This is a genomic window from Propionispira arboris (assembly GCF_900109225.1).
Taxonomy (GTDB): domain Bacteria; phylum Bacillota; class Negativicutes; order Selenomonadales; family Selenomonadaceae; genus Propionispira; species Propionispira arboris.
Genome location: NZ_FNZK01000001.1, coordinates 57,672 through 115,342, shown reverse-complemented (window position 1 = coordinate 115,342; position 57,671 = coordinate 57,672). Strand labels below are relative to the sequence as shown.

62 protein-coding genes and 3 pseudogenes (1 of these 65 only partly in view) are annotated in these 57,671 nt (G+C 39.2%); 14 read left to right on the top strand and 51 right to left on the bottom strand.

Annotated elements, in window-relative coordinates:
- Positions 1 to 24: 24 nt before the first annotated feature.
- Positions 25 to 1,113, bottom strand: coding sequence for a GntR family transcriptional regulator (locus tag BMY14_RS00520; protein ID WP_091828340.1), 1,089 nt, complete (start codon positions 1,111 to 1,113; stop codon positions 25 to 27).
- Between the two features lie 313 nt (positions 1,114 to 1,426).
- Positions 1,427 to 2,359 (bottom strand): cysteine synthase A, encoded by a 933-nt coding sequence (gene cysK / locus BMY14_RS00515; RefSeq protein ID WP_091828339.1) that lies wholly within the window; start codon positions 2,357 to 2,359, stop codon positions 1,427 to 1,429.
- A gap of 246 nt (positions 2,360 to 2,605) precedes the next feature.
- On the opposite strand from cysK, the gene BMY14_RS00510 reads away from it, so the two are divergent.
- The 4 genes from BMY14_RS00510 to BMY14_RS00495 all read left to right on the top strand — a co-directional run bounded on the left by BMY14_RS00510 (position 2,606) and on the right by BMY14_RS00495 (position 5,764).
- Positions 2,606 to 3,052 (top strand): RrF2 family transcriptional regulator, encoded by a 447-nt coding sequence (locus BMY14_RS00510; RefSeq protein ID WP_091828338.1) that lies wholly within the window; start codon positions 2,606 to 2,608, stop codon positions 3,050 to 3,052.
- 15 nt (positions 3,053 to 3,067) lie between these two features.
- Positions 3,068 to 4,201, top strand: a complete 1,134-nt coding sequence (locus BMY14_RS00505) for a trans-sulfuration enzyme family protein (protein ID WP_091828337.1) — start codon at positions 3,068 to 3,070, stop codon at positions 4,199 to 4,201.
- 18 nt (positions 4,202 to 4,219) lie between these two features.
- A complete protein-coding gene (locus BMY14_RS00500) occupies positions 4,220 to 5,389 on the top strand; it encodes a MalY/PatB family protein (RefSeq protein WP_091828336.1) in 1,170 nt (389 codons plus the stop codon).
- 141 nt (positions 5,390 to 5,530) lie between these two features.
- A complete protein-coding gene (locus BMY14_RS00495; protein WP_091828335.1) occupies positions 5,531 to 5,764 on the top strand; it encodes a ferredoxin in 234 nt (77 codons plus the stop codon).
- 115 nt (positions 5,765 to 5,879) lie between these two features.
- Here BMY14_RS00495 and BMY14_RS00490 read toward each other — a convergent pair whose 3' ends face one another.
- From BMY14_RS00490 to BMY14_RS00275, 43 genes are all read right to left on the bottom strand, one after another.
- Entirely contained in the window at positions 5,880 to 7,568 is a 1,689-nt protein-coding gene (locus BMY14_RS00490) for a carbon starvation CstA family protein (protein ID WP_091828334.1), read from the bottom strand.
- Positions 7,569 to 8,329: 761 nt separating this feature from the next.
- On the bottom strand, positions 8,330 to 9,355 hold the full coding sequence (gene yjfF / locus BMY14_RS00485; protein ID WP_091828333.1) for a galactofuranose ABC transporter, permease protein YjfF: 1,026 nt from the start codon (positions 9,353 to 9,355) through the stop codon (positions 8,330 to 8,332).
- Entirely contained in the window at positions 9,352 to 10,428 is a 1,077-nt protein-coding gene (locus BMY14_RS00480; RefSeq protein WP_091828332.1) for an ABC transporter permease, read from the bottom strand. The genes yjfF and BMY14_RS00480 overlap by 4 nt, the downstream gene beginning before the upstream one ends.
- A complete protein-coding gene (locus BMY14_RS00475; protein ID WP_091828331.1) occupies positions 10,428 to 11,936 on the bottom strand; it encodes a sugar ABC transporter ATP-binding protein in 1,509 nt (502 codons plus the stop codon). The genes BMY14_RS00480 and BMY14_RS00475 overlap by 1 nt, the downstream gene beginning before the upstream one ends.
- A 101-nt stretch (positions 11,937 to 12,037) precedes the next feature.
- A complete protein-coding gene (locus BMY14_RS00470) occupies positions 12,038 to 13,060 on the bottom strand; it encodes an ABC transporter substrate-binding protein (protein WP_091828330.1) in 1,023 nt (340 codons plus the stop codon).
- A gap of 483 nt (positions 13,061 to 13,543) precedes the next feature.
- Complete coding sequence (locus BMY14_RS00465) at positions 13,544 to 14,608, bottom strand: NADH:flavin oxidoreductase (RefSeq protein ID WP_091828329.1); 1,065 nt, start codon at positions 14,606 to 14,608, stop codon at positions 13,544 to 13,546.
- Positions 14,609 to 14,753: 145 nt separating this feature from the next.
- Positions 14,754 to 16,019 carry a UDP-N-acetylglucosamine 1-carboxyvinyltransferase gene (gene murA, locus BMY14_RS00460; RefSeq protein ID WP_091828328.1) on the bottom strand — a complete coding sequence of 422 codons (1,266 nt, stop codon included), beginning with the start codon at positions 16,017 to 16,019 and terminating at the stop codon, positions 14,754 to 14,756.
- 126 nt (positions 16,020 to 16,145) lie between these two features.
- Entirely contained in the window at positions 16,146 to 16,574 is a 429-nt protein-coding gene (atpC, locus tag BMY14_RS00455; RefSeq protein ID WP_091828327.1) for an ATP synthase F1 subunit epsilon, read from the bottom strand.
- Positions 16,575 to 16,577: 3 nt separating this feature from the next.
- Positions 16,578 to 17,990 carry a F0F1 ATP synthase subunit beta gene (gene atpD, locus BMY14_RS00450; RefSeq protein ID WP_091828326.1) on the bottom strand — a complete coding sequence of 471 codons (1,413 nt, stop codon included), beginning with the start codon at positions 17,988 to 17,990 and terminating at the stop codon, positions 16,578 to 16,580.
- Between the two features lie 15 nt (positions 17,991 to 18,005).
- Positions 18,006 to 18,863: an ATP synthase F1 subunit gamma gene (atpG, locus tag BMY14_RS00445; protein WP_091828325.1), complete on the bottom strand. Its 858-nt coding sequence runs from the start codon at positions 18,861 to 18,863 to the stop codon at positions 18,006 to 18,008.
- Between the two features lie 20 nt (positions 18,864 to 18,883).
- On the bottom strand, positions 18,884 to 20,401 hold the full coding sequence (gene atpA / locus BMY14_RS00440; RefSeq protein WP_091828324.1) for a F0F1 ATP synthase subunit alpha: 1,518 nt from the start codon (positions 20,399 to 20,401) through the stop codon (positions 18,884 to 18,886).
- A gap of 27 nt (positions 20,402 to 20,428) precedes the next feature.
- The gene (locus BMY14_RS00435) at positions 20,429 to 20,968 is read right to left on the bottom strand and encodes a F0F1 ATP synthase subunit delta (RefSeq protein WP_091828323.1); all 540 of its coding nucleotides are present in this window, start codon (positions 20,966 to 20,968) and stop codon (positions 20,429 to 20,431) included.
- Positions 20,962 to 21,465, bottom strand: coding sequence for a F0F1 ATP synthase subunit B (atpF, locus tag BMY14_RS00430; protein WP_019551795.1), 504 nt, complete (start codon positions 21,463 to 21,465; stop codon positions 20,962 to 20,964). The genes BMY14_RS00435 and atpF overlap by 7 nt, the downstream gene beginning before the upstream one ends.
- A gap of 84 nt (positions 21,466 to 21,549) precedes the next feature.
- On the bottom strand, positions 21,550 to 21,801 hold the full coding sequence (gene atpE, locus BMY14_RS00425; protein WP_019554298.1) for a F0F1 ATP synthase subunit C: 252 nt from the start codon (positions 21,799 to 21,801) through the stop codon (positions 21,550 to 21,552).
- A gap of 51 nt (positions 21,802 to 21,852) precedes the next feature.
- Positions 21,853 to 22,524 (bottom strand): F0F1 ATP synthase subunit A, encoded by a 672-nt coding sequence (atpB, locus tag BMY14_RS00420; protein ID WP_091828322.1) that lies wholly within the window; start codon positions 22,522 to 22,524, stop codon positions 21,853 to 21,855.
- A gap of 14 nt (positions 22,525 to 22,538) precedes the next feature.
- Complete coding sequence (locus BMY14_RS00415; protein WP_019554296.1) at positions 22,539 to 22,925, bottom strand: hypothetical protein; 387 nt, start codon at positions 22,923 to 22,925, stop codon at positions 22,539 to 22,541.
- 307 nt (positions 22,926 to 23,232) lie between these two features.
- Positions 23,233 to 23,472: an AtpZ/AtpI family protein gene (locus tag BMY14_RS00410; RefSeq protein WP_091828321.1), complete on the bottom strand. Its 240-nt coding sequence runs from the start codon at positions 23,470 to 23,472 to the stop codon at positions 23,233 to 23,235.
- Positions 23,473 to 23,553: 81 nt separating this feature from the next.
- The gene (gene wecB, locus BMY14_RS00405) at positions 23,554 to 24,720 is read right to left on the bottom strand and encodes a non-hydrolyzing UDP-N-acetylglucosamine 2-epimerase (RefSeq protein WP_091828682.1); all 1,167 of its coding nucleotides are present in this window, start codon (positions 24,718 to 24,720) and stop codon (positions 23,554 to 23,556) included.
- 93 nt (positions 24,721 to 24,813) lie between these two features.
- Positions 24,814 to 25,842 (bottom strand): glycosyltransferase family 4 protein, encoded by a 1,029-nt coding sequence (locus tag BMY14_RS00400; protein ID WP_019554293.1) that lies wholly within the window; start codon positions 25,840 to 25,842, stop codon positions 24,814 to 24,816.
- 147 nt (positions 25,843 to 25,989) lie between these two features.
- Positions 25,990 to 26,649: a nucleoside triphosphate pyrophosphohydrolase family protein gene (locus tag BMY14_RS20440; protein ID WP_177177428.1), complete on the bottom strand. Its 660-nt coding sequence runs from the start codon at positions 26,647 to 26,649 to the stop codon at positions 25,990 to 25,992.
- Between the two features lie 207 nt (positions 26,650 to 26,856).
- Positions 26,857 to 27,315 carry a deoxycytidylate deaminase gene (locus BMY14_RS00390; RefSeq protein ID WP_019554291.1) on the bottom strand — a complete coding sequence of 153 codons (459 nt, stop codon included), beginning with the start codon at positions 27,313 to 27,315 and terminating at the stop codon, positions 26,857 to 26,859.
- A 67-nt stretch (positions 27,316 to 27,382) separates the two neighbouring features.
- Positions 27,383 to 28,018, bottom strand: coding sequence for a uracil phosphoribosyltransferase (gene upp / locus BMY14_RS00385; protein WP_091828320.1), 636 nt, complete (start codon positions 28,016 to 28,018; stop codon positions 27,383 to 27,385).
- A 19-nt stretch (positions 28,019 to 28,037) separates the two neighbouring features.
- Positions 28,038 to 29,282: a serine hydroxymethyltransferase gene (gene glyA, locus BMY14_RS00380; protein WP_091828319.1), complete on the bottom strand. Its 1,245-nt coding sequence runs from the start codon at positions 29,280 to 29,282 to the stop codon at positions 28,038 to 28,040.
- 90 nt (positions 29,283 to 29,372) lie between these two features.
- Complete coding sequence (gene rpiB, locus BMY14_RS00375; RefSeq protein WP_091828318.1) at positions 29,373 to 29,816, bottom strand: ribose 5-phosphate isomerase B; 444 nt, start codon at positions 29,814 to 29,816, stop codon at positions 29,373 to 29,375.
- A 53-nt stretch (positions 29,817 to 29,869) separates the two neighbouring features.
- On the bottom strand, positions 29,870 to 30,334 hold the full coding sequence (locus tag BMY14_RS00370; protein WP_091828317.1) for a low molecular weight protein arginine phosphatase: 465 nt from the start codon (positions 30,332 to 30,334) through the stop codon (positions 29,870 to 29,872).
- 129 nt (positions 30,335 to 30,463) lie between these two features.
- Positions 30,464 to 31,510 (bottom strand): L-threonylcarbamoyladenylate synthase, encoded by a 1,047-nt coding sequence (locus tag BMY14_RS00365; RefSeq protein WP_091828316.1) that lies wholly within the window; start codon positions 31,508 to 31,510, stop codon positions 30,464 to 30,466.
- 69 nt (positions 31,511 to 31,579) lie between these two features.
- Positions 31,580 to 32,449: a peptide chain release factor N(5)-glutamine methyltransferase gene (gene prmC / locus BMY14_RS00360; protein ID WP_091828315.1), complete on the bottom strand. Its 870-nt coding sequence runs from the start codon at positions 32,447 to 32,449 to the stop codon at positions 31,580 to 31,582.
- Position 32,450: 1 nt separating this feature from the next.
- A complete protein-coding gene (gene prfA, locus BMY14_RS00355; protein ID WP_091828314.1) occupies positions 32,451 to 33,518 on the bottom strand; it encodes a peptide chain release factor 1 in 1,068 nt (355 codons plus the stop codon).
- Between the two features lie 38 nt (positions 33,519 to 33,556).
- Entirely contained in the window at positions 33,557 to 34,468 is a 912-nt protein-coding gene (locus BMY14_RS00350) for a DUF1385 domain-containing protein (protein ID WP_091828313.1), read from the bottom strand.
- Between the two features lie 98 nt (positions 34,469 to 34,566).
- Complete coding sequence (gene rpmE, locus BMY14_RS00345; protein WP_019554282.1) at positions 34,567 to 34,767, bottom strand: 50S ribosomal protein L31; 201 nt, start codon at positions 34,765 to 34,767, stop codon at positions 34,567 to 34,569.
- Positions 34,768 to 35,436: 669 nt separating this feature from the next.
- Entirely contained in the window at positions 35,437 to 36,174 is a 738-nt protein-coding gene (locus BMY14_RS00330; RefSeq protein ID WP_091828311.1) for a nuclease-related domain-containing protein, read from the bottom strand.
- A gap of 34 nt (positions 36,175 to 36,208) precedes the next feature.
- A complete protein-coding gene (locus BMY14_RS00325) occupies positions 36,209 to 38,224 on the bottom strand; it encodes an LTA synthase family protein (protein ID WP_091828310.1) in 2,016 nt (671 codons plus the stop codon).
- Between the two features lie 95 nt (positions 38,225 to 38,319).
- A complete protein-coding gene (locus BMY14_RS00320; protein WP_019554277.1) occupies positions 38,320 to 39,099 on the bottom strand; it encodes a DeoR/GlpR family DNA-binding transcription regulator in 780 nt (259 codons plus the stop codon).
- Between the two features lie 67 nt (positions 39,100 to 39,166).
- Entirely contained in the window at positions 39,167 to 40,078 is a 912-nt protein-coding gene (locus tag BMY14_RS00315; protein WP_019554276.1) for a glycyl-radical enzyme activating protein, read from the bottom strand.
- A 163-nt stretch (positions 40,079 to 40,241) separates the two neighbouring features.
- Positions 40,242 to 41,285 carry a tetratricopeptide repeat protein gene (locus BMY14_RS00310; RefSeq protein WP_019554275.1) on the bottom strand — a complete coding sequence of 348 codons (1,044 nt, stop codon included), beginning with the start codon at positions 41,283 to 41,285 and terminating at the stop codon, positions 40,242 to 40,244.
- Between the two features lie 184 nt (positions 41,286 to 41,469).
- Positions 41,470 to 42,573 carry a M48 family metallopeptidase gene (locus BMY14_RS00305; protein ID WP_019554274.1) on the bottom strand — a complete coding sequence of 368 codons (1,104 nt, stop codon included), beginning with the start codon at positions 42,571 to 42,573 and terminating at the stop codon, positions 41,470 to 41,472.
- Positions 42,574 to 42,736: 163 nt separating this feature from the next.
- Positions 42,737 to 44,173, bottom strand: a complete 1,437-nt coding sequence (locus BMY14_RS00300) for a 6-phospho-beta-glucosidase (RefSeq protein ID WP_091828309.1) — start codon at positions 44,171 to 44,173, stop codon at positions 42,737 to 42,739.
- A 35-nt stretch (positions 44,174 to 44,208) separates the two neighbouring features.
- The gene (locus tag BMY14_RS00295; RefSeq protein ID WP_019554272.1) at positions 44,209 to 44,526 is read right to left on the bottom strand and encodes a PTS sugar transporter subunit IIA; all 318 of its coding nucleotides are present in this window, start codon (positions 44,524 to 44,526) and stop codon (positions 44,209 to 44,211) included.
- A gap of 41 nt (positions 44,527 to 44,567) precedes the next feature.
- Positions 44,568 to 44,867 (bottom strand): PTS sugar transporter subunit IIB, encoded by a 300-nt coding sequence (locus tag BMY14_RS00290; protein WP_019554271.1) that lies wholly within the window; start codon positions 44,865 to 44,867, stop codon positions 44,568 to 44,570.
- A 132-nt stretch (positions 44,868 to 44,999) separates the two neighbouring features.
- Positions 45,000 to 45,125: a hypothetical protein gene (locus tag BMY14_RS20960; protein WP_281246403.1), complete on the bottom strand. Its 126-nt coding sequence runs from the start codon at positions 45,123 to 45,125 to the stop codon at positions 45,000 to 45,002.
- Between the two features lie 12 nt (positions 45,126 to 45,137).
- Positions 45,138 to 46,577: a glycoside hydrolase family 1 protein gene (locus BMY14_RS00285; protein ID WP_019554270.1), complete on the bottom strand. Its 1,440-nt coding sequence runs from the start codon at positions 46,575 to 46,577 to the stop codon at positions 45,138 to 45,140.
- Positions 46,578 to 46,823: 246 nt separating this feature from the next.
- On the bottom strand, positions 46,824 to 47,390 hold the full coding sequence (gene thpR, locus BMY14_RS00280; RefSeq protein WP_019554269.1) for an RNA 2',3'-cyclic phosphodiesterase: 567 nt from the start codon (positions 47,388 to 47,390) through the stop codon (positions 46,824 to 46,826).
- 40 nt (positions 47,391 to 47,430) lie between these two features.
- Positions 47,431 to 47,724: a hypothetical protein gene (locus BMY14_RS00275; protein ID WP_019554268.1), complete on the bottom strand. Its 294-nt coding sequence runs from the start codon at positions 47,722 to 47,724 to the stop codon at positions 47,431 to 47,433.
- A gap of 300 nt (positions 47,725 to 48,024) precedes the next feature.
- Between BMY14_RS00275 and BMY14_RS00270 the strand changes: the two genes are divergently transcribed.
- The 3 genes from BMY14_RS00270 to BMY14_RS21135 all read left to right on the top strand — a co-directional run bounded on the left by BMY14_RS00270 (position 48,025) and on the right by BMY14_RS21135 (position 49,715).
- Positions 48,025 to 48,912: a sugar phosphate isomerase/epimerase family protein gene (locus tag BMY14_RS00270; protein WP_019554267.1), complete on the top strand. Its 888-nt coding sequence runs from the start codon at positions 48,025 to 48,027 to the stop codon at positions 48,910 to 48,912.
- 88 nt (positions 48,913 to 49,000) lie between these two features.
- A complete protein-coding gene (locus BMY14_RS00265) occupies positions 49,001 to 49,321 on the top strand; it encodes a PTS lactose/cellobiose transporter subunit IIA (protein WP_019554266.1) in 321 nt (106 codons plus the stop codon).
- Between the two features lie 298 nt (positions 49,322 to 49,619).
- A complete protein-coding gene (locus BMY14_RS21135; protein WP_071595054.1) occupies positions 49,620 to 49,715 on the top strand; it encodes a transposase family protein in 96 nt (31 codons plus the stop codon).
- Between the two features lie 167 nt (positions 49,716 to 49,882).
- On the opposite strand, the gene BMY14_RS20785 is transcribed toward BMY14_RS21135, so the two are convergent.
- Positions 49,883 to 50,134, bottom strand: a complete 252-nt coding sequence (locus BMY14_RS20785) for a hypothetical protein (protein ID WP_019554265.1) — start codon at positions 50,132 to 50,134, stop codon at positions 49,883 to 49,885.
- On the opposite strand from BMY14_RS20785, the pseudogene BMY14_RS21100 reads away from it, so the two are divergent.
- From BMY14_RS21100 to BMY14_RS00250, 4 genes and pseudogenes are all read left to right on the top strand, one after another.
- Positions 50,097 to 50,597, top strand: a pseudogene (locus tag BMY14_RS21100) (transposase); the annotation flags it as partial. The gene BMY14_RS20785 and the pseudogene BMY14_RS21100 sit on opposite strands and share 38 nt — an antisense overlap.
- Positions 50,598 to 50,773: 176 nt before the next feature.
- Positions 50,774 to 50,854, top strand: a pseudogene (locus BMY14_RS21095) (hypothetical protein); the annotation flags it as partial.
- A gap of 45 nt (positions 50,855 to 50,899) precedes the next feature.
- Positions 50,900 to 51,181 carry a hypothetical protein gene (locus BMY14_RS20780; protein WP_245542121.1) on the top strand — a complete coding sequence of 94 codons (282 nt, stop codon included), beginning with the start codon at positions 50,900 to 50,902 and terminating at the stop codon, positions 51,179 to 51,181.
- A gap of 410 nt (positions 51,182 to 51,591) precedes the next feature.
- The gene (locus tag BMY14_RS00250) at positions 51,592 to 52,713 is read left to right on the top strand and encodes a glycoside hydrolase family 3 N-terminal domain-containing protein (RefSeq protein WP_051083350.1); all 1,122 of its coding nucleotides are present in this window, start codon (positions 51,592 to 51,594) and stop codon (positions 52,711 to 52,713) included.
- A 193-nt stretch (positions 52,714 to 52,906) separates the two neighbouring features.
- On the opposite strand, the gene BMY14_RS00245 is transcribed toward BMY14_RS00250, so the two are convergent.
- Together BMY14_RS00245 and BMY14_RS00240 are read right to left on the bottom strand one after the other, a co-directional pair.
- A complete protein-coding gene (locus tag BMY14_RS00245; RefSeq protein ID WP_091828308.1) occupies positions 52,907 to 53,314 on the bottom strand; it encodes a ferritin family protein in 408 nt (135 codons plus the stop codon).
- Between the two features lie 67 nt (positions 53,315 to 53,381).
- Positions 53,382 to 53,690 (bottom strand): hypothetical protein, encoded by a 309-nt coding sequence (locus BMY14_RS00240; RefSeq protein ID WP_091828307.1) that lies wholly within the window; start codon positions 53,688 to 53,690, stop codon positions 53,382 to 53,384.
- Positions 53,691 to 53,937: 247 nt separating this feature from the next.
- Here BMY14_RS00240 and BMY14_RS00235 point away from each other — a divergent pair, with 247 nt between their 5' ends.
- The 3 genes from BMY14_RS00235 to BMY14_RS00225 all read left to right on the top strand — a co-directional run bounded on the left by BMY14_RS00235 (position 53,938) and on the right by BMY14_RS00225 (position 55,686).
- Positions 53,938 to 54,261, top strand: a complete 324-nt coding sequence (locus tag BMY14_RS00235) for a hypothetical protein (protein WP_091828306.1) — start codon at positions 53,938 to 53,940, stop codon at positions 54,259 to 54,261.
- Positions 54,240 to 54,527, top strand: coding sequence for a hypothetical protein (locus BMY14_RS00230; RefSeq protein WP_019554261.1), 288 nt, complete (start codon positions 54,240 to 54,242; stop codon positions 54,525 to 54,527). Before BMY14_RS00235 ends, BMY14_RS00230 begins: the two co-directional genes overlap by 22 nt.
- A gap of 469 nt (positions 54,528 to 54,996) precedes the next feature.
- A complete protein-coding gene (locus tag BMY14_RS00225) occupies positions 54,997 to 55,686 on the top strand; it encodes an IS4 family transposase (RefSeq protein WP_091828305.1) in 690 nt (229 codons plus the stop codon).
- Positions 55,687 to 55,817: 131 nt separating this feature from the next.
- Here the strand turns inward: BMY14_RS00225 and BMY14_RS00220 are convergent.
- The 3 genes and pseudogenes from BMY14_RS00220 to BMY14_RS00210 form a co-directional block, all read right to left on the bottom strand.
- Positions 55,818 to 56,033: pseudogene (locus BMY14_RS00220) on the bottom strand (IS5/IS1182 family transposase); the annotation flags it as partial.
- A gap of 353 nt (positions 56,034 to 56,386) precedes the next feature.
- Entirely contained in the window at positions 56,387 to 57,397 is a 1,011-nt protein-coding gene (locus BMY14_RS00215) for a Gfo/Idh/MocA family protein (RefSeq protein WP_019554257.1), read from the bottom strand.
- Between the two features lie 76 nt (positions 57,398 to 57,473).
- Positions 57,474 to 57,671, bottom strand: partial view of a sugar phosphate isomerase/epimerase family protein gene (locus BMY14_RS00210; RefSeq protein ID WP_019554256.1) — the 3' portion only. The gene runs 636 nt beyond the window's last position; 198 of the gene's 834 nt are visible here — the last part of the coding sequence; the start codon falls outside the window, past its right edge — the gene reads right to left on this strand; its stop codon occupies positions 57,474 to 57,476.

Sequence of the window (57,671 nt, the reverse complement as noted above, 5' to 3'; positions counted from 1 at the left end):
AAAACAAAGAGACTCCGTACGCAATTATTGCTCACGGACGGAATCTCTTTCAATGAGTTCTGGTTTAAACTTTACAGTCATTTCACATTGTTCTTTATGGATAATTTTCATAAGATTTTCAGCAGCCACACGGCCTAATTCTTCTTTTGGATGCGTAAAGGTAGTCAGTCCAACAGGTCCCAATGTTGCCAAATTGGAGTTATCAAATGAAATAACCGATAGATCTTCTGGTACTGATTTGTTGTTTCGTGCTAACAAATCCATCACCCGTAAGGCAATTTGATCATTATAGCAAATCACAGCACTGCAGCCATCGAGACGTTTCAAAATGCGCTGCTCAAAATTTTCAACTACGTCACTATCTAAATCTTCCGTCGTAAACCAGACGATACTGTCTTCTTGCAGCAAAACCTTATTTTTTTTCAATTCACCCGCACATCCGGCATAACGAAGATGCCCCTGGATATCATCCGCTTTAAATATGCCCGCTACACGTGTATGATTTTTCTCCATCAAGTAATCTACCGCCGCTTTCCCGCAGGCATAATCATCCATAGCCACATAAGGAAAGCTCAGTCCCTGATAACAAGCATGGATAAATACACAGGGAATGCTCTGACGTTTAATCTGCTTATAAAGTTCTGCATTCAAGTTTGGCAGACCACTTTTTGTCGGTTCGACAATGAGTCCATCAACGCCTTTTTCGAGCATAGCTTCCAGAATTTTCATTTCGTTCTCTACTTTATTATATGTAATAGCCAATTGCATTGAGTAATTATTATTTGTAAGAACCTGATCGATACCTCGTATAACACGCGGAAATAGATAATCATCCAGATATGTTGTAATAACACCAATATTCATTGTAACAGCTCGCTGCACAATTCGAGTTGATGCCACATACGTTCCACTACCGCGTCGTCTTTCCAAAATACCATCATTTTCTAAAATACTCGTTGCTTGTCGCACAGTCTGACGACTCAAAGAAAAAGCTATACTGAGTTCATTTTCCGATTGAAGTCGATCCCCTACGGTGAGAGCTTCTTCGGCAATCTGCTGTTTGATCCAATTAACAATTTTCAAATATTTCGGCTCACTTTTTTGCACTGCCATACAAATCACTCCATTAATTTCCCAACTATTTTGTCTTTTTATAAAATCACAAAATTTTATGCTAAAGTTGTTCTTATGTTCAACTTTAGCATAGGCAAGACTTCATTGCAATATAAATCATACAAATAAGATTAATTTGTATGATTTGTCTCGATTTTAAAAACAATATCCTTTGATAGTTGTATTTTTTACTAAAAGACTTTGCTGCAGGCTGCAAAAAAGACCGGTCCTTAATATTATCTATTCTTTGCTAAACAGATATATATTAAGGAACGGTCTTTTTTTAAGCACAACTATCAAATACTCTGTACGATTAGTCCGTAAACAAAGCAGTTGATAAATACCGTTCACCTGTATCTGGCAAAAGTGCCACAATCGTTTTTCCTTCATTTTCCGGGCGTTTAGCAAGTTCTACAGCTGCGGCAAAAGCTGCACCGCAGGAAATACCAACGAGTACACCTTCTGAATGACAGAAATCACGAGCAAATTTAAATGCCACTTCATTATCAATGGTTATGATTTCATCATAAATTTTAGTATTTAATGTATCCGGTACAAAACCTGCACCAATTCCCTGTATTTTATGTGGACCGGCAACGCCTTTTGACAATACCGGTGATGTTGTAGGTTCAACTGCCACAATTTTGATAGCCGGGTTTTGCGATTTCAAATATTCCCCAACACCAGTCAAGGTTCCACCAGTACCAACACCAGCAACAAAAATATCTACTTTTCCATCTGTATCCTGCCAAATTTCAGGACCTGTAGTTGCTTTATGAGCAGCTGGATTTGCCTGATTTGTGAACTGGGATGGAATATAGGAATGTGGTGTTTCTTTTGCCAGCTCTTCCGCTTTTGCAATTGCACCTTTCATACCTTTTGCACCATCCGTCAATACAATCTGAGCACCATATGCCTTAAGAAGATTTCTTCTTTCAATACTCATTGTTTCCGGCATTGTAAGAATCGCTTTATAACCGCGAGCTGCTGCTACACTTGCCAGGCCAATACCTGTGTTACCACTTGTTGGTTCAATAATGATGGAATCTTTATTGATGAGACCTTTTTCTTCTGCTTCATCAAGCATTGCCTTTGCGATACGATCTTTTACACTGCCTGCCGGATTAAAATATTCCAATTTAGCCAGGATTGTTGCTTTAAGATCATGTTTTTCACTATAATTTTTTACTCTTAATAAGGGCGTACCTCCGATAAGATCTGTAATGCTTTCATAAATTTTTGCCATGTTGAATCCCTCCGCATATTATTTTTTATCTTGACTACTAAACTCGAAACGCAAATGTTTTGTTCGAATTATTTTGTAAAACATATATGATTAATATGTTTGTATTGTATACCCCTTTACGAATCCTGTCAATACTTTTTCGGAAAAATGTCAATAACATACTCCTCAACTATGTTATTGACATTTTACTTCAATTTATATTATAATGAAAAACATATAGTATTAGTATGAAATGGGTGGTTATTCATGAAAATTTCTGCAAAAGGGCGCTATGGTCTTGCAGCCATGTCACATATGGCACAAAACTATCAAACGGGCAGCCCGATTACCATTATTAGCATTGCTGAAAAGCTGGGTATTTCTAAGATTTATCTTGAACAAGTTTTTTCACTGCTCAAAAGATCCGGTCTGGTCAATTCGATAAAAGGAGCCCAAGGCGGCTATCAATTAGCTTTAGCTCCAAACAAAATCACTGTATATGCGATATTGGCCGCCATTGAAATTGCATTAGTTGAAACAACCGAAAGCACGGTCAAAGAGCAAGCACCTTCGCTCGATGCAGCCCTTCGTATCACCGTATTTAATGTGATTGACCGCAATCTTTCTGAAACATTAAAACAAATATCATTAAATGATATTATCAACGAAGCAGAAAAGCAAAAACCAATCGATGATTTTATGTATTTTATTTAAAAAGGACTGAAATAAATGAAAAAAGATACCCTCTGCATTCATGCAGCAGCCATTGAACATAACCCTACCCGAGCAATCAGTATGCCGATTTATCAATCAGCAACGTTTGTTCACCCCGGAGTCGGTCAGACTGCCGGTTATGATTATTCACGCCTGCAAAACCCAACCCGTGAGCACTTAGAAAAAACGGTTGCTCAACTCGAACACGGTTTGGACGCAATGGCGTTTTCCACGGGTATGGCAGCACTTACTATGTTAATGGAACTGTTCACTCCAGGTGATCATATCATCGCCTCGAACGATTTATACGGTGGTTCACACCGCTTGTTCGATCATATCTCCACAAAAAACGGTCTTTCTTTTAGTTCAATTGATACGTCCGATCTAGCTCAGATCGAACAAAATATCAACCCCCGCACAAAAGCAATCTATGTTGAAACACCAACCAATCCGATGATGAATGTTACAGATATCAAAGCTGTTTGCGAAATCGCTAAAACACATAATTTGCTTGTCATCGTCGATAATACCTTCCTTACACCTTATTTTCAGCAGCCACTCAGCCTTGGTGCTGATGTTGTTTTACACAGCGGAACGAAATATTTGGGTGGACACAATGATACCCTGGCTGGTTTTCTCGTCGTGAATGATGCTGAACTATCAGCCAAATTACGATTCATTTATAAGACAGTTGGCTCTTGCTTAGCTCCCTTTGACAGCTGGCTTTTATTGCGGGGCATAAAAACATTAGCAATTCGCATGGAAAAACAACAAGAAAATGCTTTGCAAATTGCAAATTGGTTAAAAAAGCAGCCAAAAATAAAAAAAGTATATTATGTCGGTTTACCAGAACATCCCGCTTATGAAATTTCAACCCAACAAGCTTCGGGCTATGGTAGTATGATCTCATTTACCGTTGATCAAGAAAAAACGGCCTGTCAGCTATTAGAACATATTAGAATCATTCAATTTGCGGAAAGCTTGGGCGGTGTAGAAACACTCATGACCTATCCAATGATGCAAACCCATGCTGACCTGCCGCAAGCAGAACGTGAAGCAAAAGGGATCAATGAATGTCTCTTAAGATTATCAGTTGGTATCGAAAATGCCGCCGATCTCATCGCCGATCTCGAAGCGGCCTTTATTTAATTTTCAGGAGGACTACCTATGAATTATAACTTTGATAAGATTATTGATCGAAAAAATACGAATTCTTTAAAGTATGACTTTGCTGTAGAACGCGGCAAACCTGCAAATATACTGCCGCTTTGGGTAGCCGATATGGATGTTATGACTGCACCTGAAATTATCGCCGCCATAACCGCCGGCTGCCAGCATGGTATTTTTGGGTATTCAGATGTCAAACGTGATTATTTTCTAACAATTGCTAAATGGCTGGATGAATCTTTCAACTGGAAAGTCCAGGAAGACTGGCTTATTAAAGCCCCCGGGGTTGTTTTTTCCATTGCCATGGCCATTCGGGCTTTCACAAACCCCGGTGACAGTATACTCATTCAGAGACCCGTCTATTATCCCTTTTCACTGACAATCGAAGATAATGATCGGCGGCTGGTCAATTCACCGCTCATTTATAAAAATTTTCATTATGAAATGGACTACATGGATTTCGAAGAAAAAATTATTCAAAACAACGTAAAACTCTTTCTTCTCTGCAGTCCACATAATCCCGTTGGCAGAGTCTGGACGAAAGAGGAACTCATTCGCATCGGTGACATCTGCCTAAAACATGATGTCTTAATTTTAGCTGATGAAATACATCATGAATTTGTTTACAGCGGATATAAACACCATGTATTTGCTGATTTAAAACCTGAATACTTAAATCGTACGATCACTTGTACAGCGCCGAGTAAAACATTCAATCTAGCCGGTTTACAAGTCTCACATATTTTTATTGCTGACCAAACTTTAAGAAAAAAATTTCAAAAAGAGATTAATAAAACCGGATATTGTGAGTTAAATTCGTTAGGATTGATTGCAGCAAAAGCAGCTTATGAACATGGTCGGGATTGGCTGAACCAACTGAAAGTATATCTGACAGAAAATCTTCGTCTGAGTCGGGACTTTATCGAAAAAGAACTCCCTGGTGTTAGACTCGTCGAACCAGAAGGAACTTATTTGATCTGGCTTGATTTTTCTGCACTGGGCCTATCGCCGGAAGAGTTAGATCAAAAAATCATCCATCAAGCCGGTTTGTGGCTTGATCGCGGTCCGATGTTCGGTCCTGAAGGCGCAAATTTCCAAAGAATTAATATCGCCTGCCCCCGTGCAACGCTCACGCAGGCTTTGCAAAATCTAAAAAACATACTCGAATGACTTCAAAATTTTCACAACCATATAAATAATCTAATCTCTAGTTGTGTGACATCTTGCGAAATTTGTCTTAACAAATTTTCTTTTTTAGTGTATAATGAATATATAGCAAGGTGTTCCGCAATTTTGATGGAGGTATTTTGTATGTTGATCGACAATGTCTATGTCACTATCGAAGACGGTCAACTGGAAAAAAGTGAGATTCAATATTATATAAAAAAAATCAAAAAGCATTCCAAAGGCAAGGAGCTTAAAAGTATAGATTTTAAGCTTACTGACGATTATGTGGATCTTAGATATGCATTTCACTCTATTCCATTTGAACGAATTCGTCGCGTAAATATCACAACATTTAATTCAAATCGTTGTGTCGTTTAAAAAGCAATTTTTGTTTTTTACTGACACTTTGTTTTTTATTCTTAAAAATCGAATAAAGCAGGGCATAAAATCCAGATGGATTTTATGCCCTGCTTTATTTTATTAACTAACTCTTTTATTCTAATGTAACGGCCGCTTTATCTTCTGTCTTGGCACGCAGCAATTCTTTCACACAATGAAAAGCAACCGATGCCGCTAAGGTCATCAATGCTAAGGCTAAAATAAGCTGCAATCCATCAATCATAAAGACAAAACCGCCGCCGACAAATAACTTATTATAAATGCCATAAACAGCTTGCAACAGCGCTGTGAAAGTAACCAGAAACATAACCGTCATTGGCACATAAAGCATCCAGCCCTGTCGCCCTGTTGTTTTTAAAAACACGGCCAGGCCAATCAGCACCAATGCACTCAATAACTGATTCGCTGCACCAAACAGCGGCCAAATATTCATATACCCACCTAAACATAATAAATATCCACAAAACAAGGTGATAATAGTTGCAAAATATTTATTCGTACAAACACGCTGTACCCATGTGACTTCCCCTTGTGTTTCACTCATAAAAAGTTCTTGGAAAGACATCCGGCCTATGCGAGCAACGGAGTCAAGTGACGTCATTGCCAGTGCCGATACGCACATCGTCATAATACAACCAGCAATGCCGATTGGCAGTCCAAACATCGATAAAAATCCAGCTACTGCATTGGAAAAAATCTGAAATGGCGTGCCTTCCGGTAATACACCATTTGTTGCTGCCGAACAAACTACAACTAAAGCAACAATTCCCAGCAAACATTCTACCAGCATCGCACCATAACCAACAAATAGCATATCTTTTTCGTTGCGAATCGTTTTAGAAGACGTACCTGATGAAACCAGACTATGAAAGCCCGATACAGCACCACAAGCAATCGTAATGAAAAGCATTGGAAAGAGCATTTTCCCATTCACTTCAAAACCAACAAATGCTGGCATCTGGAGCGTTGGATTTGCTACAATCACCCCGATAACTGCTCCCGCAATCATACCTAGCAATAAAAAAGAACTAAGATAATCACGAGGTTGCATCAAAAGCCACATTGGCATAACTGATGCCGCAAAAATATAAGCGAAAACCACATACAGCCAAATCGTTTTATCAAAATATAATGGATAGGCAATACCAGCTGCAAGCATCACAAGAATCAAAATAATACCAACAACAAATTCAAGTTTTTCCGATGGTTTAAATCGTTTAATAAATAGTCCAAATAAAATGGCCACAAAAATATATAACATTGAAATGGATGCAGCGGCAGCATTTGGTGTCGCCAGCGAACCATCTTTGGCAAAACCATTAAATGTATTGGCTACAATATCGGCAAAAGCAGCAATAACCAGTAGCGTAAAAAGCCAGGAAAATAATAAAAATAACCGTTTTCCCATTTTGCCAATATATTTTTCAATAAGAACCCCCATTGATTTTCCATCATTTTTAACAGAGGCATAGAGTGCTGTAAAATCTTGTACCGCACCAAAAAAAATGCCCCCGGCTAAAATCCATAACAATGCTGGCAGCCAGCCAAACATAGCGGCAATAATCGGTCCAGTCACCGGTCCTGCACCCGCAATTGAAGAAAACTGATGTGTAAACACCGTGATTTTTGAAGCTGGTATATAATCCTGACCATCCTCAAATTTATAAGCAGGTGTTTTTGCCTTCGGATCAATGCCCCATATTCTAACGAGCCACCTGCCGTAACTGATATAGGCACCAGCTAGTATAACGATACCAATCCCTACAATGGTTAAACCATTCATAATAAGTCCCTCATTTCTTTCTATAATTCTAGAATAACAACTGCAGATAAATCACACGCGGTAAATAAATATAATGTATTAAATAAATGATATCCAGCCTACAACCCTATACGCCAATCCTGACAATTGCCATATAAAATATTTAATACAACTTATATAAATAAATGCAAAAAAACCTTCCTCTCCATAAATTCTATGAAGACGAAGGTGAACTCCGTGTTACCACTCCAATTGCTGCTCCAGCAGCCACTCAGAACAATTTTCAGCCTGACTAAAAACTGCTTTCCGGTAACGGTGGAAAACCGATACAGACTGATTCTATATTTCAGCCAAGATTCGATAGGTGATAAAATCATTGTTTCAATGTCACTCTTCCACCAACAAATGACTCTCTGTAAAAAACATACCAAGATTTCGTGTCCTAATTATCTGCATTTCTTTATTCTATTGTATGATAATATATCATTCAATAGAATATTTGTCAATATTTATGTGTCAACATGTAAACTATATATAACGCACTAAAGAAATTCCATCCCGTCTATCAGTCTGCCAGGAATGGGGTATAGGGCATCGTTTGCTTCCTAACGTAACGCTACTCAGCCCTATACTCCATTCCTGACGATTGCCATAAAACGTTTAATGCGTTCTATATAGTAGAATAAAACGAATTTGCTAATTTTATTTTTTAAACGAAAAAGTCGAAATCTACTAAAAGATTTCGACTTTTCGACTTGCCAAAAGAGGGTATCATGAAAAATTTATTGTTTAGCAGCTTCAATCGAACTTTTCGATGAAAGCTTGCTTTTACGTTCTGTAATCAAAGCTTGCATAATAATAAAAATACAGAGCAATGCTCCAACAACAATTTTTGTCCACCAGGCAGATAATGTTCCTTGAAATGTGATAAAGGTAAGAATGACACCCTGAATGAGTACTCCAAACAAAGTTCCTGGAATGAAACCAACCCCACCAGTAAGAAGTGTGCCGCCAATTACAGATGAGGCAATCGCATCCATTTCCATACCTAATCCATGCAGCGTGTACCCAGATAACATGATCCAGGAATATACAACACCACCCAAAGCCGCACAAAAACCACTAATAACATAGACCATGATTTTCGTTTTAAATACAGGCAGTCCCATAAGTGATGCAGATACTTCATTGCCACCCAAGGCGAAGATCGTACGACCAAATTTCGTATATTTTAAAACGACCGCCGCAACAACCAACGCACATAAAGCCACTACTGCACCAATTGATATAAACCCTAAACCAAAGATCCCAATACGTTCACTGGCAATTGACACATAAAAGTCATTGGTTATACTGATCGTTTCCCTTGAAATAACCGCTGTAAGTCCTCGGCAAAAGAACATCCCCGCCAAAGTCACGATAAACGGCTGCATATTGAATGCTGTAATCAAATACCCCTGCACACCGCCAATGAAGATTCCCAAAACGAGTACCGCGACCACTGCAACAGGTACAGATACACCTGTATTTTGCAAAAGCGATGCCAAAATCATACAGGAAAGAGCTACAATTGCACCAACCGATAAATCAATTCCACCCGTTAAAAGCGTAAAAGTAATCCCGATTGTCACAATGATTAAGGCTGAATTATCAATAAAGAGATTAAAAAATACCTGTGGCCGCATAAACCCCTTATAGGTCATGATACCAACACCATATAAAACCAGAAACAAAATCACAGTTACAAAAAATGAAAAATATTGTGATGAAATCGCTTCATTGGTCAATGTTCTCAATTTTGAATTCATGCTTTATTCACCGCCTTTTCATCCATCAGAAAGTTTTTATCTCCCTGTGGACCCACTTTATTGCGGGATTTCCAATTATTGAACATAACTCTGAATTTGCTGGACTGCATCAAGCAGAGAATAATAACTGCAACCGCCTTAATTACCGGCAATTGCTCTGAGGACACGCCCAATGCATACATGGTCGTTGTCAGCGTCTGAATTGTAATGGCGCCGATAACACTGCCGCCAATATTGAATTTACCACCACTCAGCAAGGTACCGCCTAAAGCTACAGCCAATATCGCGTCCATTTCCATATTAAGTCCTGCATTATTGGCATCAGCAGCACGAATCAAAGAACTTTCAATCAGCCCTGACACCCCCGCACAAAAACCCGAAAATGCATAAACAAGAAAAATAACAAACGTTACATTGATACCTGTAAATCGACTTGCCGTTGGATTAATCCCCACCGACTGAACAAATAGACCAATCGATGTTTTTTTTATGATGAACGTTACGAGTAAAATCATGGCAATGGCAATAAAAATTGTCGTTGGTAAAATATTGCCAGGAATACTGCTGCCTATATAGGCAAAAGGTTTATAGTATACCGTTATGATCTGACCTTCTGTAATAAGCTGAGCAATCCCACGCCCGGCTGTCATCAAGATCAGTGTTGCAACAACTGGTTGAATTTTAAACTTCGCTACGAGTAAACCATTCCAAACCCCACATAAAACACCTGCCAAAACAGCTGCCAGCATAGCTAAAAGCATTGGATATTCAGCTGCCCCATCGCCGCGTCCGCCGATCAACGTACAACAAACCGCTGAGGATATGGCGATTACAGAACCAACCGATATATCTATACCACTCGTCGCTATGACAAAGGTCATACCAAGTGCCAAAATAATAAGCGATGACGAGCGATTTAAAATATCAATCAACCGTCCATACAGACGACCATCATCGGTCATTTCAATCGTTAAAAAACCATCCACAAAAATAATATTGAAAATAAGTAATACTGCTAGCGCAAAAAGAGGTAAAAACAATGGACTGGCTGTTATTTTCTTGAGTGTTTCCATCAAGCATCCCCCCCTGCAATCGCCCGCATCACATTTTCCGAGCTAATAGCATCGCCCTCGATTTCAGCGACTTTATTACGATCACGCAAAACGATTAACTTAGAACAAGTACGAATCATTTCATCCAATTCACTAGAAATAAATATCACCGCCATACCTTTTTGTTTTGCTAACGTAACGGCCATTTTCTGTATCTCATTTTTGGTACCAACATCGATACCTCTCGTTGGTTCATCTAAAATTAAAAGCTCCGGATTTGTTGCCAGCCAACGGGCAATAATCACTTTTTGCTGATTACCGCCGCTCAGGTTTTTAATGAGCTGCTCCCGATCAGAAACTTTTATATTCAAAAGTTTAATGTAGTCATCGACAATAACAATCTGCTCGTTAAGGGGAATATGATGAAAGATGCCATCTTTGGCCTGCAAAGCTAATATAATATTTTCTCGTACACTCAAATCTCCAACAACACCTTGTTGCTTGCGATCTTCCGGACAAAAGGCAATTTTTTGCTGCATGGCCTTCATTGGTTCATCCAAGCGCATTTGTGTCCCGTGAATAAGGATTTCCCCTGCCGTGATTTTGTTGATACCAAACAACAATTCTGCTGTTTCAGTCCGGCCTGAACCCAAAAGTCCCGCAAAGCCCATTACTTCACCTTGATGGATTTGCACATCCATATGATTGAGTTTTCCAATACAAGAAATATTTTTTGCATCAAGGAAAACTCCTGCTGATGGTACACTTTTTTCTTCTGATTTATCGAAATCTTTCAAAGCTGATAAATCTTTGCCGATCATTTTCGCAATGAGTTCAACTCGTGGCAATTTTGCAACATCATATGCCCCCACAAGTTCTCCATTGCGTAAAATCGTAATTTTTTCGCACAAATCATAAATTTGTTCCAAAAAATGTGAAATAAAAATAATACCCATGCCCTGTTTTTTCAGTCGGCGAATTACCGTAAAAAGTTTCTGTGTTTCCTGTTCATCAAGGCTTGATGTTGGTTCATCAAGAATCAATATTTTTGCTGAAACATCAACAGACCGGGCAATCGCAATCATTTGCTGAATTGCAACTGAATAATGATCCAATGTTTTTGTCACATCAATATCAACATTCAGTTTCTGTAATAGTTCCTGCGCTCTTGTATTCATTTGCTTCCAGTCAATAAAACCATGTTTTGTCGGCTGGCGACCAATAAATATATTCTCTGTAACTGTCAGATTCGCACAAAGATTGACTTCCTGATATACCGTAGATATACCGACTTCTTGTGCTTCTTTTGGCGTTCGCGGGGCAATTGCTTTCCCTTCCATATAAATACTGCCGCCATCGCGCGGGTAAACGCCTGTTAAAACCTTTATCAATGTTGATTTCCCGGCACCATTTTCACCCATAATAGAATGAATTTCTCCAGCCCTTAGAGTGAAGTCAACGCTGCTCAATGCTTTAACGCCAGGAAAAACTTTATCAATTTGTCGCATTTCTAAAAGTAGATTTTCCATATTCCCACTTCTTTCTCCTGATGGCAGTTTTTAGATAAAAATAACCACACCCTAACCGAACAACCCGGTTACGGGTGTGGTTATAGCTTTAGATCAAAACCTTAATATTTTCTTTCTGGTAAAGTTTTAGCAGCTACATCCGCTGGGAAGATTCCTTCTTCAACATATACATTTTTAGGAACTTCTTCTTTATTTAAAATTTTCTTTGCTGTTTCCATAAGAATATCTCCTTGGAGTGGATTACATTCTACAGTACAGTTTGCTTTACCGTCGATCATTGCCTGGAACATACCTTTTACTGAGTCAATCGAAATAATTGTAATATCTTTACCTGGTTTAAGGCCTGCTGCTTCGATAGCCTGAATTGCACCAAGTGCCATATCATCATTATGAGCAAATAAGATATCAATTTTGTCACGATCCGATTTCAAGAATGATTCCATAACTTCTTGACCTTTTTGGCGTGTAAATTCACCAGTTTGTGATGCCAAAATCGTATATTTTGCTGCATCAGGAGCTGCTGCCATAGCTTCTTTAAATCCATTCGCCCGGCCAATCGCTACGGAAGAACCTACTGTGCCTTCAAGAACTACGATATTGAATTTATCACCACTACGTGGTTGTTTATTTTCTTTTTTCATGTATTCGTCAATCCAGTTAAATACTTTTTTACCTTCTGCAACTGAATCCGTACCAATTTTTGCTATATATAAGGATTCATCGCTTAATTTCACATCTCTATCAACTACGATTACAGGAATCTTAGCATCTTTTGCTTCTTTCAATACAGTATCCCAACCGGTTTCCACGATTGGCACAAAAGCAATAATATCAACGCCCTGAGCGATGAAAGAACGAATTGCCTTAATTTGATTTTCTTGTTTTTGCTGCGCATCAGAAAATTGTAAGTTAATACCTGCTGCTTTAGCTGCTGATTTTATAGATTCTGTATGGGCCGTTCTCCATTCAGATTCAGCACCAATTTGTGAGAATCCCATGGTAATCTGTTTTCCACCGGATGAGGCCGCTTTTGCATCATCTTTTTTTGCCTGGTCACCGCCGCCACAACCTACAGCTAAGACTAACAACGAAATTGCCAATAATAACGAAATTATTTTTTTCATTTTCTCGACTCCTTTTTCTTGTTAATTAAAGTATCCCCGCTTCATTTTATAAAACTTTTTCTTGCACACCCTTTTTTCCCATTCACCTCGAATTCTAAAAAATATCCAATTTGGAGTTATATACAAAAACCCCCTGAGTGCCAACAGATGAAATCCTGTAAATCCACCTGTAATCGTAAAGCAGGAAGTGCTTTACACATTTTTGTTTTTTAGCCATTTTCTTAGCCGAAACATTCGCTGACAACAATCTGAATTGTTTATAAATCAAAAACTAACAAAACTTTCTGAATTTTATTATGTAAAAAATAAGCCTCTATTGTCACTTTCATTATCATACAACTTGTTTCTTGCTTATTTACTTTTATCATACAACTATCAGAATTATTTTTCAATAGTTTTTTAAAAATTCACAAAATATTTTATTAATTGAATATTAAATCAATAAAAAAAAGAGAGCCGCCTTCTACTCTCTTGTAATATAAATCAATTTGTTTTTTTTAATTTACGGTGTAAGACACAACGTATTCCAGGCTTGATATGGGGAATAGCAAAACAGCGATTACACGAGAGGCATTTCGCTTTTTCTTGTCCTGCCAAAAGATTCAGAAATAAATCCGGTTCGCAAATTAAAGGACGCCCTAACGATACCATATCAATCCCAGCTGCCAATACTTTATCCATATCATTCAAAGACTGTACTCCACCTACTAAAGCGATTGGTATGTCCACCGAATTTTTCAATTTCGCAATACGATCCAAATAATAAAGACTGGCTGTCCGTGGCAATGAAATAAAATCAACACCACTAAATTCAACTAGTTCTACCTGTAAAGCTTTGCACTCATTCAGTACATACAACATATCTTGTCCATATTGTTCATCATTGGTTTTACTATCATTATTGATTTTGATCAATACCGGAAAAGATTGGCCACACTGTTTTTGAATTCCCTGAATGATTTCACGGCAAATCCGAAACCGATTTTCAATACTGCCACCATATTGATCAACTCTTTGATTAAACGTTTCATCCAGAAAACGTGATAAAAGATAACTGTGAGCTGCATGTATCTGAACTCCATCTACACCCGCTTTTTGTAAACGGACTGCAGCCGCAATAAACTGTTCTTCAATTCCTTTGATTTCTTCAATTGTCAGTGCTCGTGCATGACGATCTTTTTTTAGATCACGTTCTACAACATCAATTAAATCATCATTATTAACCGCTCTAGGTCCGGCATGATTAATCTGCACAACAAATTTAGCTCCATAAGCATGAACCATATCACGAGCTTTGGTGAACTGCGCAATAAAACGGTCATCATAAATATTAATTTGCTCTTCGTTTGCCTGTCCTTGCGGGGAGACACTGCAATGCCCTGTTATAATAAGCCCCACATTATTTTTAGCTAAGGTTTCATACATATCATATTCAGCATCTGTCATAGTTCCATCCGAATTGCCCAAAAAGCTATGCACAGCGGATCGTATTAGGCGGTTTTTAACTGTTAAATGCTGTAATTTAATTTTTTCTTCTATTTTTCTCATACAAATACCCTCCAAATTGTCACAATAACTTGTTTATTATACCACAATCAAAAATATTTGACCTAGCTGCACGCTTAACGCACAAATGTTTTATATACTAAAGGACCGTTGCCAATTACTGCAACAGTCCTTTTTAAGCGTATTCTTATTTTTCTGTTCTCCGAATGTCCGCCCCCAAGCCGCAGAGCTTCGTTACAAGGTGATCGTAACCTCGATCTATATGATGTATATACCCGACTTGTGTTTCGCCGTCTGCAACAAGTCCAGCCAGTACCATGGCAGCACCAGCGCGAAGGTCCGTTGCTTTAACCTGGCAGCCAGTTAATTTCTGAACACCTTCAACAACCGATGTTCGTCCATCGATTTTGATATTCGATCCCATACGTTTTAATTCATCTACATGCATAAAACGATTTTCAAAAACTGTTTCCGTAACGAGTCCGGTACCTTCGGAAACCGTAAGCATTGCCATGAATTGTGCCTGCATATCGGTTGGAAAGCCTGGATATGGCATTGTTTTAACATCCACTGCTTTTGTCTGTTTATCACAAGTCACACGAATACCATTTACATCTTCTTCAATCGTGACACCAGCCTCTTTAAGCTTTGCAATTACTGGCTTCAAATGTTCACTAATTGCGTTTTCAATATAAACATCCCCACGAGTCATCGCTGCAGCGACCATATATGTCCCTGCTTCAATGCGATCCGGAATAATCGTATAATTTTTACCAATGAGCTTCGTAACACCATCAATCTTAATTACATTCGTACCAGCACCACGAATTTTAGCCCCCATAACGTTCAAATAGTTTGCTAAATCAATGATTTCTGGTTCTTGTGCTGGATTTTCAAGAATAGTCTGCCCTTGTGCCATACAAGCTGCCATCATGATATTTTCCGTTGCCCCGACACTTGGAAAATCAAGATAAATCCTTGCCCCTTTCAAGCCATGTGGTGCACTAGCCTGAATAAAGCCATGACCTATTTCTATCTCCGCACCAAGAGCTTCAAATCCTTTTAAATGAAGATCAATCGGTCTTGTTCCAATAGCGCAGCCTCCTGGCAAAGAAATTTTTGCTTCGCCGCAGCGTGCTAAAAGCGGACCCATGATTAAAAAAGACGCTCGCATTTTGCGCACAAGTTCATATGGTGCTTCACAACTGGCAATCACAGAACTATCAACAAATAAAGTATCTTTTTCACTATCAAACTGTACTTTTACACCTAATTCAGTTAAGACTTCAGAAATTGTATGTACATCTTCCAGTGCCGGAACTTCATCGAGAAGACTCGGCCCGTCTTGACCCAAAAGTGTCGCCGCAATAATCGGTAACACTGCATTTTTTGCCCCGCTGATTTTCACGCGGCCTTCCAATCTATGACCACCATTTATAATTAACTTCTCCATTATATCCTCCCGAAATAATACTCCTAAGCATCACTCCATAGTTTATCATCAACAAGGATTTCTATCAAGTCCTTTCCTGTCTAATATTAAAATAAAAAAGAAGTGCGGATAAATCCGCACTTCTTTTTATCTCTCAATATCTGCCTTGGTTGCTTTAAGGCGCGCTTTCGCACGATCAAAAGCAGCCTGGGCACGAATTGAATCGATATCTTTGCTTTTTTCAGCACTGGTTTTAAATGCTTCCAATCGTTCCTGCGCCCTGGCATATGCTTTTTGCGCACGATTGATATCAATATTGATTGGCAGTTCAGCCGCCGATGCTAAGATCGTAATCTTATCTGGCTGCACTTCCATAAAACCGCCGCTCACAGCAATAAGCTGCTCACCAGCATCTGTCTTAGCCCTCATAGCATGAGGAATCAATCCAGTAATAAGCGGAGCATGATGCGGCAAAATGCCAAGTTCACCACCCGTACTACGGACAATAAGCATATTAACATCTGTTGTATAAACAACTTTTGTTGGAGAAACAATTTCCAGCTTTATTGTAGCCATAAATTATTCCCCCTTTTTCATTTTGCGATCTGCTTCTATAACCTCATCAATAGTACCAGCCATATAGAAAGCGGCTTCTGGAATATCGTCATGTTTACCTTCTAAAATTTCTTTAAACCCGCGAATCGTTTCTTTGAGTGGAACGTATTTCCCTGGTGAACCAGTAAATACTTCTGCTACGAAAAACGGCTGGCTTAAAAATCTTTGGATTTTACGAGCTCTGGCCACAACCAGTTTATCAGCATCTGATAATTCTTCCATACCCAAAATCGCAATAATATCTTGCAATTCTTTGTATTTCTGAAGTACTGCCTGTACACCACGAGCTACTTCATAATGATCTTCACCAATAACATGAGGGTCAAGAATACGAGAAGTAGAATCAAGTGGATCCACTGCTGGATAGATACCTAATTCTGCAATTTGACGAGAAAGTACTGTCGTTGCATCCAAATGGGCAAATGTTGCAGCTGGAGCCGGATCTGTCAAATCATCCGCTGGTACATATACGGCCTGTACCGAAGTAATGGATCCCTTTTTCGTTGATGTAATACGTTCTTCAAGCGCACCAACATCTGTTGCCAGTGTAGGCTGATACCCAACTGCCGACGGCATACGACCGAGCAATGCAGATACTTCAGACCCAGCTTGAATAAAGCGGAAAATATTATCAATAAACAAAAGTACATCCTGACCTTGTACGTCACGGAAATATTCTGCCATAGTAAGACCTGTTAACGCCACACGCATACGAGCACCTGGTGGTTCATTCATCTGTCCATAAACAAGTGCAGTCTTATCAATAACGCCTGATTCAGTCATTTCTGACCACAGATCATTACCTTCACGCGTACGTTCACCTACACCAGCAAATACGGAGTATCCACCATGCTGTGTTGCAATGTTATGAATCAATTCCATAATCAGAACTGTTTTACCAACACCAGCACCACCGAACAAACCGATTTTACCACCACGGGAATACGGTGCAATAAGATCGACAACCTTAATCCCCGTTTCGAGAATCTGTGTTGAAGTTTCCTGTTCGTCGAATTTTGGTGCAGAACGATGAATTGACCAAAATTCTTTATTGCCAACCGGTGCTGGATTATGATCAACCGTTTTACCAAGTACATTAAATACTCGACCAAGGGTTTCATTACCAACAGGTACTTTAATTGGAGATTTAGTATCGACTGCTTCCATTCCACGAGTCAAACCATCGGTAGAACTCATTGCGATACAACGAGTGACACAATCACCCAAATGCTGCATAACTTCAACTGTCAAATCAATCTTCACTTCACCTGCGACCCCCTGAATGGTGATCGCATTTAAAATTGCTGGTAGTGAATCCGCTGGAAATTCAATATCTACGACAGGTCCAATGACCTGTACTACTTTACCATTAGCCACTATAAGAAAACCTCCTTACTTCAAGGCTTCCGCACCACCCACGATTTCTGTGATCTCGCGGGTAATGTTTGCCTGACGCACTTTATTATAATGCAAGTCTAATTTCTGAATGAGTTCTTCGGCGTTGTCCGTTGCATTGCTCATCGCAGTCATACGGGAACTTAGCTCACTTGCGGAAGCTTGGAGTAACGCCGCATATATTGTTGTTACCAAGTATTGTGGTAATAAGAATCCTAGCACTTCACCAGCGGATGGTTCATAAATATATTCTCCACTTGATGCATCCTTTTCACCATCTCCAAGATCGTCAAACGGCAATAATTTAATCGTTGTCGGAATGGAGGTGATTGCCGAGATGAATTTTGTATATACCATATAGATTTCATCACATTCACCTGCGGTGAATTTTTTGATGAGATCAGAAGCGATTTCGCGCGCATTATCATACGTAGGGCGTTCGCTGATACCGGTATATTGACTCACGATACTGTAATGGCGATTGACGAAATGATCTCTCGTCTTTCTGCCGACCGTGACTAAATCCACTTCGGATTTGTTTGAAATATGCGCTGTTGCTTCTTTAAAAACATTACTGGCATAAGCACCAGCAAGACCTTTATCCGAGGCAAGCACAAGATAGAGTTTTTTTCCATCTTGACGCACTTCGAGCAGCGGATGGCTGAATTCGCCGCCTGCATTTGCCGCTACATCGGCAATAACCTGACGCATTTTATCAGCGTATGGCTTATTGGCCACTGCCGATTCCTGTGCCCGGCGCAAGCGAGCTGCAGCTACCATTTTCATGGCTTTTGTGATTTGCTGGATACTTTTTACGCTTTTTATACGACGGCGTATGTCTTGTAAACTAGCCAATTAAAAATCACCTCGCTGCATTATGCTTTCTTATAAGAAAATGTTTCCTTAAATTCGCCAATTGCCTTGTTGATCTGTTCTTCAAGGGCATCGTCGAGTTTTTTCTGTTCAATAATTTTTGCACCAATTTCAGCATGCGTGCTATTCATGAATTTGAGGAAGTCCTGATGGAAGCGCACTACCTGATCTACTGGAATATCCGCTAAGAAACCTCTTACAGCGGTATAAATAATCAGTACCTGATCTTGTACTAAAAGTGGTGAATACTGTGCTTGTTTCAATGATTCTACCATACGAGCACCACGATCAAGCTGGTCTTTGGTAGCTTTATCAAGATCCGAACCAAACTGCGCAAAAGCAGCAAGTTCACGATATTGAGCAAGGTCCAGACGCATACGCCCGGAAACTTGTTTCATCGCTTTAATCTGAGCACTACCACCAACACGTGATACCGAAAGACCTACATTGATAGCCGGTCTAATCCCAGAATAAAACATTTCTGTTTCAAGCATGATCTGACCATCTGTAATTGAAATAACATTTGTCGGAATATATCCGGAAAGATCGCCTGCCAAAGTTTCGATAATTGGCAGTGCCGTAATGGAACCTGCACCAAGTTCATCTGATAACTTTGCCGCACGTTCCAAAAGACGAGAATGTAAATAAAATACGTCCCCAGGGTATGCTTCACGGCCTGGTGGTCTACGAAGCAGTAAGCTCATGGCACGATAAGCTGCCGCATGTTTCGAAAGGTCATCATATACACATAGACCATGCTGGCCTTTGTACATGAAATATTCCGCAATTGCCACACCGGCATAAGGAGCCAAATACTGAAGTGGTGCACTATCTGCAGCCGTTGCAACAACAACAACTGAATATGCCATAGCGCCCTGATCTTCTAATGTTTTTACCACACGAGCAATTGTCGATGCTTTCTGACCAATTGCTACATAAACGCAGAAGCAATCCTGTCCTTTTTGATTTAAAATTGTGTCAATCGCAATTGCTGTTTTACCAGTACCACGGTCACCAATGATAAGTTCACGTTGTCCACGACCAATTGGCACCAAAGCATCAATTGCTTTAATCCCTGTTTGCAATGGTTCATGTACTGATTTTCTATCAGCGATACCAGGAGCCGGATATTCAATCGGACGATTTTCTGTCGATTCAATAGGCCCTTTGCCGTCAATTGGACGACCCAAAGCATCCACCACACGTCCGATCATTGCTTCACCAACAGGTACCTGCATGATACGTCCGGTTCTTTTAACCGTGTCGCCTTCTTTAATAAGTACATCGCCACCGAGAATAACGGCGCCGACGTTATCTTGTTCAAGGTTTAATACTAAACCATAAATATCGTTACCAAAGTCAAGTAATTCTCCCGCCATAGCTTTTTCTAAACCATGGATGTGAGCAATACCATCACCAATTTCGATAACAGTTCCTACATCATCAACATTCAGATCCACATCATAGTTTTTGATCTGTTCCTTGATAATGGCTGTTATTTCTTCTGGATTCATTTTCATACTACTCTGTCACCCCAATCTCACAAGTTAATTTGCCATTAATTGTTTTTGTAATGATTGCATCTGGCGTACTATGCTGCCATCGATAAGTCTATCACCGATTTTTACAACTACCCCGCCGATAATGCTCTGATCTATTTTTGTCCGAACCACAACTTTTTTCCCTGTAGATTCTTCCAATTTTTCAATCAGTTTTGCTTGCTGCTTTTCATTTAAAGCAGATGCTACCGTAACTTCTGCATGAATGATATTTTGAGCAGCATTTGACAGAGTTTGATATTCTCTGACAATTTCTTGTAATAAAACTTCACGACGTTTGTCGATGAGCAACATCAAAAAATTATAAACTGATACAGACAGTTCTTCCTTAAACAGTTTAGCGCAAAGATCTTTTTTTGCATTTGGCTGAATTTGAGGGTTCACTAAAAATGAGGCTAATTCTTTATGCGCATCAATTTCGCTGGCAACTGTTTTTAGGTCAGTGCCATATTCATCGATTTTACCATCATCTTGTGCTACTTCAAAAATTGCCTTCGCATATTTATTTGCCAACTGCATGTTTAACATGGCAAACCACCCATTTTGTCTTTGTCTAGTTTATCGATGAATTCACCAATCAAGCGATCATTAGCTTCTGTATCAATATTGCTGCCAATAATTTTTGTTGCTGCAGCCATTGATAAAGCGACAACTTCGCCTTTTAACTGGGCTACGGCCCGCTCACGTTCGTGAACGATTTCTGCCTGAGCGGCTTTGCGCATTTGATCGATCTCACGTTTTGTTTCATTGATATGTGCTTCGCGCTCTTCTTGCGCCCTTTTAATCGCTTTATCTACGATTTCTTGTGCTTGTATTCTAGCGGTTGCAAGCTGATCATGGTATTCCTTCAGAAGTTCCTGTGCTTTAAGCTCATCTGCTTCTGCGGATTCAATGCTTTTCGCAATTTGATCTTCACGCTCTTTTAAAACTTTCATCAAAGGTTTGTAAGCAAATTTTGTTAAAATTGCTGCCAAAATTAAAAAGTTAAAAATCTGTGCAACCAAAGTCATATTAATGTCAACCATTCTGCTGCCTCCTTATCTCACGTATAAAGTGGGCGACGGCATTCTTATGCTGTCGCCCTCACATAAAAAGTCTATGACAATTCATTATTTGATTAATGGATTTGCATATAACAGAACGATGGCGATAACGGCTGCGATAATTGGCACAGCTTCAATCAAACCTACTGAAATTAATGTGTTAATGAATAAAACATTTTTTGCTTCTGGCTGACGAGTTAAGCCCTCAATAAATTTAGACGTAACTAAACCATTACCAATACTTGCCCCTACTGCTGCTAAACCAATAGCTAACCCTGCTCCGATTAAAGCAGCTACTACCATAATTGAATGTTCCATAGAATAAAATCCCCCTTAAAATAATTAAAAATATTGTTTTTTAAACGCGTCTTAGTGGTTGTCTTGTTTTACTGCACTGGCTAAATAAGCCATAGACAACATTGTAAAAATAAACGCCTGAACTCCGCCTACAAAGAGGCTGAATGCGAGCCAAACCACACTTGGAATCGGCATCCAAATTGGTACTAACATCAGCAGGATAATAATGAGTATTTCTCCTGCCAGTATATTACCAAATAGACGAAACGCCAGTGTAATAGGTTTTGCCAGTTCTTCAATAAGATTGATGATGACAAACGGTGCAAACGGCTGAAAAAAGTGTTTGATATAGCTGAAGCCTTTAAAATACAGCCCCAACACATGTACCATACAAACAATCATCAGTGCAAGACCAAGTGTTGTATTCAAGTCACTCGTTGGCGATGAAAGCGTCGGTATCATACCAAGCCAGTTTGACGTCAGAATAAACATGAACAAAGAGATTAGCAGCGGTGCTACCAGTTTGCCTCTTTCCCCCATCGTAGCATTGATCTGACTCTGCAGCCCTGTAATAATGATTTCCAGGACATTTTGCCACCCTTTCGGAATGACATGCAGGCTGCGTGTTGCCAATATGGCAATAAGAATCACAATCGCCATCGCAAGCCAGGTCATGTACAATGTATCCATGTTGAAACTAAATCCGGCAATCTGTGCTACGTGACGAACACCGATTTCATGCATACATATCACTCTCCCTATTTTTTTCTATTGACATCGCTATTGTAGGCATAAACAATAGCATTGATCATCATGATCATAGACATTAAAAAGAAGCCAATTACAACAAGCCAAAAGGTTTCTGTTGAAATACGAACGGCCGCAATAAAAGTACCCAGAATCATTACCAACCGAATCAGCCAGCCGATCTGCATACTTTTTTTTGCCGCATCCATATTTGATGCATCACTTTTCAAAATTCTATAACTAATCACTATCCAGCAAGATATCCCTAAGATACATCCAGTAATAAGCGGCACAACAAGATATAATTTCTGCAGCATCCCTAACGGAATACTTAAAATCGCTACGCTCAAAATTGTTTGAACTAGAATTTTCCTGCCTAATGTCAATAACTTTTCCATATTCCACCACCAACAGTGTTCTAAACCGCTAGCGGCACAGAATATCTGCCTAATCTATTCATCATGAAGTTAAAAATTCATTTTGTCTCATACTGTTATTAATAAAACTTTTATTTGTAACGTATTCGACAAACCGCAAAACTTTTCCTGTGAAAAAGTTTTTATTTTATTAATTTATAACCTTCAAGATAAGCAAAGCTTTATTTTGATGAATAGCTTTCGCCCCCACCAGTCATAACTAAAAAGTATAATAAGATAAATGTACATAATATTTATTTATCGCATTTCATCTTATTATAACACATTCTCATGATTTTCCAAGTAATTTTTTACCTGTTACCCATAAAGCCATTATAAAGCCTAAAAAGATACCAACAAGCGTTCCTTTCGGGGCGATATTAAAGTATTCATCTGCCAATTTCCCCATATAAATAAACAGACCTACCGTGATAGCAAAATTGATTCCAATGCCGCTTACAAAGGTCAAAGCTTGTAATGTTGTGTGTTTCGAGCTGGGATTTTCGTTTTTTTTCTCCTTTTTGTCCATTATTTTCGAGCCTCCACCATTTACATTACTTATTATAGTATAACAGCCGACTATCAAGAAAAATGACAGCCGGCTCTATGCTTATTTTTTCTCTGCTTTAAATATATCTGGTTTGTGACTGACAAATCCATATTTCCAAAGAATCGCTTCAATGATACGTTTGGCTGCTTTACCATCACCGTAAGGATTGCAAGCTCCTGACATTCGAGCATATTCGATCGGATCGAGTAAAAGAGCTCTCGTTTCATCATATATTCGTTTTTTATCAGTACCAATCAATTTTACGGTCCCGGCAGCTACTGCTTCAGGCCGTTCTGTAGTATCACGCAAAACCAAAACAGGTTTGCCAAGTGCTGGTGCCTCTTCCTGCACACCGCCAGAATCGGTGAGGATAAGATAAGATCGATACATCAAATTGGCAAAAGGTTCATAGTCCAAAGGATCTATCAAATGTACATTTGGCATATCGCCCAATTCCGTTTGAACAACTTCGCGTACTTTTGGATTTTTATGTACAGGAAAAACAATTTCTACATCGGCAAATTCTTCAACAATTTGTCGAAGGGCCTTATAAACGTGACGCATCGGTTCTCCCAAATTTTCACGGCGATGTGTCGTGACTAAAATAATTTTTTTATTTTTGTAGTCGATATTTTGCAGCATTTCATTGTCAAATTGGTATTCTTCGCAAACCGTCTTGTGTAAGGCATCAATAACGGTATTACCCGTAACAAAAACATTTTCACCTTTAATATTTTCTTCGGCTAAGTTCGCCGCCGCTGTATCGGTCGGTGCGAAATGAAGATCCGTCAAAGCTCCTGTGAGTTTCCGATTCATTTCCTCAGGAAATGGTGAATATTTATTATGGGTTCGAAGACCCGCTTCCACATGTCCAACTGTTGTCTGATGATAAAATGCTGCCAAAGCTCCAGCAAAAGTTGTTGTTGTATCACCATGGACCAAAACAATATCCGGTTTTTCTTCACTTAATACTTTATCAAGCCCCATCATAGCTTTTGTTGTAATATCAAATAAAGTTTGTCCCGCTGCCATAATATCAAGGTCGTGATCCGGTTTGATTTGGAATAATCCTAAAACTTGATCCAGCATATCTCTATGTTGTGCCGTAACCGTAACGATTGGCGTGATCAAATCAGGATATTTGGTCAATTCCAAAACGATCGGGGCCATTTTAATTGCTTCTGGTCGTGTCCCGAATACCGTCATCACCTTAATTTTTTTCTTCATAAAATAATTTGCTCCTTCCACACAAGCTTCAAGCCAAATGTCATACATAATTTTTTGTACTTATAAAATAGGCAGGTTTTCGCCTGCCTATCATCAATGCATTCTTATTGATTTTTTCGAATCAAAAATACCCAGTTTTTTCGCCCCAAAAAGCACCGCAAAAATCACTGCAATAATAATTAAAATTGCAATACCGCTGCTCACTTCGGTCAAGGCAATTGCACTAAGCCCTAAAACTCCACTAATGACATACATCAAAAGCACTGCCTGCCTTTGTGTAAATCCTAAATCCAATAGTCTATGATGCAAATGTCCACGATCCGGTTTAAAAATCGGCACACCGCCGCGATAACGACGAACAATCGCAAAAGCCGTGTCCAATATTGGCAGGCCCAGTGCAAAAATCGGCACAATCAAGGCAATGGTCGCAGCACTTTTCACAGCACCAATAATCGAAATACCAGCCAGCATATACCCTAAAAACATACTGCCCGTATCACCCATAAAAATTTTAGCTGGATTGAAATTATACTGTAAAAACCCAAAAGCCCCACCAGCTAAAGCTGCAGTAAGCACTGCGATCAGCAAATAGTCCTGCTGCAATGCCACCAGTAAAATAGTAATGGCTGCAATTGTTGATACGCCTGCAGCCAGCCCGTCAAGACCATCTATAAGGTTTACCGTATTTGTCAGACCGACAACCCAAAAAATCGTTATTGGAATAGCTAAATATTCAAAATAAATCATATCACCGAATGGATCGCTGATAAAATCAATACGCACATCAAATGAAACCAATACAACTGCGGCCAAAATCTGCCCCAGCAGCTTAACTTTCGCTGGCAAATTTTTCAAATCATCAATAATCCCGACAATGGCAATAATCGTCCCGCCTAAAAGCAATCCAATTACTTCCTGTGTAAGCTCAACTGTACATAATACAGCTACCATAAACGCAATATAAATACCAATTCCGCCTAGCCGTGGAATTGGCGATTTATGCACTTTTCGTGCATCCGGAGCATCCATAGCTCCCATTTTAACAGCCAAAGAAATAATGCCCGGCGTCAAAATATACGCAACAACCACCGCAATCAAAAACGCCAAAATATAATCCGGCATAAATTTCGCACCCCTTTTCTATGCAACAGAATAATTGTACATCACCAATTCACCACTGTCAACGATATTATCCTGCCAGAACTTGAATAAAAACCCGCTATTCATCATAAACCAGGCACTCATTTCCAGCAAACTTCAAAGCTTATTTTAAACGAAATAACCGCGTACTTTTAATTTAGCAATATGTACCTGAATAAGGTTTTCAATATCAACATCATATTTTTCCGCTAAAATATACATCATTGTAAAGCAGCATTGGGCAATATCCAGCAATTCTCCAGCACTGCCAACCAAAACTTCTTTATTTGCGATAACATGTTTTTCGCCTGATGCACCTGCCCTTTTCCCCAAATATTGCGTGAGTTCACCCACTTCTTCCTGTATTTTACAAACCGTTCGCAAAAGTGTCACTTCTGGCAGTAAAAGTTTGGGCAGCGACATGTATTTGTAGTTATTTTCCGTATAAAGTTTATAGACCTGATCTTGTCTAAACGCATACTTTTTTACTTTTAATTTATTTAAATGCCGCTCAATCAAATCATCAATTACAATCGCATAGTTTTCTTCCATGACAAACAGCATTGTAACACAAGTCTGCGCAACATCGAGCAGCTCACCATTGACCTCCGCTAAAGATTCACGGGCCGCAGCAAGTTCAGAAATTTCATCCGGGCGCAATCTTTCATAAGGCAAAAAAGTCAATGTAGCCCTTGCCAGTTCACCAGATTCCTCAACTATTTTTAATAGAGTTGAATATAAAGTTGGCGATAATTTATTAAGTTTTGGCAATCCAATTATATTGAACATACGGTTGCTCCATTTCTCCTATAAACTATATAAGTTATGAATCTTATTATACTTGATTTCGCAAGAAACTTATATGTGTTTTTAGCTGCGCCATTATAAAAAAATACACTTTAACTTGCGATTTTTTATAATAGCGTATCTTTAAAATGGTATGAACAAAAATTAAACGCTGCTGAGCTATTAGCGTCAGCAGCGTTTTTATTTTGCTTAATTTTTTATATCCTTCGGTGCCACTTCAATGATAGAACCATCCGTATCAAGATAAATAGCTTTTTCAACCATTGCGTTGCACAGCATGCGACGACACAGCAGGCAAGGCTGACCGGAGGCAAGTGTTCCATCTGAATTATAGCCAACGATATAGATTGTTGCGCCCTTCATCTTAACCGGATCCGCATTGATGATTGCATTTTGCTCGGCATGAACTGCAACACAAAGTTCATAACGTTCCCCTTTTGGTACATTGCAGCGTTCGCGTTCACAAATACCAGTATCAATACAATTACTCTCACCACGTGGTGCACCATTATATCCGGTACTGATAATAATATGATCTTTCACAATAATCGCTCCATACTGCCTCCGCAGGCAAGTAGACCGCCGGCCTACCGCTTTGGCAATATCAAGAAAATAATCTGTCCATTCCGGACGTGGTGATATATCCATAAACTTAACTCCTTATAAGAAACAATATCGTAAAATAAACTACGCAAAAGGAAGCTAAGCTTCTTTTTTACAAAGTACCAAAGATACGATCGCCAGCATCACCAAGACCTGGCACAATATAACCATGTTCATTGAGACATTCATCTACACTTGCTGTGTAAATAGGTACATCCGGATGTTCTTCATTGACCACTCTGACACCTTCAGGTGCTACAACAAGGCACATAAGAATAATCGATTTCGCACCTTTTGCTTTTAAGAGTGAAAGCGCTGCCGCTGACGAGCCACCTGTTGCGAGCATTGGATCGACAACAATAAGTGTACGTTCACTTACATCGCTTGGCAGCTTGCAGTAATATTCAACTGGTTTCAAGGTTTCCGGATCACGATACATGCCAACATGACCAACACGAGCCGCCGGAATCATATTAACAACTCCATTCAGCATACCAAGTCCCGCCCGTAAAATTGGTACAACACCCACTTTTTTACCGGTTAAAACTTTCGATTTGCAAGTTGTTACTGGTGTTTTTATTTCAATTTCTTTCAATGGAAAATCGCGTGTAATTTCATAAGCCATCAGCATAGAAATTTCTTCTAATAATTCACGAAAATCTTTTGTACCAGTTGTTTCTTTCCGCATAAGCGTAAGCTTGTGCTGAATCAAGGGATGATTGATTACATTGATTTTTAAATCTGACATTAATTTCTTCCACCTCTTATTAATATATAGGATATTTTACGCAAAGTTCATGAACCATATTCTTTGCTGTTTCGTGCACCGCAGTATTTTCCGGATCATTTAAAACAAGTGCCATGATTTTTGCGACTTGCTTCATGTCTGCTTCTTTGAAGCCCCGTGTCGTAAGTGCTGGAGAACCAAGTCGAATACCACTGGTTACAAAGGGACTTAGTGGTTCAAATGGAATTGTATTTTTATTAGCAGTAATTCCCACATCGTCCAATAATTTTTCTGCAACTTTACCAGTTAAATTTTTGCTGCGAAGATCCACAAGCATCAGATGATTATCGGTTCCTCCCGACACAATTCTAAAACCATTTGCTGTAAGTTCATCAGCCAGCACAGCCGCATTTTTGACAACTTGCTGTTGATATATTTTAAATTCAGCAGTCAAAGCCTCTTTAAATGCTACGGCTTTAGCGGCAATAACATGCATCAGTGGTCCACCCTGTATTCCAGGAAATATCGCCTTATTAAACTGTTTGCCAAATTCAGCATTTTTACATAAAATAAGTCCTCCACGTGGTCCACGCAGTGTTTTGTGGGTTGTGGATGTAACGACATCTGCATAAGGCAGCGGATTTGGATGAAGTCCGGCTGCAACTAAACCGGCAATATGTGCCATATCAACCATAAATAATGCATCAACCGACTTAGCGATTTCACTAAGCCTTGCAAAATCAATTGTTCTGGCATAAGCACTAGCTCCTGCAACAATCAATTTTGGCTTGCATTCTTGAGCAATTTTTTGCAGCTCATCATAGTCAATACGTTCGGTTGCTTTATCAACACCGTAAGGAACAATGTTGAAATATTTACCGGACATATTGACTGGGCTGCCATGGGTTAAGTGACCACCATCTGTTAAATTCATGCCCATTACGGTATCACCAGGCGTCAGCAAGGCAAAAAACACTGCCATATTCGCCTGTGCTCCGGAATGCGGCTGTACATTTGCATATTCCGCACCAAACAATTGTTTAGCCCGATCAATTGCCAGTTGTTCAACAACATCGACAAATTCGCAGCCACCATAATAACGTTTGCCAGGATATCCTTCAGCATATTTATTCGTGAGTACGGAGCCCTGCGCTTCCATAACTGCTTGACTTACAATATTTTCCGAGGCAATCAATTCCAGTTTATTGCGCTGTCTATTTAGTTCATGATCAATCTGCACCGCAATTTCCGGATCTACAGCAGCTAAGTTGTCTAATAAACTCATCTAAACAAATCCCCCTATAATCAAAAAATATATCAAGCTTGATAGCAGTAAGTCTGCAATCAGCTAGCTTGTAATGTAAGGTACCAATTTCTATTCTTTTTCCAAAGCAGAGATTTTATCAACGCGGCGAGCATGGCGTCCACCAGCAAACTCTGTGGTAACCCAAACTTTCACGATTTCCCCCGCAGGGCCAAAGCCAGTTACCCGGCCGCCCATTGCCAGCACATTTGCATTATTATGTTCGCGAGACATTTTAGCTGAATACACATCTGTACACAAAGCAGCTCGAATACCCTTTATTTTATTCGCAGCAATTGAAATGCCAATACCAGTTCCACAAAGCAAAATACCACGGTCAGCCTCACCAGTCACAACGGTTTGGCACACTTTTTCAGCAATATCAGGATAATCCACGGCAGTATCACCAAAAGTACCCAAATCTTTCACTTCAATATCAGGAAAATCTGCTAACACTGTTTTAATTTCTTCTTTTAACTCCACTGCACCATGATCACTACCAATTGTAATTTTCATCACTATACCTCCATAGCTAAACAGCTTTTTATTTTGTAACGATTACTCTATTTTTATACCAAAGCTCGAATCATTGGCCAAGCTTTATCAATATTTTTTTTAAGCAGCAATAAACAATTGTGATAACTGCTCAAATCACCGCCATATGGATCTGTGATTTCTTCTTCTGCTGCTTCCACATATTCTGTCAAAGTAAAAACTTTGCGACCGGCCGTTGGCAGCGCACGCAAAATTGCATCACGATGCTGACGCGTCATGGTAAATACTAAATCAGCTGCCTCAATCATATTCATAGACAAAGCCGTCGCTTTATGAGAACCAAGTGATAAACCAAGACTCGCTACAGCTGCGCAAGCATTATCAGCTGCCGGAGAACCAGGTACAGCTGCCAGCCCGGCTGAACTAACATAAATTTCATTTGTTAAGCATTCCGCCTTGACTTTATCTTGCAGCACAACGGCAGCCATTGGACTGCGACAGGTATTTCCCGTGCAAACGAATAAAACTTTTCTCATCATTTTACCTCCAGGGAATCAAATCTTATCCTCTATTTTATCATAAGACACGAAAATTAAAAATTGAAAGTTGAAAAATAAAAAGCACTGCCCTTTTCTGATTAATATTATACAACTTCCCTGACCCTGCAGTTATGCGATTATCGTATTAAAACCACTTGCTTTATTTAGACGATTCATAATCGCAAGCCCCAGCCCAGCTTCTGATGTAGCTTCAGCAAAAAGTACATCCACCTTTTTATCGTCGAAACTGCGCAAACCTTCATAAAGGCTGGCAGCAATGGCAGATAAATCTGTCTGTGATCCATATATAAACGTTTCACAATCTGTCGGCAGTTTTTTTGCCAATTCTGCACTAACAATCAAGCCAATCTGCTTCTTTTGTAAAGCTGCATCCTTGATTTCAGCTAAAAATCGATCAACCAGTTTTGTACAATTCCCTTTAATCACAACCAAAGGTGCTTTTGGTGCATAATGTCTATATTTCATGCCTGGTGCTTTCGGTACCACATCAGCACCAACCAGCGCAGGATCCAAAGCAACCTCACCCAAAACTTCTGTTAACATCTCCATGGTAATTGCTCCAGGACGCAGGACAGTTGGCAGCAAACCTGTACAATCAACAATGGTTGATTCTACACCAAAGGTAGAAGCCCCTCCATCAATCAGCATATCAATTTTCCCATTCAAATCAGCCAATACCGCTGCAGCTGTAGTCGGACTCGGGCGTCCGGATGTATTGGCACTGGGGGCCGCAATTGGTACCCCGGCAAGGCGAATCAACGCTCGTGCAATATCGTCATCTGGCATTCGTATACCTACGGTGTCGAGACCGCCAGTGATCGCTGATGGCACAACTGCTTTATGTTTTAGAATCATAGTAATCGGCCCCGGACAAAAAGCAGTTATGATTTTTTTTGCAGCTTCAGGAATTTCAACAACTAAATCTGCCAGCATGGCAAAATCACAGACATGTAAAATTAATGGATTATCCGAAGGACGTCCCTTCGCCGCATAAATACCCGCCGCCGCTTTCGCATCAAGACCATTCGCCCCAAGTCCGTAAACGGTCTCAGTCGGAAATGCAACTAAGCCGCCAAATCGAATAATTTTTGCAGCTTGAATTATATTTGCATCCACTGCTTCAAGTTTGTTTATTTTCACAATATTTGTTTTCATAACTAGTACCTCTCACCACTCACCTCTTTGACCTTCTGAAAAGGGAGGACAAAAATAGTTTAGCTCTATTTATTTTTTATACAAAATAACGACACGCTCAATTCCCGCGTAATCTTTAAGAATTTCTGTCTTGCCTAATTCTGGAATGGACTTAGCTAAAGCAGCTACCGTTCCTGCTTGGTTTATCCCGACTTCAAAGGCCATAAAGCCACCGTCCTTCAATCGCTCGCTGCCACCGACTATTAACCGGCGATAAAAGTCCAGCCCATCCATACCGCCGGCTAAAGCCCCATATGGTTCAAAATCTCTAACTTCCGGTTCTAGTTCGGCAATATCGTCATCCGGAATATAAGGCGGATTTGAAATAATTGCATCAAACTTTTCCGCCGTTAGTGGTGCATATACATCCCCCAAATAAAACTCGACACGATCCTTCACTAAAAGTGTTTCGGCATTTTCTGCCGCAACAGTAAGAGCATCTTGCGATATGTCAACCGCCGCAGCACAAGCCATGGGCAAATAATGCAGCAGGGACAGTACGATAGCACCACTGCCAGTTCCAATATCAACAAATTTTATTTGTGCTTTATCCTTAAAGCGCTCAATAACGGCTTCTACAAGAATTTCGGTATCAGGACGTGGAATCAGTACCATAGGCGAAACAGCAAATGTAAGTCCCATAAACTCGCGCGCGCCAACAATATAGGCCACCGGTATTCTCTGAACACGTTTTTTGACCATCTCCCGAAATGACGCTAGCTCCGCAGCCTCTAAGGGCTCATCAAAATGAATATATAAATAAATACGCTCTTTCTTTAGGACATGGGAAAGCAGTACTTCCGCATCAAGGCGCGGAGAATCCACGCCTTTATCCCGAAAGTACTGCTCCGTCCATTTTATAATACTGCCGATTGTCCAAACTTCATTTTTTATCGCCATATCAATTGACCCGCTTCATTTTTTCAGTCTGATCAGCGGTAATCAAAGCATTGATGAGCTCATCTATTTCACCGTTTAAGACAAAATCTAATTTATGCAGCGTAAGTCCTACCCGATGATCCGTCACACGGCCTTGAGGAAAATTATACGTACGAATCCGACCGCTGCGATCGCCCGATCCCACCTGAGATTTTCGATCGGCTGAAATTTCATCATGCTGTGCTTGTGACGCTTTTTCCTGAACTCGAGCACGAAGTACGCGCATCGCTTTTTCTTTGTTTTTAAGTTGCGATTTTTCATCTTGGCACTGCACAACGACGCCCGTTGGCAAATGCGTAATACGAACTGCCGTTTCGGTCCGATTGACATACTGACCACCAGCACCACTCGCACAATAGGTATCAATACGAAGTTCATTCGCTTTAATATCTACTTCGACTTCCTCGACTTCTGGCAATACGGCCACCGTAACCGCAGATGTATGAATCCGTCCACTCGATTCGGTTGCTGGCACACGCTGAACTCGATGCGTCCCACTTTCATATTTCAGTTTACTGTATGCTCCATAACCCAAAATAGAAAATGATATTTCTTTAAATCCCCCAAGTTCCGTCGCATTGGAATTGAGGATTTCTATTTTCCAGCCCTGCATTTCAGCATAACGTGAATACATTCGAAAGAGATCTCCGGCAAAAAGTGCAGCTTCATCACCGCCCACACCTCCGCGAATTTCGACGATAACACTTTTATCATCGTTTGGGTCTTTTGGTAAAAGAAGAAGTGGCAGCTCCGCTTCCAGTTTTTCTTTGATCAGTCTATATTCCACAATTTCAGCTTCAACCATCTTGCGAAAATCATCATCTAACTGCTCAGCGAACATCGCTTTATCATCATCAATTCCCTGGCAAACTTTTTTATATTCGCGGAACTTCTCCACAATCACCATAAGAGCGGCATGCTCCCGATTATATTTCTGCCATTTTGTCATATCTGAAATGACATCCGGATCACTAATCAATGACTCCAGCTCTAAATATTTATCTTCAACTGCCTGTAATTTTTGCAGCATGTGTACTTCACCCCTAAAACTAAAAACTTAAATACCAATCAACTTTCCGTTGGCATTGGAGCGACTATTGAAACCGTTTCTGGAAGCGGATCTTCAACAAGTACTGCTTCCAATGCTTGAATAGCGACTTCAACCATATCATCATCTGGTTGGCTTGTCGTAATTTTTTGCAGCCAAAGCCCCGGCAAGATTGCAATATGCACCAATGGATTTTGGCTTTTACCCGAAAAACGGATAATTTCATAAGAAATACCGGCCACTACCGGAAGCAGTATCACCCTTGATAAAATACGCAGCCATAAATCAGGCCAGCCTAAAAAAGCAAACATAATAATACTAACCACCATGACGATAAGCAAAAATGCCGTACCACAGCGTGGATGAAGCGTACTATATTTTTGCACATTTTCGACCGTAAGTTCTACACCGGCTTCATAGGCATGGATTGTCTTATGCTCCGCACCATGATATTTAAACACACGTTGAATATCTTTCATCCGTGAAATACCATAGATATAAACCAGAAAAATTCCTAACCGAAGCCCACCCTCCAATAAATTTAAAAGAATCGGATTCGTAAAAGAGGCATCAATATACTTGGCTGCCGCTGTAGGTATAATGACAAATAGCAAAATTGCCAACCCCAAAGAAAACAGAATTGTCATAACCAATTCTTTATCAGAAAGCTGTTCATCTTCATCACCAGCTTTTTGTGCTGAATACGATAGTGATTTCAAACCCAATACCAGCGATTCACCTAATGCAACTACTCCGCGAAGCATTGGTTTTTTTAAAATTGGATAACGATCACTAAGTGATGATACAGGATCTACTTTAACACTGATTTGACCAGATGGTTCGCGCACCGCTGTGGATACCATTTTAGGTCCGCGCATCATAACGCCCTCTATAACGGCTTGCCCGCCTACAGTTAATTTATTACTACTCATTTGTAATTCCTCCCATTACACAGAATTACTCCCAACATAAAATACATTCAGATATAAATGAAGCAGAGCATTTCTGCTCTGCTGCCCATTTACATAAATTATTTGCTTCCGTAACGCTTGTTGAATTTTTCAATTCTACCACCAGCAGCAACATCACGTTGACGACCAGTAAAGAAAGGATGACAGTTTGAACATACATCAACACGTAATTCGTCTTTTACAGAACCTGTTGTAAAAGTACTGCCACAACCACAAATAACTTTTGCTTGTTTGAATTCAGGATGAATTCCTTTTTTCATATCTTAGTGCACCTCACTTTTCCCCAAATTGGGAATAATTACAAGCTCTCTCTGCGAAAACTTGGTTAGACATAGCTCCCCATTTTGAGGTAAAGCTAGTCGCTTTATAACCTGTTTGAATAATAAACACACTTCCGTTTATTACCCAATAATTATACCATAATGCAATAATAGGTGCAATACACACAAAAAATAATTTGTTTATACTGTATTTACTATTTTCTGAAATCATGCTTATTTTTAAGGTCACCCGACTATAATTTCCTATATTTATGTTATAATATGAATAAGTTTTTAAAAATACTTAAAAATCTTCTTTTGGGAGTGTGCTGCTTTATGTTTGCCGAAAAATTCTCTTATTTTTTTATTGCATTTGCCGTCTTCATTCTTCTCAAAGCTTTGGTTTTTTATCGCTCAGTCCCAATGGTTAATATCTTATTTTATATTTCAATGGCAATATCACTGCTTTGCAGTAATGTCCCAAGAGTAGTTGATATCCCGCTGCATTATGCTTATCCAATAAAAATGGTGGAATATTTCACTTTTTTTGTTTCACTTATCTGTTTTATCGTATTATGTTTTAGACACGTCCTTTAGCTGCTATTCTTTTACTCACAAAGAGAAGGCGGAACGGTTCTTTCTATAGGAACCGTTCCGCCTTCTCTTTTTTCAAGACTGAATAACCCGGGCTTTCTTTTCCAGTAAAGCAACAATATCTTTAATCATATGTTTATCAAGTTTACGCTGAGGACTATAGCGCAAAATATAGTCATTCACATATTTACTGCCCTTTAAGACAACTATCTCGCTTGATATAATTTCGAGCTGCACCGCGGTATTGGTAAATACTAAAAGCGGCACAACCGAAATGCAAAAACCAGCATTTCGGAGCATACCTTCAATATTATGACGATGCCACTTCGTCTGTTTAATCGGGTTCATCATATTTTTCGTATACAGCTTACCTTTTTGCCCAAATTTATATTGTTTCCACTCGATGTCGTCTTCTGTACCGACAATTTTCCCTAAATGATTTTTGCCCTCTACTACAAAAACGCCATTTTCACCAACAACAATAAAATCGGCTTCATCACGAATTCGTTTTTCTTGAATAACAAAATTTGAAAACACATGGTACTGATTGGGTAAGTTCCTTACATAAGTCAAAATTTCATTTTCTCCGCGAGCCCCCGCTTGGAGTATTCTATACCGGCGACAATAGTAAAAAATCCCCATTAACCAAATCACTGGCAATAAATGAAAGAATGGATTGATGGAAAGTTCTTCCCCCAGCCGAAAAATCATAACTACATAAGCTCCGATCAAACCTGCGCAAACAAATGCACTAAACAAATACTGCCTTGATTGTCTATTTAATGTTTTTTTCCCTTTGTGAACATTAGCCACACTTACACCTCAATTATAAAATAACACAAACAACTCAACGATCTTTTAATAAGTCTGCATTAAGTATCGGGCCATATTTTGCCCGCCACCAGGAAATACTCCTAATCGCATCAATATAATCCTGTAAAGCCGCTGTGTCGAGTTCTGGTGAATCCCCCCGAATTGATTCCGGCTGAAATTCTGCAAGATCTGCTTTACCAATATAGTCATGCGTCATCCAAAAACCATAATTTACTGCTTCTTTATTGCCGCGCGTTAAACTAGTCCCCACAGAATGATACGAAAAACCGTGTGGGGCTATCATCTCAATCAAAGTCGGAATGATATCAATTTGGCTGCCTGCGGCATCTTTAGGTAAGATTCCTTTCGTGACCCCCTGCCCTGTAACAATAAATGGAATACCATACCGTTCATACATGGACGGTGTTTTCTCAATATTATAACGGTCCGCATGATCGCCAACAATAATAAAAAGACTATCTGGATATTTTTGTTTTGTCTTTTGAATGAAATCTGCCATCATTTTGTCTGCATACCAAAAATGACCTAATTGATTGACCAGTGCCATATCCGCTTTCGCTTCTGGCGGTAAGGCAGCAATCACCTTTTCTTTATCAAACCCTTCTTTGGCAACATCCACTGTAAAGGGGGAATGATTTGATACATTCAATATTACGTTGAAGCTTGGTTGATCCGAATCGATACCATCTAACACAGCCTCATAAAGGTATTTATCATCACAACCCCACACACTACCTGCTGCTGCCTTGGCAAAATCACCACGACTATAAAAATGCTGATATCCCTGTGCCAGTGTAAAATCCTGTATACGTTCCCAAGTCGTTGGCCCCGCATACCAAAAATTTGTGTCATAGCCTAATTTTTGAAGCTGTGGTGCACTGGCTGTAGAATAAGGCTCAGCAAAAGCTTCCGGCATCGTGGTAAGATAAAGATTTGCATCGGCAAATCCAGTAACCACACCAGTGACTGCGGAAACTGTACTTGCACCATTTGGCAAAAAAGTTCCTATATAATCACTGTCATTTTCGGCAATAATTTGCTTCATACCATCCGCGATATGAAGGTCTTTATATTTTTCCAGCAGCGGCCAATTCGCATAACTTTCAGAGATAATCACAAAAATGTGCTTAGGTTTTTCAACCAACGGACCCTGCGCTTCTTTTCGTAAATATTCATCTAAATCATTGGATTGCAGCTGTGTTTTATTCGTGAGCTTTGCTGTGAAAAAACGTATTTGATCCACGTCAAAATTCAGACCATTGCAGGCTTCCAAACGGTTATTCATCGTATAGGCACGATAAATTGCCTGCATATCATCTAAGATCACTTCATTTAAAAAAGGATCTTTGGTCACACCAGCGTTTTCCCAGTCCACCTCTGTAGCCCAGCTAAAGCTGCCGCCAAACATCACAAAAACAATACCCCAGTATAAAAATAGGACAACGACTGCACGACTTACCCACTTAAAAAAAGGAAACGAAAAAGACGGCATTTTAAAAACAGCTCTATTAAGCCAAGCTGAAAATAGTTTATAAAGAAAAAATGCCAAAACAAAAGCACCAGCCAAACGCAGTGGCAGATAAAATTCCTGTACCAGCGAAAGGCTCAATGCGTACACATCATCGTTGAATGTATTAAAAATCAATTGATTAAATCCCGAATGAAATTGTCTATAATACGGGAAACGCGCACAAAACAGAACGGATAAAATTACAATATAAAAACTCCCCACCACTTTACGGACTGTCATTTCGTAAGACGGTGCCAGTACAGTAGCCACGCCGCTGATCAGCAGGGAAATCACGGTAAGAACCCCCGCACTTTTAAGACTAATTTTCGTCCCCACCAGCATAACTGTCAACACATCATGCATCGTCGCGGTTTTACTCATGTATTCAGACATCCAGCCCAAAAAGATCAGGCGAAATAAACAAAGTAATATGAGAAAAAACAAAAATACCCTGATTTCTTGTTGAACAAATCGACAAAAATTTCGCCAATCAAAAATGCGAGATAAACTCTCTTTCATAAATAAAAAACCTCCTAAAATCCTTGCAAAAAAGCAATAACTTAGAAGGTTTCGCTTTGTTATTCAAAAAATCCTCTATTTTTTATATAGAGTGTCTAGTCTTGCAAATATGGCATGATAATTTCGACACCATAACCTGCAGCAATTTCATGTAATTCATCTGTCAATACTGAATCCGTTATAATGCCCGTCAAAGCATCCAGCGTTACATAATTATAATTTCCATCATTGCTCATTTTTTTCATGGCTGCAACAAGATAAGCTTTTTTGCTTACTTGAATAATCGCTGCTTTATTGATTCCATCTTCAATATCATACGTAGAAACACTATTTTCTCTTATATCGACGCCTACAGCCCCAACAAAAGCAATATCCGGTTTAAGCCGCGAAATAAAATCCAGTGTCATTCCGCCCCAGAAACCATCCCGACTCTTATTTATGGTACCACCAGCAAATAATACTTTTATTTTAGGATTTTGCGCCAAAATCACTAAAATCTCAATCATATTCGTCACAACTGTAACGTCTTTAGGCTGTTTCGCCAAAAGTGCCGCAATCTCCAGGTTACTGGTAGAAATATCCAAAAAAACCATATCTTTTTCGTGAATCAAATTAACCGCTGCCTGTGCTATTTTTCGTTTGGCGTCTACATCCGTATTGCGGCGTTTGCTGACTTCCATATTGTGCAGATTTTGTCTAAGAACAACGGCGCCGCCATAGGTACGTTTCAAATTACCTTGTTTTTCAAGTGACCCCAAATCTTTCCGTATGCAATCTTCCGTCACATCAAACAATTCGCTGAGTTCTTTTACTTTAACTTTTCCATCATGTTCTAACATTGCTAAAATAGCTTCTTGTCTTTCTTCTAAAAACATATTTCCACCTCAATCTATATTTTTCCTTAAATTCCACGAAAACTTCATTCTACCATTTCTATCAGCTCTAGACAATTAAATTCTTTATACCGGCTTGATATGCCATAGCATAAAAACCATTCATTTCAGACGCACTGTACAGCGGATGATTGTCCTCAAAACAATAGGAAGCTTCCACATGCTCATATTTAGCTTTTGCTAAAGGATTATAATTCAATAATTCATATTTTACATCAGGGAAAATATCCGTAATATATCGACAAATCTGACGAATATTTTCTGAAAACGCTGTATACTCTGGAATCAGTGGAGTGCGAATTACGACTTTATTTCGATGTGGTGACTGTAACACATACTTAATATTATCCTGAATCAATTGTGGATTCACCGACGTTATTTTTTGATGCCGCGCCGCATCAAACACTTTTAAATCGGCAAACAATGTGTCTATATATGGCAAAACCTGCAGCAGATAGTCTTGATCAACAAATAAAGATGTTTCTACTGCCGTGTGAATGTGATTTTTCTGCAAATTTTTCAGCAACTCAAGTGTAAATTGTTTTTGAAAAAACGGTTCACCTCCAGACAATGTAACACCGCCGCCATGAACAAAAAAAGCCTGATCCGACATGACAATTTCCAAAACTTCTTCAATGCTATATTCACGACTATCCATTTTCAATGCGCCGGTAGGACAAATTTCTTCATATCGTTCACCATTTTTAACTTTGGCTTGCGACAAAATCAATTTATTACCGCTGATTTCTATCGCTTTATCCGCTATCTGCAAACAGGAAGCACAAAAAATACATTTATTAGGAAAATACACTAATTTTTTTTCTGGTGAAATACCTTCTGGATTTTGGCACCACACACAGTGCAGCGGGCAGCCTTTCAAAAACACGGTAGTTCGAATACCATCACCATCATGTGTAGAAAACCGCTGTATATCAAAAACAAGCCCTTTTATCATTTTCATCCAAGCCCTCCACCGCATTATTTTATTGTTGTAAATTGTTTATTATCATTTTGTATAATTTTAACCTTATTTGGCCGAAAATACAAGGCTCCTATGAATGCAGCGAAACAAAAACGGCTTTAATAAAAGATTTTTCTTTTATTAAAGCCAATCTGGCAGAAAACTAATATTGATATTTGAGTGGCACATCTTTTATATACTTGCTGTCAAGACCAACGGCACGTTTATAATCCAGCTTCGCTTGCTCCGTTTGTCCTATTTTTTCATATAAATCGGCCCGATTCATATAACAACCAGCATTATCCGGTGATAACTCAATCGCACGATTAAAATCAATAAGGGCCTCTTCATAGTTTCCAATTTCAGCATATAGATTCCCACGATTATTATAGGCATTTGTGTACTTTGGATCTATTTGCAGTGCTTGGCCATACCATTTCAATGCTTTTTGATATTTTTTCATGAATGCATAGGTTATTCCCATATTGTTATAGGCATCTACATAATGCGGCTCTACCTTGACTGCCTTTCTATAAAATTTAAGGGCCTGCTCATTTTCACCAAGTTTTGCGTAAATATTCCCTTCATTATAATATGCATGAATATATTTTTCATCTAACTGAATTGCTTTTTCATAATCTTTTAAGGCTTCCTGATATTTTTCCATAAGTTCATAAATATTGCCACGATTATTATAAGCATCCGTAAACAAAGGATTTAGCTCAATCGCCTTGCTATAATCCGCAACCGCTTTCTCATATTGAACCAAATTTCCATAAACAATTCCACGGTTATAATAGGCCTTGGCATGCTTAGGATTGCCAGCAATAACTTGTGTATAATCTTTTAATGCCTTTTCATATTCACCAAATTCATTATATATATTACCCCGATTATTATAGGCATCAAGATAAGAATGGTCAAGAGCAATCGCCGTATTATAATCACGCATTGCTTCATTATACTTTCCCAGACGGTAATAAACGTTCCCACGATTTTTATACAATACAACCTGTCCCGGATCCAATGCAATTGCTTTACTATAAGAACGTACACTTTCCCAATAATCACCCTGTGCCTGCGAAATTTCGGCCTGTTTTATATCTTGCTGCGCTTCATTTGTGCCTATCGTTTGAGCAAAAACCATCGGATTCAAAATCAAAATACAAACCATAATAAAAAAGATAAACATTTTTTTATTTACCATGATGAATCCCCTTCTTGTTATTAAAGTCAAAATCCATAGCTCTTATTTTACTATAAGCTATTTAGCTTTTGATTTCAAGGATTTTCCTTTTATTGCTGGTAAATCAGCATTGGCAAACAGTTTTATAAATATAGAACTTCATAAACCGAAAGAGCAGTCGCACCAATGCAACTGCTCTTTTAGTTTAGCGAATATGATTTAATTTATCTGCAAGTGCATCAGCATCTGCTTCATTGCTATTCGATGCCAAAATAGCTTGAGCACCCATTTTCACAAGCCCATTTTCCACATAAGCCTCCGGTGCCGAATTATTATTATGATAAACTGCTGCCAAATTTCCGGCAATCAGGTAGGCACGTTCTGCACTACTCATTGAATCCGTTGCACCAGCTGTCATAAATTCTTTACCATTTACTTTAATGACACCATTATCGACCGTTACATGTTGATTGCTGTATTCCGTAAGTTTCTTCGAATAATTTTCCCGGCGTTCCTCGTTTTTAGGATGATCCGATGGTGAAAAAATCTCACCAACAAAATTACTGGATGAACTCCCCATCTTTTCAATGACACGCTGCCAAACAGCCGCTCCAGCACCCGGATTATAGCCAGCATGGCTCGCATAACCAAACGCTAAATTATCTGCTTCCCACTCTTGTGGTTTTGTAATATTAACAGCGGTTGCATAGTTTGCCAATACATTAACACCAGTTGCTTCGATACCACTCGTTTGCGACCCCCACACACTAGCAATTATGCTAACTGGCACCGCTTTTTTAAACCCTTGAACCGGATGATCTTTTTGACCATGCCCCATTTCATGCCCTACTACAAAAGCTACTTCATTTTCATTATAATTTAGCAAATCAAATAAGCCTGCATTTACGCTCATATTATGACCTAGTGTACAATATGCATTAAATGTTGTTTGATTATTCACAAAATAATTGTAGGGTTTACTTGTAATAGAAGAATCGCTTTGCGCAATCGATGCGGAAAGCCTAGTCATAATATTCGTCAAAAGTTCATTTTTATAAGGGTCTTCATTCACGCCATCTTTCTTTTTTATTTCTTCAAAATATTCATTTCGTCCATCATTATTATAATAATTCAATTCCTTATTAAATTTAGTATATTGAATAGCACTGCCTACAATAGCTCCCGCAGCACCACCAATATTAAAAGCCTCCGCTTTGATTGGCTGCAGCACCGAAAACCCTATTGTAAAGGCAATTGCTGCCATGCTAATCGATGCAATTGCTTTTTTACCACATTTTTTCGTTATCATTTATTGAAATACACTCCTTTGTTTTTATCATCAATCCATAAAACTATATTTATTATAACATTTCCACCCGTCCTATAGTGCGCATTTACTGAAAAATAAGAAAATTATCCTATAAAAAAATGTCTTTGGACTCATAAAATCCAAAGACATTTAAACTCTAATCTTATATATTGCTAAGATCTTCACCATTGCTCGAAATAACTTTTTGATACCAGTAAAATGATTTTTTCTTCGTGCGGTCTAAGCTTCCATGGCCTTCATTATCTTTGTCTACATAAATAAAACCATACCTTTTTTCCATTTCCCCCGTGCCAGCTGAAACTAAATCAATCGGTCCCCATGGACAATATCCTAAAAGTTTAACACCATCCAGATCAATTGCTTGTTTCATCTGTTCAATATGGGCAGCAAAATATTCTATACGGGCATCATCTTGAATCATCATATTGCCGACTTTAGATTCATGCAATCCAATACCATTTTCAACAACCATAAGCGGAAGCTCATAACGTTCTGTAAGTACTGCCAATGCATACCGCAGGCCAACCGGATCAATTTGCCAGCCCCATTCTGATTGCTTAAGATATGGATTATCTACGGCGATAGTGGCACCGCCACTCACTGACTTCATCTTCGCCGCATCAGAAGATACCACAAAACTCATATAATAACTAAAAGCCAAATAATCCACGGTACCTGCCGCAATAATTTCTAAATCTCCCGGCTCCATGGCAATTTTATATTCCTTATTTTCCCATTCTTTAAGAGCATATGCTGGATAATGACCACGACAATGCACATCACCAAAAAAATTACGCATATGCATTTTCTCGAGCTGCTTAATCTGATCTTCCGGATTGCAGCTCTCTGGATAAACTGGCTGATAGGATAACATACAGCCTATTTTAAACTCTGGATTTATTTCATGTCCTTTTTTCACAGCCAAAGCCGCTGCCACAAATTGATAATGTGCTACTTGATACATCACTTCTTTTTTATCTTCACCATCTTTATAGAGAACACCAGAATTCGTAAATGCTGTAAATGGAACTTCTAATTCGCTTTGATTATTGATTTCATTAAAAGTCATCCAATAATGCACTTTATCCTTATATCGTCTAAAAACAGTTTCAGCAAAACGAACAAAGAACTCTATCATTTTTCGATTTCGCCAAGCACCATATTGTGATACAAGATGATAGGGCAGCTCAAAATGCGATAAAGTAATCACCGGCTCAATGCCATATTTATGTAATTCATCAAAAAGATCATCATAAAATTGCAGTCCAGCTTCATTCGGCTCCAATTCATCGCCATTCGGGAAAATACGGGTCCAGGCAATACTAGTTCGGAAACATTTAAATCCCATTTCACCAAATAAACTAACATCTTCCTTATACCGATGGTAAAAATCAATTGCATCATGATTCGGATAATTCAAATTTTCTTTAACGCCATCGGTGATTTGGCGAGGCTGCCCATGCCGCCCAGCAGTCATTACATCCGCAACGCTTACCCCTTTGTCACCTGCTTGCCATGCACCTTCTAACTGGTGCGCTGCAACAGCGCCACCCCATAAAAAATCTTTTGGAAATCCCATATATTCAACTCCCACCGTTCTACACTTTATATTTTTTAATGTTTATCAGCAAATTTCTTATATACATCAATAAATTCTAAAGCAATAATCTTGAATCCCTCGGCGCTCATTAACTGATCTTCCGCATGCAAAAGTAAAAGGTTAATTCCCTCGCTTGTACCTTCTGCTTCTTTTTGCAAGAGACCAGCATGCGCATCATGACCTTCATTGAATACTTCATCACCATCTTTGATCAATGTTTCTGCTTTAGAAAATTCACCCAATTTTGCCTGTTGAATTGCCTCTATATAGCAACTACGAGCGGTGCCAACGGCAGATATAATTTGAAATGCTGCTAATTCTAAACCATTCATCCTGTATTTCCCCCTACATTTTCCTTGATCTACTAAACTAATTAACCGATTTTGCTCTTGGCAAATTCAACAACACCCTTGCCATCCATCCGTCCATACATACGCATATCAATTGCCTCAACCAGAACACCTGGACATTGTGCCTTGATTTTATTTAAAGCAAAACGGACTTGTGGTCCAAGTAAAATAAGATCCGCATCGCTCGCCTGTTTGATAGCTTCTGAGGTTGGGTATGCTGAAATCTGACATTCATACTGCATCTGCGCTGCTGCTTCTTCCATCGTTTTAACCAGCATACTAGTGGACATGCCCGATGCACATAATAAGACAATTTTCTTCATAATAAATTCTCCTCGCATAATGTATTTATCTATTGATTAAGAATGTTCTGTATTTGTTGTCTCAATTCCTTTTTCTTCTACTGCGTCCAATTCTTCTTTAAAATAAATATTATCTTGTATTTTTATATAAACTTACAATAAATAGCGGTGATACACCGTTCGCGCATCACAGCCTTCTGCCTGACAGTATTTATAGCAAATTCCTAGTACACATAAAATTGCTAAAATTCCAAATGTAGAACCCGCTACTTGATTCAATGCTACCGCTCATCATAAATGTTTTCCATTCGAAGAAATCACCTTTTTATACCAGTAAAAGCTATCTTTTTTATAACGATTCATACTTGAACCTTCTGGTTCTTCTCGATCGACGTACACAAGACCATACCGTTTTTGATACCCATTTAACCAGCTGAGCAAATCGGTAAAAGACCAGACACAATAAGAAATAATATCACAACCATCCTGCACTGCTTCCTCCAACGCCAAAACATGTTCGCGCAAATAATCGATTCGATAGCCATCATGAATTTTACCATCTTCCAGTATATCAAATGCCCCTAAGCCATTTTCCGAAATAACAATTGGCAAATGATAACGGCTGGTGACTTCACGGCAGGCATATCGCAAACCACTAGCATCAATCGTCCAGTCCCAATCCGTTGTCATAAGATACGGATTCGGTGGATTTTTATATAACCCTGGTACCCCTTTAATTTCCGTTGTCCCCTTTTTACCGGCCGTATTCATCGTCCCATAGGGATCAACACCCCCGTGCAGCGGATTATATTCACAAACAATAGATTGATAATAATTGATTCCCATAAAATCAAGTTTTGCCGCTGCTGCCAAAAGTATAGTTTTATCATCCGCTTCCATTTCTGGAACCAGCCCTTTTTTATCTAAATAATTCCAAGTAAATGCTGGATAACGGCCATAAGCATAAATATCCATCCACCAAAAACTATTCATTTCATCAAAATTAATCTTAGCTATTACATTTTTCGGATCGCAGTCAAAAGCATAACTCGGCGAAAAAGCAAAACTAGCACCGATCTTACCATCGGGCACAATTTGTTTAAAGGCTAAGACTGCTTTCGCATGGGCCATATTAACATGATGATTCACTTGATAAAACATTTTTTGTGCATCGAATTTACCTGGCGGATGTGCGGCTAACAACCAGCCAAAAGTTGTAAAAATATTTTGTTCATTAAATGTAATCCAATATTTAACCTTTCGGCCAAGACGCTTAAACAAACATTTTGCATAGGCTGCATAATCATCAACAATCTGGCGATCTTCCCAACCACCATAGGCTGTGTCAAGCGCTGCCGGAATATCCCAATGGTATAAGGTTACCATTGGTTCAATACCATATTTTAAACATTCGTCAACTAAATTTTCATAAAATTGCAAACCCTTTTCATTGACAGCTCCCCTTCCTTCCGGGAAAATTCGTGCCCAAGATACGGAAAAACGATATGTTTTCAGACCTAACTCTGCCATTAAAGCAATATCTTCTTTGTAACGGTGATAATGATCTACTGCTACATCTCCCGTTGTATCTTTAAAAGTCTTATCTTTAATACGAACAAATTGATCCCAATTTGTTAATCCTTTACCATCTTCCTGGTAAGCTCCTTCAACCTGATAAGCTGCCGAAGCACAACCCCAAAGAAAGTTTTTTGGCATCTCTATCATTTCCATAATCATATCACTTCAGCGCGCATTAATTTATTTCTTAAGATATTTAAACTATAACATAACAAAAAAAGGCGTTCAATAGATTGAACACCTTTTGGAATACCGTTTCATGATTTAGCAAAAAAGAGCAGGTAGCCTGAAACAATATTACACACCACTGTGTTTTTATGGAAAAAACCACTTTTACCATAATCGTCAATTATATCCAACTCAACCAACCATATTTTAAATTTCCTCAACATTCAAAAATCAGCTTTCCACTAACTTATGTTTTGGTAAAACAGAAGAATAAAGTTTGGTATAGACTAATTTTCCCGCAATTTGTTCTGACTTTATTAGACTGACTTGATCAACCATCATTTGCATTTTTGGAATATGAGTAGCAAACTTTGCAATGTCAAAACTATCGAGCATCGTCACATTACGTCCCAAGGTTAAGTGTGGTTTCAATTTACGTTTTTCAATGCTGCATCCAGCTTCATCCAAAAATTCACAAAGCTGGTTATACAATTCTGGTAAAACCCGCACGTCCTGTAGTTCACGCATACCAATCCAATAAATATCACCTCCATGTTTTTTCAAATGATCTAATCGCTGAAAAGAAATAGTAAAGGGATTTACCGAAACTTGATCCATGGCTTTTTTAATTCTAACTATTTTCCCTGGATTAACCTCCCCAATAAAAACTAACGTAAAATGTAAATTATCAAAATACGTAAAATTTCCCTGTCTCGCCTTCACTTTAAGTTTTTTCGCCGTTGTATATAATTTTTTTTTCAAATCTTCAGGAAAATCAATTGCAATAAATAATCTCATGCCACACCTTACCTTTATATTTCTTTCATTAAAAATAATTTCACCTAAAAATTAAAAGCAAAACAGAACCAACAAATAAAGTAAGCCCAAAAGCACGCAAAAATTTGCTCAAAGCGGCTACTCTTTTATTTTGCAGTTCAGCGAGCATCGCTGCTGCCTCGATTAGCAAAAAAGAAACAGACAAAAAAACAACTGGTATATCGTTCTTCCACAGTGCATAAAATAAAGATCCTATCGCAATAATATAACAAGTTCGCCGCATGCGTATTGATTGCCGATCCGCCATTGATGTATCTGTTTTAACAAAATCATCATCCCACTCTTTTTTTCGCATGTTGCGCCTCCTTTTTCAATCCAGTGCCCATATCTTATTGTAAAAGATTCACCTTGAATAAATCAACCTTTTTAATAAAGAAAAGTTATGCTTCTTAAAAATTATTTAACCTCATTCAACCAGTTTATAACGTAGTACATTATTCACAATTCAGTTTATTCTAAAAATTATGCATAATAGAGAAAAATATATTGACAAAAGCTTTGTTAAATGGTATTTTAATATCAATAAGTAATCAAAAATAGATCATAATGTAACCATAATATAATCATTCAAAAAGTTTAATAAGGAGGAATTTTTATGAAAATCGCATTTGATGTCGATGTTTTATCAAAACAAATGAGCATAACCGATATGGTACATAAAGTCTCTGAATGGGGATATAAATTCATTGAGCAATCGCCCCATCCGCGTATTAATCCTTTTTACAAGCATCCTAAATTTAGTCGCGAATGCCAAAGCGAATATCAAAAAGCTTTAAAGGAAACTGGAGTGGAAATCTCTTCATTTATTGTTGTATATCGATGGTCTGGGCCTACTGAAGAACAAAGACAGTTTGCTGTTAAAAATTGGAAGCGTATGATTGAAATTGCCGTCGATATGAATGTACCCGTAATCAACACTGAACTTTCTGGGGACCCTCACCAGCCAGAGATTTGTGAAGGCATGTGGTATCGTTCCATGGAAGAACTACTTCCTATTATTGAACGTGAAGGCATTCGCATCGAAATCCAGTCACATCCTTATGATTTTTGTGAAAACAATAATGAAACTGCTGATTTAGTAAAATCATTTCGCAGTGAAAATTTAAAGTATTTATACTGTGCAGCTCATACGTTTTTCTACGATCAGGGAAAAGGTAATATAAATGGAATGCTTGATTATGCCGGCAACGATCTGTCACATGTACTCTTTGCCGATACCATGAATCACACACTGGATTGCCGTTATATTCTTAATCCACCTGGAGTCGATGCAACCATCCATCAACATTTAGGTCTTGGTGAAGGAGAAGTGGACTTCAATTGCCTGTTTGAAAAGTTACGTGAAATGAAATTTTCCCAACGAAAATTCAAAGTTGGGGGAGAATCAATTGCCTGTGTTTCATTATTTGGTTATCCTGAAAAAATAGCCAGACAAGCCATTGACACACGTGAAAGAATCGAACAGGAACTTCTCAGTAACTAACTTACTGTCTATTGAAAAAAGCATTGCTAGCTTTTATTCAGTACAGCACTGCTTTTTCATAAATAAAAGAAATAAAGGAGAAATCATTATGTCTACTACAGAAGAAACAGCTTTTTCTATTATATCACTTGCCGGTGATGGCAGAGCCGCGCTGACAAAAGCTTTAAAACTCGCTCGAAAAGGAGACTTTGGTGAAGCAGAAGAAGTGGTTAAAGAAGCCGATGAACATCTTATGAAGGCACATCGCCTTCAAACCGAAGAACTTCTAAAAAAAGAAGCCGATGGCACATTAAAAGACCCTTTCAATGTTTTAATCGCGCATGCCCAGGATTATGTGATGACTGGCATGGTTATGAAAGAAATGACATCTGAAATCATTAACCTCTATACACAAATCAGAGCAAAATAATAAAAACAAAAATACACCAGATATAATTTAGACATAACTAATAGCCTCGCATATTTGAGGTTCTATAATAAATGTTGGGGTAAGCAAAAAACAAATTGCTTATTCCAACATATTTTTTTGCATAAAAAGAGAACATAAAGTGAATAACTCATTTACAATTAAAATTATCACAACACTAACCGAAAGGGGTTATCATTTATGCTCGATACTAAGTTGACTACACTTTTCTTAGACTTAGAAGAACTTTCTATTATAAATGTTACGCAAAATTCACTGACGGTCGTCTCATAAACTCCACATATGCCCGTCCTGCGGGCAGCAGACGCAAACAGTCAATGATTATCGCCTTCAAAAAATAAAACATCTTCCTTTATTACTCAAACTTCGCAGATAAATAATCGCCTATGAGCCTTGAAAATTCAATATTTATGACAATAAAAATAGCATGAACCACAACCATTTTGTATAATAAAATTGCGAAATAAAACCATACAAATGGAGGCTCATGCTATGAAAAGTATAACACAAGACAACCATCAGACGAAATGCCTTTCGGCAAAATCAATGCGATTTTTTCAGCAGTATCGTATTGCCAAAATCTTGCACACCGCCAATGCCAACAAAATCATGGGAATTCCAGCTATGCAGATTTTCCTGCTGGCCGTCAGCATCGTATTCCAGCACAAGTCTCTCTATATGCAGATGAATCTCTATCCGGACACGCTGCCATTCGGCAAGGATACGTTCTACCGTTTCATGAATTCCTGCCATACGAATGCGCAAGTTCACTACACTGCTGAATTCCAGTATCATCCGACACTCTATTGAGCCATTGACTGACGAGAAGAGACGCAATGTACTTATCATCGATGACTCTATTTTTAGCCGGTCTCGTTCGAAAAAGGTCGAGCTGTTGGCGAAGGTATTCGACCATGCACATGGTCTTTACACCTTCGGCTTCCGTATGCTCACTCTCGGATGGTCAGATGGCAATACCTTCCTGCCGGTCAGCCATTGCCTTTTGTCTACGGCGAATCAGAAAAATCGGATCAATGAAGCTTCGACTAAAGTGGATCCACGTACCAACGGAGGTAGGCAACGCAAGCTGGCACAGCTGAAAGCAACGGATGTTGTCCTAAAGCTGCTCAAAGAAACAAAGGCTGCTGGCATTTCTGCGCAGCATGTCTTATTTGACAAATGTTTCTGCGCTCCAGCTTCATTAACAGCCATAAAGGATATTGGTTTTGACGTCATCGCTATGGCAAAGAAAACCAGCAAGATGCAGGATGTTAAAGCAATTTACCAGCAAAATACGAAACGCCGCGGCCGTGCTAAATATCTGCTTTCCGTAGAAGCGGGAGCCGTTAAGGACGGCAAGGCATTCCTGTCCGCTTCGTCTATGTGCATAACCGCAATCGGCGTAAAGACTATCTGGTACTGGTTACGACCGACATGTCCCTTGGCGAAGAAGAAGTCATCAGCCTATATGGGCGACGCTGGGGCATTGAGGTTTTCTTCAAGATCTGCAAATCTTATCTGCATCTCAGTAAGGACTGCCGTTCGATTTTCTACGACGCCATGACCGCACATGTAGCTGTGGTGTTTACCCGATATATGTTGCTGGCTGTAGAACAGCGGGAGAACCAAGATTTGCGCAGTATTGGCGAACTCTTCTATCTGACTATTGATGAATTACCAGATTTACAGTTTCTGGAGGCACTCCATCTTGTACTACTACAATTTGCCGAATTGATTCAGAAAAATTGCTTGCTAAGTGAGCAAGCCGTCCAACTGATGCTGGATTCATTTCTACAGGAACTACCATCCTTATGGGCTGAAAGTCTGCCAAAATCTTCATGATATTGGAATCTACTGGCCGATTTATATTGATTTTTCAAGGCTCACAGTATATTTTTCATGTGCGAAGTTTAAATTCATTAGTAATATGTCAATAAGCAATATCCGGTGCAAACATCGCTGTATTGACATATAGCTACACCCTTTTTTTAGTCATAAATTATCTGATCTTGCAATTTCGTCAGGGATACTATATAGAACGCATTAAACATTTTATGGCAATCGTCAAAATGGGGCATAGGGCTGAGTGGCGTTACATAGGAAGCAAACGATGCCCTATACCCCATTCCTGGCAGACTGATAGACTTGATGGAATTTCTTTAATGCGTTCTATATATATGCTTTTTCTGACGAAATGTTTTTATAGACGTAGTGATACTGATGGTATCGGATAAGGCAAGGGCAATACTATTATGAATAAGAAAAAAATCATTGTTATTGGTGGTCTGGGAATGCTCATTTTAGCGATCGTTTTTGGCCATTTTGCGGCGAATAGCAGTCAGGGGCATAATTTAGCGGTTCAGTTTGGAATTGTAGAAGAGACTGCTAAGCCAGCCACGGTGAAGGCGGTTAAACAGCTGACGATTGATGAGCAGGTCGAAGGCGTTCTCAGTAAAATGTCAGACGGTCAGAAAATTGGGCAGATGCTTATGATTGGCATACAGGGACAGAATGTCGATGATAATTTACGCTATAGTTTGAATAAGTACAATATAGGTGGTATCATTTTATTCGATTGGAACATGGACACACCCCAGCAAGTGCAGAAACTTACTGCTGATTTGCAGAAAGAAGCCAAACAGGCGGAAGATTTGCCGCTTTTTATTGCTGTTGACGAAGAAGGCGGTCAGGTTGTCCGTATGTTACAGTATTTGACCGTGGCACCGGAAGCTGAAAAGTTGGGACAATCTGGAGATGAACAAGCCGTGGCTGATTATGCTCACAAGACAGCAGCTGAAATCAAGGCATTAGGTATCAATGTGAATTTTGCACCGGATGCCGATCTAGGATTGTCACATGGCCGTTCGTACAGTAAAGATCCGCAGCAGGCTGCAAAATTTGTCGCGGCGGCTGGAGCTTATCAGGCCGATCAGCTGTTGTTTAGTCTGAAACATTTTCCGGGTATCGGCAAATCGAAAGTGGATTCGCATTTGATGTCTTCAGAGATTATGGTGACACGTGATAAGTTGGAAAAAGAAGATATCACACCATTTAGGTTCATTATCAATTCTATAGATAATAGTGATTTTTTTATCATGGTTTCACATTTAAAATATCCGGCTCTCGATGCCGAAAATCCAACGAGTCTCTCGCATGCTATTATGCAGGATATTTTGCGTCAACAGCTGCGTTTCAATGGTTTGATTATCACGGATGATATGGAAATGGGCGCTGTAGCAAAACTTTATTCTTTTGATGAACTTGGTGTGCGGGCAGCCATGCCGGAGCGGATATCGTGCTGGTCTGCCATGAATACGATCATGAAATCGCTGCTTATAATGGCATGCTGCAAGCACTGCGTGACGATCGGTTAAGCCGAGACCGAGTTGATGATGCGGTCGGAGGATACTTCAAGTAAAGCTGACCCATATTAATAAATCCTAACAGCCATAACAATACTTTTAGGATTATTAAAGAAAAGTCGTAATTCACCTGCAAAACGCAAAAAAGCCTTATAGAAATTGAGTTATTGCAATTTCTATAAGGCTTTTTTGTCATGATCATTTTTTAAGCTTTAGCATAGTCTTTAAGGATTTTCGCTAAAATCACCCCATGACGTTCTTCATCTTTTGCGCCGGCATCAATTTCAGCAGCGGCTGTATCTAAGCCAAGTGTACGCGCTGTTGCAGCAATTTTGGCAATTTGGACAGCGCCAGCTTCTTCGGCTTTTTGAACCTGCGCCAGCATAGCAAAAATATCCTGTGGAACTTCTCCATTTAATACTGCATATAAACCAGCATGACGGGCTTCATCGTTGGCAATCGTTATAAGCGTTTCGGCTAGATCGTTGAGGCCTTGTTCTTTAGCTAAACGACTGAGTGCATAATAGAGCATCACGCCATGTGCTTCCGCTTTCATGTAAGAATCTACTTGTTTTTCCAGAGCCGTTCCTTTAGTGATTTTATATAAACTCATGGTTCATTTCTCCTTCAAAGATCGTTTTTTCCATTCTAATTTGGGTTTATGCAGTTGGGATGTTGTTTTAGGCTTGTTTCATTGCTGCATCATAATCAATGGTAATACCAACACCAAAATGCACAAATAATTCAGGATAACCATTAAGTGGCAGCCAATAAGAAACCATCTTGCGGCCGGCATACTCTCCTTTAACATAAGTCGCTTTGCCGGATTTTAAGGCCTGATTTGCCAGGCAGCCACGATGTGCTTCTGGAGTTCCCTGCTTTGCACAATTCATACCCACTTCACGCATGCCGCGGCAGGCTTCATTTATTGCAACTACGGTGCGGCTTTTATGTACCAGGGTAACTGGTTCGGGGAAACTGCCCCACATTAATTCAAAAGCTTTTATTACACTAGGATCTATTTCTATTTATAATACATTTCTCTCAGAAAGACGCAGCTGTGTCGATTTTATTGCATGCTTTTGTATTTGATTGCAAAAAATAATGTTTGTTTTTGTTGATCATTTTTCCCGGACTCTCCTTTAATTTTCAAAAACAAGGTATATTATTGATTATAATAGATAAAATATTAGTCCATAAAATTTTAAGGGGATGTCTTACCTGCTGAAAAATTTGATGTCGGTAAAATGGGGTATTACATTAGCTGTGTTAACAAATTTATTGGGATTTGTTCTTGGCGCTGCTATGGGTGGTGCCGAAGCACAGATCAAAGATGCTTGGACGGCAGCAGCTCAGCCAGGTTTGATGACTATTTACCAGAATGATCCACAAAAGATATCGGCGATTGTTGAGAGTTCTTGGAAAATGTTACAGCGGGCCCACATGCATGCAGCAGCAGTTGGAACAGCAGCATTAGTTTTGATAGCAATTTTGGCGCAGCTCAATATTTCGGACTTATCTAAAAAAGTTTTTTCTTTATGTTTGGTCTTGGTGGATTAGGGTATTCTTTTTCATGGTTGTATGTGGCATTTATGGCATCTTCCGTCGGCAGTATACCTCAGACGAAAGATGCCATTCATATTGTAGCAGCATTATCGATCGCTATGCTGCTTTTTTGGTACAGCGTCAGTTTTGGCACTCAGTATGAAAGCTTTATTTACTGCAGCAAAAGAGGACTCTTTGTGATAAACGTGATGGGAAGGTTGAAGTCAAATAAAGAATTTTTGGCAAAAACGGTCATTCATGCGTTGCGAGCCGAAGGATAAGTCTTCAATCAGATTATAGCTTGAACACTGGAATAAATAAGATTGTCTGAGAAACATAGAAATTTTCTTAGACAGTCTATTTTGCGTTGAAAAATTAAAAAAAACTATAAAAAACATTAAATTAGTACTAAAATAATAGAATAATAGTTAAAATCTCAAACTTCGCAGATAAATAATCGCCTATGAGCCTTAAAAATTCAATATTTATGACAATAAAAATAGCATGAACCACAACCATTTTGTATAATAAAATTGCGAAATAAAACCATACAAATGGAGGCTCATGCTATGAAAAGTATAACACAAGACAACACATCAGACGAATGCCTTTCGGCAAAATCAAGGGAATTCCAGCTATGCAGATTTTCCTGCTGGCCGTCAGCATCGTATTCCAGCACAAGTCTCTCTATATGCAGATGAATCTATATCCGGACACGCTGCATTCGGCAAGGATACGTTCTACCGTTTCATGAATTCCTGCCATACGAATTGGCGCAAGTTCACTACACTGCTGAGTTTCAGTATCATCCGGCACTCTATTGAGCCATTGACTGACGAGAAGAGACGCAATGTACTTATCATCGCTGACTCTATCTTTAGCCGGTCTCGTTCGAAAAAAGTCGAGCTGTTGGCGAAGGTATTCGCCCATGCTCATGGTCTTTACACCTTCGGCTTCCGTATGCTCACTCCCGGATGGTCAGATGGCAATACCTTCCTGCCGGTCAGCCATTGCCTTTTGTCTACGGCGAATCAGAAAAATCGGATCAATGAAGCTTCGACTAAAGTAGATCCACGTACCAACGGAGGTAGGCAACGCAAGCTGGCACAGCTGAAAGCAACGGATGTTGTCCTAAAGCTGCTCAAAGAAACAAAGGCTGCTGGCATTTCTGCACAGCATGTCTTGTTTGACACATGGTTCTGCGCTCCAGCTTCATTAACAGCCATAAAGGATATTGGTTTTGACGTCATCGCTATGGCCAAGAAAACCAGCAAGATGCATTACCGTTACCAGGGCAAGATGCAGGATGTTAAAGCAATTTACCAGCAAAATACGAAATGCCGTGGCCGTGCTAAATATCTGCTTTCCGTAGAAGCAGAAGCTGTGAAGGACGGCAAGGCACTTCCTGTCCGCTACGTCTATGTGCATTGCTCAAGTTGAATCCCTTTCTTTGACGTAATGCGTTCCAAATCTTCTGCCCGTTTCTGCTAGAAAGTCTTTGAGATTTCAAATGCTTGGTTTGTGCTTCTAAAGGCATCTTGCTGTGATTCCCATGAATGCACTGTGCTTTTAAGGATTTCCAGCCTCTGCCGTGGCGTCGCCTGATTTTTTTCGATATGAGAATATGTACGGTAAAGCTCTGATAAATCCATCCCTTCAACAAAGTAGCGCAGTAGCCGGACTGCGTCATCCTTTGGAATTTTAAATTCAATATTTAATGGAAGATGCAATTGATAAGAACGCCCAAAAGTTGTATAATCTTTTTGTGTAATATTTGGTTTTTGCATACTTAAATTTTACACGTACTCTCAGACTATTAAAAGCCTGGGAGTTCTTTTTTTTGCAAAAAAAACTGTCGCACGCTTTTGTAACGTGTGACAGCCCCTTTTATCGTATATAATCCATAAAATGTACGTCTTCTCTCGGACCTGCAATATAAATTAAACTGCTGAATTTGAGCAATATTCAATGCACTCAAATTTTAAAATTAGTAGTAATCATCACACAAGCATTTTAAGGCACTGCAAATGAAATGCTTCTCAAAAAGTCGCTTTTAGTGTGTATAAAAATGGCACATCAATGTATACTCAGCAATTGGAATAGAAAAATGTATTCCATACACAGATTCATATGTGCTACTTTATTTATAAAAGCCTGGTTTTTCTATAGCTGGTTTGATTTTTTCGATAGCACCGCTCGTCTGTGCTCTTACTAAAGCATCTGCTGTAATCGCTGCAAGATAGCCATCCCATGTTGTCGGTCCACCAATGATATTTTTTTCCGCATCATTGACCCAGCTCTGGACTTCAGCATCATAGGCATCGTGGAATCTCACGAAACAGTCCGTATCGATAGTTGTCGCAGCTGCTGCATTCTTACGGATGCTCGGGTAAGCCGGGTTCGGCATCTTGATGGCACCATCTTCACAAACCACTTCGCAATTGATATCGTAACCGAATTTGCAATTAACAAATACTTCATTATCAACACAGATGCCATTTTTCGTGCGCAACAGCATAATTTGCGGGTCCTGAAGTTTTGAATGGGAATATTTTGTTACACGCGGCATTAGAACCTGTGCCGACACAAAGTCATCACCTACGAGCCAATGAATAACATCAATTTCATGAATAGCGGTGTCATGTACTGCCATCGGCGTGTCATAGTTCGTGCCAACTTCCGGATTGCGATGCGTGCAATGTACCATTAGTGGTTCACCATAATGACCGGATTTAATGGCTTCCTTTACTTGTAGATAGCCCTTATCATAGCGGCGCATGAATCCTAGTTGGATGAGATGTTTACCGGATTTAACCTCAGCATCAATAACCTCCAAACAATCCTCAGCTGTCGTACACAATGGTTTCTCGCAGAAAATCCGCTTACCTGCTTTAATTGCTAGCAGCAATGCTGCTTTATGTGCAAAGCCAGGGGTAATGATAAATACCGCATTGACCTCAGGATCATTGATTAGATCGATCGCATCTTTATAAATTTTGCAGTCTACACCAGCAACTGCAGCACCTTTCTTAGCCAGCTCATCCACCATATCAGCCACAGCGACAACCTTTGCCCCCTGAGTTCTTTCCGTCAGACGTTTAATATGATCTCTGCCCATTCCGCCGCAACCAATAACACCTACATTTAACATAATAATTTCCTCCTCTAGACTTATCGTATTTTTTATTTCTGTGTATTTTAGGGATCGCTGATAAATTCACCATTCCTTAAAAATTTCTTTTAATAACAGTCTCTGATTTTTCTTTACCAATGCGATAGACTTCATCTGGATTCATCTTGTAATATTCTGGGCGGAAAAGCTCGAGCGATACAATATCCGCATTCCAGCCAATCTTCTTAAGATTCTGGAAAATTTCATCAAGATTTATACAGCCCGTTCCTGGCCATACACGGTCTTCATCCAA

Coding starts and splice junctions, on each gene's coding strand:
- BMY14_RS20785 (WP_019554265.1), bottom strand. CDS start 50,134: ATGATACTGGAATTCAGCAGTGTAGTGAACTTGCGCATTCGTATGGCA.
- BMY14_RS20780 (WP_245542121.1), top strand. CDS start 50,900: ATGACCGCACATGTAGCTGTGGTGTTTACCCGATATATGTTGCTGGCT.
- murA (WP_091828328.1), bottom strand. CDS start 16,019: ATGGAGAAGTTAATTATAAATGGTGGTCATAGATTGGAAGGCCGCGTG.
- BMY14_RS00350 (WP_091828313.1), bottom strand. CDS start 34,468: ATGAGTAGTAATAAATTAACTGTAGGCGGGCAAGCCGTTATAGAGGGC.
- BMY14_RS00270 (WP_019554267.1), top strand. CDS start 48,025: ATGAAAATCGCATTTGATGTCGATGTTTTATCAAAACAAATGAGCATA.
- BMY14_RS00470 (WP_091828330.1), bottom strand. CDS start 13,060: ATGAAAAAAATAATTTCGTTATTATTGGCAATTTCGTTGTTAGTCTTA.
- BMY14_RS00415 (WP_019554296.1), bottom strand. CDS start 22,925: ATGGAAAAGTTATTGACATTAGGCAGGAAAATTCTAGTTCAAACAATT.
- BMY14_RS00510 (WP_091828338.1), top strand. CDS start 2,606: ATGAAAATTTCTGCAAAAGGGCGCTATGGTCTTGCAGCCATGTCACAT.
- BMY14_RS20440 (WP_177177428.1), bottom strand. CDS start 26,649: ATGTTCAATATAATTGGATTGCCAAAACTTAATAAATTATCGCCAACT.
- BMY14_RS00495 (WP_091828335.1), top strand. CDS start 5,531: ATGTTGATCGACAATGTCTATGTCACTATCGAAGACGGTCAACTGGAA.
- BMY14_RS00290 (WP_019554271.1), bottom strand. CDS start 44,867: ATGAAGAAAATTGTCTTATTATGTGCATCGGGCATGTCCACTAGTATG.
- BMY14_RS00465 (WP_091828329.1), bottom strand. CDS start 14,608: ATGAGAAAAATAGAAGAAAAAATTAAATTACAGCATTTAACAGTTAAA.
- BMY14_RS00300 (WP_091828309.1), bottom strand. CDS start 44,173: ATGGGATTTCCAAAAGATTTTTTATGGGGTGGCGCTGTTGCAGCGCAC.
- BMY14_RS00295 (WP_019554272.1), bottom strand. CDS start 44,526: ATGAATGGTTTAGAATTAGCAGCATTTCAAATTATATCTGCCGTTGGC.
- BMY14_RS00370 (WP_091828317.1), bottom strand. CDS start 30,334: ATGATGAGAAAAGTTTTATTCGTTTGCACGGGAAATACCTGTCGCAGT.
- atpE (WP_019554298.1), bottom strand. CDS start 21,801: ATGGAACATTCAATTATGGTAGTAGCTGCTTTAATCGGAGCAGGGTTA.
- BMY14_RS00365 (WP_091828316.1), bottom strand. CDS start 31,510: ATGAAAACAAATATTGTGAAAATAAACAAACTTGAAGCAGTGGATGCA.
- BMY14_RS00240 (WP_091828307.1), bottom strand. CDS start 53,690: ATGTGGGGCAGTTTCCCCGAACCAGTTACCCTGGTACATAAAAGCCGC.
- BMY14_RS00320 (WP_019554277.1), bottom strand. CDS start 39,099: ATGTTTTTAGAAGAAAGACAAGAAGCTATTTTAGCAATGTTAGAACAT.
- cysK (WP_091828339.1), bottom strand. CDS start 2,359: ATGGCAAAAATTTATGAAAGCATTACAGATCTTATCGGAGGTACGCCC.
- BMY14_RS00520 (WP_091828340.1), bottom strand. CDS start 1,113: ATGGCAGTGCAAAAAAGTGAGCCGAAATATTTGAAAATTGTTAATTGG.
- BMY14_RS00285 (WP_019554270.1), bottom strand. CDS start 46,577: ATGGAAATGATAGAGATGCCAAAAAACTTTCTTTGGGGTTGTGCTTCG.
- atpA (WP_091828324.1), bottom strand. CDS start 20,401: ATGAAAATGAATCCAGAAGAAATAACAGCCATTATCAAGGAACAGATC.
- BMY14_RS00265 (WP_019554266.1), top strand. CDS start 49,001: ATGTCTACTACAGAAGAAACAGCTTTTTCTATTATATCACTTGCCGGT.
- BMY14_RS00400 (WP_019554293.1), bottom strand. CDS start 25,842: ATGCCGGATTATATTTTGGCGTTTTTGATTGCGGTGGTTGTTGCGTAT.
- wecB (WP_091828682.1), bottom strand. CDS start 24,720: ATGAAGAAAAAAATTAAGGTGATGACGGTATTCGGGACACGACCAGAA.
- rpiB (WP_091828318.1), bottom strand. CDS start 29,816: ATGAAAATTACAATTGGTAGTGATCATGGTGCAGTGGAGTTAAAAGAA.
- glyA (WP_091828319.1), bottom strand. CDS start 29,282: ATGAGTTTATTAGACAACTTAGCTGCTGTAGATCCGGAAATTGCGGTG.
- BMY14_RS00310 (WP_019554275.1), bottom strand. CDS start 41,285: ATGGTAAATAAAAAAATGTTTATCTTTTTTATTATGGTTTGTATTTTG.
- BMY14_RS00315 (WP_019554276.1), bottom strand. CDS start 40,078: ATGAAAATGATAAAAGGGCTTGTTTTTGATATACAGCGGTTTTCTACA.
- BMY14_RS00505 (WP_091828337.1), top strand. CDS start 3,068: ATGAAAAAAGATACCCTCTGCATTCATGCAGCAGCCATTGAACATAAC.
- rpmE (WP_019554282.1), bottom strand. CDS start 34,767: ATGAAAAAAGGAATTCATCCTGAATTCAAACAAGCAAAAGTTATTTGT.
- BMY14_RS00225 (WP_091828305.1), top strand. CDS start 54,997: ATGAATTCCTGCCATACGAATTGGCGCAAGTTCACTACACTGCTGAGT.
- BMY14_RS00390 (WP_019554291.1), bottom strand. CDS start 27,315: ATGGATATATCACCACGTCCGGAATGGACAGATTATTTTCTTGATATT.
- BMY14_RS00305 (WP_019554274.1), bottom strand. CDS start 42,573: ATGATAACGAAAAAATGTGGTAAAAAAGCAATTGCATCGATTAGCATG.
- BMY14_RS00215 (WP_019554257.1), bottom strand. CDS start 57,397: ATGTTAAATGTAGGTGTTATTGGTTGCGGCGGAATGGGCAGAGATCAT.
- upp (WP_091828320.1), bottom strand. CDS start 28,018: ATGTCAGATTTAAAAATCAATGTAATCAATCATCCCTTGATTCAGCAC.
- BMY14_RS00500 (WP_091828336.1), top strand. CDS start 4,220: ATGAATTATAACTTTGATAAGATTATTGATCGAAAAAATACGAATTCT.
- BMY14_RS00325 (WP_091828310.1), bottom strand. CDS start 38,224: ATGAAAGAGAGTTTATCTCGCATTTTTGATTGGCGAAATTTTTGTCGA.
- BMY14_RS00490 (WP_091828334.1), bottom strand. CDS start 7,568: ATGAATGGTTTAACCATTGTAGGGATTGGTATCGTTATACTAGCTGGT.
- BMY14_RS00230 (WP_019554261.1), top strand. CDS start 54,240: ATGTTTGGTCTTGGTGGATTAGGGTATTCTTTTTCATGGTTGTATGTG.
- BMY14_RS00245 (WP_091828308.1), bottom strand. CDS start 53,314: ATGAGTTTATATAAAATCACTAAAGGAACGGCTCTGGAAAAACAAGTA.
- BMY14_RS00250 (WP_051083350.1), top strand. CDS start 51,592: ATGAATAAGAAAAAAATCATTGTTATTGGTGGTCTGGGAATGCTCATT.
- yjfF (WP_091828333.1), bottom strand. CDS start 9,355: ATGAATTCAAAATTGAGAACATTGACCAATGAAGCGATTTCATCACAA.
- atpF (WP_019551795.1), bottom strand. CDS start 21,465: ATGGTTGACATTAATATGACTTTGGTTGCACAGATTTTTAACTTTTTA.
- BMY14_RS00475 (WP_091828331.1), bottom strand. CDS start 11,936: ATGGAAAATCTACTTTTAGAAATGCGACAAATTGATAAAGTTTTTCCT.
- prfA (WP_091828314.1), bottom strand. CDS start 33,518: ATGCTGCAAAAATTACAGGCAGTTGAAGATAAATATTTAGAGCTGGAG.
- atpB (WP_091828322.1), bottom strand. CDS start 22,524: ATGCATGAAATCGGTGTTCGTCACGTAGCACAGATTGCCGGATTTAGT.
- prmC (WP_091828315.1), bottom strand. CDS start 32,449: ATGGCGATAAAAAATGAAGTTTGGACAATCGGCAGTATTATAAAATGG.
- atpC (WP_091828327.1), bottom strand. CDS start 16,574: ATGGCTACAATAAAGCTGGAAATTGTTTCTCCAACAAAAGTTGTTTAT.
- thpR (WP_019554269.1), bottom strand. CDS start 47,390: ATGAGATTATTTATTGCAATTGATTTTCCTGAAGATTTGAAAAAAAAA.
- BMY14_RS00235 (WP_091828306.1), top strand. CDS start 53,938: ATGTCGGTAAAATGGGGTATTACATTAGCTGTGTTAACAAATTTATTG.
- BMY14_RS00410 (WP_091828321.1), bottom strand. CDS start 23,472: ATGGACAAAAAGGAGAAAAAAAACGAAAATCCCAGCTCGAAACACACA.
- BMY14_RS00480 (WP_091828332.1), bottom strand. CDS start 10,428: ATGGAAACACTCAAGAAAATAACAGCCAGTCCATTGTTTTTACCTCTT.
- BMY14_RS00275 (WP_019554268.1), bottom strand. CDS start 47,724: ATGCGAAAAAAAGAGTGGGATGATGATTTTGTTAAAACAGATACATCA.
- BMY14_RS00435 (WP_091828323.1), bottom strand. CDS start 20,968: ATGTTAAACATGCAGTTGGCAAATAAATATGCGAAGGCAATTTTTGAA.